Source organism: uncultured Roseibium sp. (assembly GCF_947496995.1).
In the GTDB taxonomy this organism is placed as follows: Bacteria; Pseudomonadota; Alphaproteobacteria; order Rhizobiales; family Stappiaceae; genus Roseibium.
Genome location: NZ_CANMFD010000001.1, coordinates 858,498 through 915,683, shown reverse-complemented (window position 1 = coordinate 915,683; position 57,186 = coordinate 858,498). Strand labels below are relative to the sequence as shown.

Annotated in this window: 50 protein-coding genes, 1 tRNA gene and 2 pseudogenes (1 of these 53 cut by a window edge); 22 read left to right on the top strand and 31 right to left on the bottom strand. The window is 61.2% G+C overall.

Translation table 11 applies throughout. The annotated features are described in order from the left end of the window. The first annotated feature begins 128 nt into the window (after positions 1-128). Together Q1B40_RS04125 and Q1B40_RS24705 are read left to right on the top strand one after the other, a co-directional pair. Complete coding sequence (locus Q1B40_RS04125) at positions 129-356, top strand: hypothetical protein (protein WP_299810407.1); 228 nt, start codon at positions 129-131, stop codon at positions 354-356. A gap of 42 nt (positions 357-398) precedes the next feature. Continuing rightward, a pseudogene (locus tag Q1B40_RS24705) lies at positions 399-1,415 on the top strand (recombinase family protein); the annotation flags it as partial. A gap of 499 nt (positions 1,416-1,914) precedes the next feature. On the opposite strand, the gene Q1B40_RS04120 reads toward Q1B40_RS24705, so the two are convergent. From Q1B40_RS04120 to Q1B40_RS04105, 4 genes are all read right to left on the bottom strand, one after another. Beyond that, a tRNA-Arg gene (locus tag Q1B40_RS04120) sits at positions 1,915-1,991 on the bottom strand. A 359-nt stretch (positions 1,992-2,350) separates the two neighbouring features. Further along, entirely contained in the window at positions 2,351-3,823 is a 1,473-nt protein-coding gene (locus Q1B40_RS04115) for a sensor histidine kinase (RefSeq protein WP_299810404.1), read from the bottom strand. A gap of 65 nt (positions 3,824-3,888) precedes the next feature. Beyond that, entirely contained in the window at positions 3,889-5,319 is a 1,431-nt protein-coding gene (locus tag Q1B40_RS04110) for an FAD-dependent oxidoreductase (RefSeq protein ID WP_299810402.1), read from the bottom strand. A gap of 34 nt (positions 5,320-5,353) precedes the next feature. Continuing rightward, positions 5,354-6,139, bottom strand: a complete 786-nt coding sequence (locus Q1B40_RS04105) for a VTT domain-containing protein (protein WP_299810399.1) — start codon at positions 6,137-6,139, stop codon at positions 5,354-5,356. Positions 6,140-6,582: 443 nt separating this feature from the next. Here Q1B40_RS04105 and rpmH point away from each other — a divergent pair, with 443 nt between their 5' ends. The 10 genes from rpmH (at position 6,583) to Q1B40_RS04055 (ending at position 15,289) form a co-directional block, all read left to right on the top strand. After that, a complete protein-coding gene (rpmH, locus tag Q1B40_RS04100; RefSeq protein WP_082837230.1) occupies positions 6,583-6,717 on the top strand; it encodes a 50S ribosomal protein L34 in 135 nt (44 codons plus the stop codon). Between the two features lie 60 nt (positions 6,718-6,777). Beyond that, positions 6,778-7,179 (top strand): ribonuclease P protein component, encoded by a 402-nt coding sequence (gene rnpA / locus Q1B40_RS04095; protein ID WP_299810384.1) that lies wholly within the window; start codon positions 6,778-6,780, stop codon positions 7,177-7,179. Between the two features lie 6 nt (positions 7,180-7,185). Continuing rightward, positions 7,186-9,024, top strand: coding sequence for a membrane protein insertase YidC (gene yidC, locus Q1B40_RS04090; protein WP_299810381.1), 1,839 nt, complete (start codon positions 7,186-7,188; stop codon positions 9,022-9,024). A gap of 145 nt (positions 9,025-9,169) precedes the next feature. After that, positions 9,170-9,832 (top strand): transglycosylase domain-containing protein, encoded by a 663-nt coding sequence (locus Q1B40_RS04085; protein WP_299810379.1) that lies wholly within the window; start codon positions 9,170-9,172, stop codon positions 9,830-9,832. A gap of 228 nt (positions 9,833-10,060) precedes the next feature. Beyond that, entirely contained in the window at positions 10,061-10,717 is a 657-nt protein-coding gene (locus tag Q1B40_RS04080) for a CatB-related O-acetyltransferase (RefSeq protein WP_299810376.1), read from the top strand. Positions 10,718-10,934: 217 nt separating this feature from the next. After that, entirely contained in the window at positions 10,935-11,897 is a 963-nt protein-coding gene (locus Q1B40_RS04075) for a hypothetical protein (RefSeq protein ID WP_299810374.1), read from the top strand. A 79-nt stretch (positions 11,898-11,976) separates the two neighbouring features. Next, the gene (gene yihA, locus Q1B40_RS04070; protein WP_299810371.1) at positions 11,977-12,624 is read left to right on the top strand and encodes a ribosome biogenesis GTP-binding protein YihA/YsxC; all 648 of its coding nucleotides are present in this window, start codon (positions 11,977-11,979) and stop codon (positions 12,622-12,624) included. Positions 12,625-12,721: 97 nt separating this feature from the next. Then, positions 12,722-13,609, top strand: coding sequence for an acetylglutamate kinase (gene argB, locus Q1B40_RS04065; protein ID WP_299810368.1), 888 nt, complete (start codon positions 12,722-12,724; stop codon positions 13,607-13,609). Further along, entirely contained in the window at positions 13,606-14,349 is a 744-nt protein-coding gene (locus Q1B40_RS04060) for a pyrimidine 5'-nucleotidase (RefSeq protein WP_299810365.1), read from the top strand. The genes argB and Q1B40_RS04060 overlap by 4 nt, the downstream gene beginning before the upstream one ends. A 76-nt stretch (positions 14,350-14,425) precedes the next feature. Further along, positions 14,426-15,289 (top strand): LysR substrate-binding domain-containing protein, encoded by an 864-nt coding sequence (locus Q1B40_RS04055; RefSeq protein ID WP_299810362.1) that lies wholly within the window; start codon positions 14,426-14,428, stop codon positions 15,287-15,289. Between the two features lie 22 nt (positions 15,290-15,311). Here Q1B40_RS04055 and Q1B40_RS04050 read toward each other — a convergent pair whose 3' ends face one another. The 6 genes from Q1B40_RS04050 to Q1B40_RS04020 form a co-directional block, all read right to left on the bottom strand. Beyond that, positions 15,312-16,070 carry a TIM barrel protein gene (locus Q1B40_RS04050; protein WP_299810359.1) on the bottom strand — a complete coding sequence of 253 codons (759 nt, stop codon included), beginning with the start codon at positions 16,068-16,070 and terminating at the stop codon, positions 15,312-15,314. A gap of 7 nt (positions 16,071-16,077) precedes the next feature. Further along, on the bottom strand, positions 16,078-16,722 hold the full coding sequence (locus Q1B40_RS04045) for an aldolase (protein WP_299810356.1): 645 nt from the start codon (positions 16,720-16,722) through the stop codon (positions 16,078-16,080). Continuing rightward, complete coding sequence (otnK, locus tag Q1B40_RS04040) at positions 16,719-17,957, bottom strand: 3-oxo-tetronate kinase (RefSeq protein WP_299812525.1); 1,239 nt, start codon at positions 17,955-17,957, stop codon at positions 16,719-16,721. Before otnK ends, Q1B40_RS04045 begins: the two co-directional genes overlap by 4 nt. Continuing rightward, the gene (gene ltnD / locus Q1B40_RS04035) at positions 17,957-18,871 is read right to left on the bottom strand and encodes an L-threonate dehydrogenase (protein ID WP_299810353.1); all 915 of its coding nucleotides are present in this window, start codon (positions 18,869-18,871) and stop codon (positions 17,957-17,959) included. The genes otnK and ltnD overlap by 1 nt, the downstream gene beginning before the upstream one ends. Before the next feature lies 1 nt (position 18,872). Beyond that, positions 18,873-20,888 (bottom strand): TRAP transporter large permease subunit, encoded by a 2,016-nt coding sequence (locus Q1B40_RS24700; RefSeq protein WP_367279107.1) that lies wholly within the window; start codon positions 20,886-20,888, stop codon positions 18,873-18,875. A gap of 86 nt (positions 20,889-20,974) precedes the next feature. Continuing rightward, positions 20,975-22,009, bottom strand: coding sequence for a TRAP transporter substrate-binding protein (locus Q1B40_RS04020; protein WP_299810350.1), 1,035 nt, complete (start codon positions 22,007-22,009; stop codon positions 20,975-20,977). A 244-nt stretch (positions 22,010-22,253) separates the two neighbouring features. Between Q1B40_RS04020 and Q1B40_RS04015 the strand changes: the two genes are divergently transcribed. From Q1B40_RS04015 to Q1B40_RS03995, 5 genes are all read left to right on the top strand, one after another. Continuing rightward, on the top strand, positions 22,254-23,252 hold the full coding sequence (locus Q1B40_RS04015) for a LacI family DNA-binding transcriptional regulator (protein WP_299810347.1): 999 nt from the start codon (positions 22,254-22,256) through the stop codon (positions 23,250-23,252). Positions 23,253-23,298: 46 nt separating this feature from the next. Continuing rightward, positions 23,299-23,682, top strand: a complete 384-nt coding sequence (locus Q1B40_RS04010) for a GFA family protein (protein ID WP_299810344.1) — start codon at positions 23,299-23,301, stop codon at positions 23,680-23,682. Positions 23,683-23,844: 162 nt separating this feature from the next. Beyond that, complete coding sequence (locus Q1B40_RS04005) at positions 23,845-24,411, top strand: hypothetical protein (protein WP_299810341.1); 567 nt, start codon at positions 23,845-23,847, stop codon at positions 24,409-24,411. 397 nt (positions 24,412-24,808) lie between these two features. After that, positions 24,809-25,150, top strand: coding sequence for a helix-turn-helix transcriptional regulator (locus tag Q1B40_RS04000; protein WP_299810338.1), 342 nt, complete (start codon positions 24,809-24,811; stop codon positions 25,148-25,150). Further along, on the top strand, positions 25,147-26,064 hold the full coding sequence (locus tag Q1B40_RS03995) for an SRPBCC family protein (protein ID WP_299810335.1): 918 nt from the start codon (positions 25,147-25,149) through the stop codon (positions 26,062-26,064). Before Q1B40_RS04000 ends, Q1B40_RS03995 begins: the two co-directional genes overlap by 4 nt. 95 nt (positions 26,065-26,159) lie before the next feature. On the opposite strand, the gene Q1B40_RS03990 is transcribed toward Q1B40_RS03995, so the two are convergent. Continuing rightward, complete coding sequence (locus tag Q1B40_RS03990; RefSeq protein ID WP_299810332.1) at positions 26,160-26,381, bottom strand: hypothetical protein; 222 nt, start codon at positions 26,379-26,381, stop codon at positions 26,160-26,162. 450 nt (positions 26,382-26,831) lie between these two features. Between Q1B40_RS03990 and Q1B40_RS03985 the strand changes: the two are divergent. Beyond that, positions 26,832-26,966 (top strand): annotated as a pseudogene (locus Q1B40_RS03985) (IS3 family transposase); the annotation flags it as partial. A gap of 229 nt (positions 26,967-27,195) precedes the next feature. Here the strand turns inward: Q1B40_RS03985 and Q1B40_RS03980 are convergent. From Q1B40_RS03980 to Q1B40_RS03925, 12 genes are all read right to left on the bottom strand, one after another. Next, entirely contained in the window at positions 27,196-28,113 is a 918-nt protein-coding gene (locus tag Q1B40_RS03980) for a hypothetical protein (RefSeq protein ID WP_299810329.1), read from the bottom strand. Beyond that, positions 28,113-30,149 carry a ferritin-like domain-containing protein gene (locus Q1B40_RS03975; RefSeq protein WP_299810326.1) on the bottom strand — a complete coding sequence of 679 codons (2,037 nt, stop codon included), beginning with the start codon at positions 30,147-30,149 and terminating at the stop codon, positions 28,113-28,115. The genes Q1B40_RS03980 and Q1B40_RS03975 overlap by 1 nt, the downstream gene beginning before the upstream one ends. Continuing rightward, positions 30,146-31,456: a radical SAM protein gene (locus tag Q1B40_RS03970; protein WP_299810323.1), complete on the bottom strand. Its 1,311-nt coding sequence runs from the start codon at positions 31,454-31,456 to the stop codon at positions 30,146-30,148. Before Q1B40_RS03970 ends, Q1B40_RS03975 begins: the two co-directional genes overlap by 4 nt. Further along, positions 31,453-32,970 carry a hypothetical protein gene (locus Q1B40_RS03965; RefSeq protein ID WP_299810320.1) on the bottom strand — a complete coding sequence of 506 codons (1,518 nt, stop codon included), beginning with the start codon at positions 32,968-32,970 and terminating at the stop codon, positions 31,453-31,455. Before Q1B40_RS03965 ends, Q1B40_RS03970 begins: the two co-directional genes overlap by 4 nt. Before the next feature lie 64 nt (positions 32,971-33,034). Then, positions 33,035-34,138, bottom strand: a complete 1,104-nt coding sequence (locus Q1B40_RS03960) for a hypothetical protein (protein ID WP_299810317.1) — start codon at positions 34,136-34,138, stop codon at positions 33,035-33,037. A 19-nt stretch (positions 34,139-34,157) separates the two neighbouring features. Continuing rightward, a complete protein-coding gene (locus Q1B40_RS03955) occupies positions 34,158-35,798 on the bottom strand; it encodes a hypothetical protein (RefSeq protein ID WP_299810314.1) in 1,641 nt (546 codons plus the stop codon). Positions 35,799-35,865: 67 nt separating this feature from the next. Beyond that, on the bottom strand, positions 35,866-37,194 hold the full coding sequence (locus Q1B40_RS03950; RefSeq protein ID WP_299810311.1) for a peroxidase family protein: 1,329 nt from the start codon (positions 37,192-37,194) through the stop codon (positions 35,866-35,868). A 15-nt stretch (positions 37,195-37,209) separates the two neighbouring features. Further along, complete coding sequence (locus Q1B40_RS03945; RefSeq protein ID WP_299810309.1) at positions 37,210-38,292, bottom strand: NAD(P)/FAD-dependent oxidoreductase; 1,083 nt, start codon at positions 38,290-38,292, stop codon at positions 37,210-37,212. After that, a complete protein-coding gene (locus Q1B40_RS03940; protein WP_299810306.1) occupies positions 38,292-40,202 on the bottom strand; it encodes a LodA/GoxA family CTQ-dependent oxidase in 1,911 nt (636 codons plus the stop codon). The genes Q1B40_RS03945 and Q1B40_RS03940 overlap by 1 nt, the downstream gene beginning before the upstream one ends. Before the next feature lie 57 nt (positions 40,203-40,259). Further along, positions 40,260-40,853, bottom strand: coding sequence for a hypothetical protein (locus tag Q1B40_RS03935; protein WP_299810303.1), 594 nt, complete (start codon positions 40,851-40,853; stop codon positions 40,260-40,262). Between the two features lie 17 nt (positions 40,854-40,870). Further along, positions 40,871-42,088, bottom strand: a complete 1,218-nt coding sequence (locus tag Q1B40_RS03930; RefSeq protein WP_299810301.1) for a hypothetical protein — start codon at positions 42,086-42,088, stop codon at positions 40,871-40,873. A gap of 658 nt (positions 42,089-42,746) precedes the next feature. Further along, positions 42,747-43,652 (bottom strand): DMT family transporter, encoded by a 906-nt coding sequence (locus tag Q1B40_RS03925; RefSeq protein ID WP_299810298.1) that lies wholly within the window; start codon positions 43,650-43,652, stop codon positions 42,747-42,749. A gap of 478 nt (positions 43,653-44,130) precedes the next feature. Between Q1B40_RS03925 and dapD the strand changes: the two genes are divergently transcribed. Beyond that, entirely contained in the window at positions 44,131-44,985 is an 855-nt protein-coding gene (gene dapD, locus Q1B40_RS03920) for a 2,3,4,5-tetrahydropyridine-2,6-dicarboxylate N-succinyltransferase (protein ID WP_299812521.1), read from the top strand. 850 nt (positions 44,986-45,835) lie between these two features. Here dapD and Q1B40_RS03915 read toward each other — a convergent pair. The 3 genes from Q1B40_RS03915 to Q1B40_RS03905 all read right to left on the bottom strand — a co-directional run bounded on the left by Q1B40_RS03915 (position 45,836) and on the right by Q1B40_RS03905 (position 48,291). Further along, the gene (locus Q1B40_RS03915; protein WP_299810295.1) at positions 45,836-46,426 is read right to left on the bottom strand and encodes a hypothetical protein; all 591 of its coding nucleotides are present in this window, start codon (positions 46,424-46,426) and stop codon (positions 45,836-45,838) included. 149 nt (positions 46,427-46,575) lie between these two features. Beyond that, on the bottom strand, positions 46,576-47,733 hold the full coding sequence (gene dapE, locus Q1B40_RS03910) for a succinyl-diaminopimelate desuccinylase (protein WP_299810292.1): 1,158 nt from the start codon (positions 47,731-47,733) through the stop codon (positions 46,576-46,578). A gap of 132 nt (positions 47,734-47,865) precedes the next feature. Further along, on the bottom strand, positions 47,866-48,291 hold the full coding sequence (locus Q1B40_RS03905) for a DUF805 domain-containing protein (protein WP_299810289.1): 426 nt from the start codon (positions 48,289-48,291) through the stop codon (positions 47,866-47,868). 242 nt (positions 48,292-48,533) lie between these two features. Here Q1B40_RS03905 and Q1B40_RS03900 point away from each other — a divergent pair, with 242 nt between their 5' ends. From Q1B40_RS03900 to Q1B40_RS03890, 3 genes are all read left to right on the top strand, one after another. Then, positions 48,534-50,777, top strand: coding sequence for a mechanosensitive ion channel domain-containing protein (locus Q1B40_RS03900; RefSeq protein ID WP_299810286.1), 2,244 nt, complete (start codon positions 48,534-48,536; stop codon positions 50,775-50,777). 178 nt (positions 50,778-50,955) lie between these two features. Further along, a complete protein-coding gene (locus tag Q1B40_RS03895) occupies positions 50,956-51,723 on the top strand; it encodes a DUF2189 domain-containing protein (RefSeq protein ID WP_299812519.1) in 768 nt (255 codons plus the stop codon). A 265-nt stretch (positions 51,724-51,988) separates the two neighbouring features. Then, positions 51,989-52,546, top strand: coding sequence for a TetR/AcrR family transcriptional regulator (locus Q1B40_RS03890; protein WP_299810283.1), 558 nt, complete (start codon positions 51,989-51,991; stop codon positions 52,544-52,546). 153 nt (positions 52,547-52,699) lie between these two features. Here Q1B40_RS03890 and Q1B40_RS03885 read toward each other — a convergent pair whose 3' ends face one another. From Q1B40_RS03885 to Q1B40_RS03865, 5 genes are all read right to left on the bottom strand, one after another. After that, a complete protein-coding gene (locus Q1B40_RS03885; protein WP_299810280.1) occupies positions 52,700-53,863 on the bottom strand; it encodes a porin in 1,164 nt (387 codons plus the stop codon). 748 nt (positions 53,864-54,611) lie between these two features. Next, positions 54,612-55,433, bottom strand: coding sequence for a tRNA pseudouridine(38-40) synthase TruA (truA, locus tag Q1B40_RS03880; protein WP_299810277.1), 822 nt, complete (start codon positions 55,431-55,433; stop codon positions 54,612-54,614). Further along, the gene (locus Q1B40_RS03875) at positions 55,433-55,972 is read right to left on the bottom strand and encodes a GNAT family N-acetyltransferase (protein ID WP_299810274.1); all 540 of its coding nucleotides are present in this window, start codon (positions 55,970-55,972) and stop codon (positions 55,433-55,435) included. Before Q1B40_RS03875 ends, truA begins: the two co-directional genes overlap by 1 nt. Positions 55,973-55,992: 20 nt before the next feature. Next, on the bottom strand, positions 55,993-56,931 hold the full coding sequence (fmt, locus tag Q1B40_RS03870; protein WP_299810271.1) for a methionyl-tRNA formyltransferase: 939 nt from the start codon (positions 56,929-56,931) through the stop codon (positions 55,993-55,995). Positions 56,932-57,090: 159 nt separating this feature from the next. Beyond that, positions 57,091-57,186 carry the end of a MarC family protein gene (locus Q1B40_RS03865; RefSeq protein WP_299810268.1) on the bottom strand. It continues 537 nt past the right edge of the window, so 96 of the gene's 633 nt are visible here — the last part of the coding sequence; its start codon lies off the right edge, out of view; the stop codon is at positions 57,091-57,093.

Below are 57,186 nucleotides of genomic sequence, written 5' to 3'. Positions count from 1 at the left end.
GTTGTGTTTTGCATAATAAAGGCAACCTGAGCCGAGACGCAAAACGTCTTTGGGGGCACGTCTCAATTGAAAAATTGAAGTAGCTGGTCAGCACGCACTGCGTTGCTGAGACAGGTGGAGTCTGTCCAATGACCCCGGACTTGAGGGAACAAATACAAAAAATGAGGGAGAAAGGGCTCTCCGAGGAGAAAATCAATGAAACTGTCCACATGGTTACAAGCCTTATGGAGCCATTTGCAGACGCGGCTTGGGGAAGACATTCAATTCAAATGATTCAGGACGAAAAAAATAAGAATATGCTTGGTAAGACAGCAGGTTATGCTAGAATCGATGATATTAGCAAAACCGAAGATTAAAGAACCTTTTCAAGATATTCTTGAGGGTGCGAAAGGGATTCTATGAAGACGAAGCAGAAAGCAAAGAAAGCGGTTATTTATTGCCGTGTATCACACGCCAAACAAGCTACCCAGGGAACAGGCCTTGGGTCGCAAGAGACGCGTTGCCGAGAATTTGCTTCTATTCGTCAATATGATGTTGAGCAGGTATTTAAGGACGATGCTTCCGGTGGCTTGATAAATCGCCCAGGAATGCAGGCCATGCTTGCCTATCTTCGCCAACATCGTCGCGATCCGCATATCGTCATCATCGACGACATCAGCCGTCTTGCGCGTGGTCTGGACGCACATTTGGAATTGAGAGCAGCAATTAACAAAGCTGGTGGAATTCTGGAATCTCCATCAATCGAATTCGGGGAAGATAGTGATAGCCAGCTTGTCGAAAACCTTCTCGCAAGCGTTTCGCAACATCAACGCCAAAAGAATGGCGAGCAGACCCTCAACCGTATGCGTGCAAGAGCAACGAATGGGTGCTGGCCATTTAGAGCTCCGGTTGGTTTTCGCTTCGAACGCGTCTCGGGGCAAGGAAAATTGCTGCATCCAGACGAGCCCGCAGCATCAATCCTGACAGAGGCACTTGAGGGCTTTGCGTGTGGACGTTTTGCAAGCCAAGCTGAGGTCAAACGATTCTTGGAGGCGCAGCCGCAATTCCCTAAGAACTCGAACGGTGAAATAACGAACCAGCGCGTCAATGATCTGCTCACGCAACCGCTTTATGCAGGCTACTTAGAAGTACCGCGTTGGGATGTCTCTTTGCGTCCCGCAAAGCATGAAGGCCTTATTCGTTTTGAAACGTTTGATGCCATCCAAAAACGTTTGAATGAGAACACCTACCTACCGGCACGAAAAGATATCAATGCAGACTTCCCGCTTCGAGGATTCGTTTTGTGCGGATGTTGCGGCAATCCCCTGACGGCCAATTGGTCGAAGGGTAAGTCCACCCACTATCCATACTATCTATGCCGCCACAAAGGCTGTGAGGCGGCTGGTAAGTCCGTTCGCAGGGAAGTGGTGGAAAACGATTTTGAAACACTCCTGATGTCTCTACAGCCGTCCCAAGACCTTTTTGACCTAGCTTCTGCGATCTTTCGTGACCTGTGGCAGCAGCGCGCTGAATCTTCAAAGCAGCAAGGCCAGTCAATGAAGGCAAAGGTTTCTCAAATTGATCGTAAAATCGAGAAGTTCGTGGATACGCTGGTTGAATTAGACAGCGCAGGGGCCATCAAAGCTATCGAACGGAAGATTGGAAATCTTGAAATTGAACGTGCGGCTTTGCGAGAAAAAATCGAAAATTGCGGCAAGCCTCTTAGAGACTATGACGAAGTTTTCGAACACTCTATGCAGTTTTTATCAAGCCCTTGGAAAATATGGGAAAAAGGGAATATGGAGTACCGTCACACGGTGCTAAAATTGGCTTTTGACGACCGTTTAGCATACTGCCGTGATACGGGTTTTCGAACACCAGAAATTGCCTTGCCTTTCAAGGCTTTAGGCGGAATTTGCAGTGGTAAAAAAGAGATGGCGCACCGGAGAGGATTCGAACCCCTGACCCCCAGATTCGTAGTCTGGTGCTCTATCCAGCTGAGCTACCGGTGCATATAGAGGCGAAGATCTTGTCATCGGGTCCTGAAAGACCCCGGGATGACCGGTCTTGGCACTGCGGGGACGTGCCCCGGACAGGGCGCTTACGTACTTCGGACCGGGAGGGAATGCAAGCGACTTTTCGAACTTTTTTTCATGGAACGGTCACAAAGGTTCGCAGGTTGCCGGAATCCCGCAGGTTCCGCCGCTACCGACATGTGGATGTTTGAATTCAGCGGTTTTTCCGCTTCAACTTGCCGGACCCGGTCCCTCTTTGATCCGCCTTTGAGGAGTCGGGTACGACCCCGCGTCCATCGCCCCGGAAAACGGCCGCCGGAATTGCGTTCTGTATCAAGTCCGCGCGCGGCTTGCCGTCAGGTGCTCCGGTCCGGCACCTCAAGACGGAAGCAGGTGCCCGGACCGGTATCGTCGAGGCGGATGCAGCCGCCGTGGGCCTTCAACAGCTCCGCAACGATGGCAAGCCCCAGGCCGACGCCACCGTGCTTGGATCCGCTGTGGAAGGCCTTGAAGAGGGCCTTGCGGGTGTTTTCGGGAATCCCCGGCCCGGTATCGATCACGGCGATGGACACGCAGGAGCCGGTGCGCTCGGCTTCGAGGGTGATCCGCCTGACCAGCGTCGCATCCTTTTCCGCTTCCAGAGCCTGAAGCGCGTTGCGGCAGAGGTTCAGAAGGATCCTGAAAATCTGTTCCGGGTCGGCGTCGATTTCGATCCCCTCCGGAACCTTGTTGTCGAAGCTCACCAGTTCATGGTCCACCAGCCCCAGAACGTCGGCGACATCGTCCCCCACCCGGCGCAGGGTCAGGAGACGGCGCTGGGGGGCTCTTTCCTGAGCCTTGCCGTAGGACATGACAGCCTGGGTGTAGCTGACGGCCCGGTCGAGCGTTGCCAGGATCTTGGGGGCGAGCCGGCTGACGGTCGGATCCGGCACATGCTCCAGGCGCTCCAGAAAGAGCTGCGCGGAAGCGAGAAGATTGCGCAGGTCGTGATTGATCTTGGAAACGGCAAGTCCCAGGTCGGCCAGCCGCTGCTTCTGGTGCAGGGCCCTGGAGAGAGCTTCCTCCATGCCGGCGAGGCGGATTTCCGCATCTCCCAGCTCGTCCCGGCGGCCGGAGACGGGCATGATCCGCGAGGCGTCCTCCGGACTTTCGGCAAAACGTTCCATGGAGCGGGTCAACCGGCGCAGCGGGCGGATGAACAGAGCTCTGAGGGCGATGTAAACCAGGCTGGCGGTGATGATCGAAATCACCAGCGACAGGGCCAGAATGCGGCCCGAGAACGCCAGCATGTCCTTTTGCAGCAGGGCGACCGGAAGAACCACGTCCACCCGCTCCGTATGGCCCATCTGTCCGGCGCCGATGACCCGCATCACGCCGCTGCCGCCATACGTGAGAATGGCAAAGCTGTTCTGCACCGACGTCCAGGGGGTGACATTGGCCATGTCGATGACAAAATCGACCTCGTCCGGGACGTTGCTCATGGCGATCAGACTGCGGCGGCTGCCCTGATCAAGCGAAATGGCGAGGGCCCCGGTGGTGCGCAGCAACTCTTCCTGGAGCCTGGGGGCAATCGTGTTGGTTTCCGCGAGCACCGAGGCTGCGACGCCTGCCGTGGTGAGCCGTTCCATCAGCCAGGTGTTACGGAAATTGGCGATCGACGGCACGTAGATGCAGATTTCGGCCACCATCACGAAGACGACGGTCAGGAGCAGCAGCTTGCCGGAGAGACCGCCGAGCCTGTAATGGCCGAAGCTGTCGCCCGTCTGCTGAGACCCTGCCTCACCCTCCGGCGGGACAACCGACCCATGCGGCGCGCCCTCATGCTTCATGTCGCTACGTCCCAAGGTTCCCGAAGCCAGATCATGTCTTCATACGCGGCCCAACGTGCAACCGATCATCCGAATTTGCGCAGAAATGCGATTGCACGGCGCACCCAAACATTTTTGGGCGCTTCCGCATAGTAAGAAATTGCGGCGCGGCGCACCAGTTCTCCAAGTGTCGGATAGGGAGCGATAAATCCCGCAAGGTCTTTCATGGTCATCTTTTTCGACAAAGCCAGCGACAGAAGGTTGACGATCTCGCCCGCATGCGCGCCGACGATATCGGCGCCCAGCAGCCTGCCCCCCGGTCCGGCAATCAGCTTCAGCCTGCCCGTCGTCTCGCCCTCGGCCTGCGCCCGGTCGTTGCCTGAATATTCCGCGGCAAGCACCCTGGCCTTGTCGCCGTATTTCTCCCGGGCAGCCGCTTCGGAAAGACCGATGTGGCCGAGTTCCGGAGATGTATAGGTGACCCAGGGCACGATATCCTCGTTCATCGTCACCGGAAGGCGGAACAGGATGGAGCGGATGACCAGTCCGGCCTGGTGGCCGGCGACATGGGTGAACTGCATCCCCCCGGCGACATCGCCGATGGCATAGATCTTCCGGTTCGAGGTGCGCAGGCCCTTGTCGACCTTGATACCTTTCCGCTCGAATGCGACACCGGCCGCCTCCAGCCCCAGACCGGTTACATTCGGCGCACGTCCGGCCGCGACCAGCAGGTGACTGGCGAAGACCTCAACCGTTTTCCCGTCTTTCGCCTTTGCGGTGACGAGAATGCCCCCATCGGTTTTTCCGACCTTCTCGACACCGGTATTTTCCAGGAGCTCGACGCCTTCGGCTTTCAGCGCATCCAGAACAAGCGCGGCCAACTCCGGGTCATCCTTCGCCAAGGCTTTCTGCGCTTCGAAGACCGTCACCCTGGCGCCGAGACGGCGATGCGCCTGGGCCATTTCGAGGCCGATCGGGCCGCCGCCGACGATCGCCAGATGCTCGGGCACCTCGCGAAGGTCGAACAGGGTTTCATTGGTGAGCCAGGAAACCTCGTCCAGTCCCGGGATCGGCGGCACCATGGGCGAGGAGCCGGTTGCGATCACGAAGCGGCGTGCCCTGATCTCGTGCTCTCCGGCAATCAGCACACCCGGCGCCGTGAATGTCGCCGTTTCGCGCAACACGGTGACGCCGAGCCCCTCGAAGCGTTCCTGCGAATCGTGCGGCTCGATGGCGGCAATGACCTGACGGACGTGATCGTTGGCCTTCGCGAAATCGATCGTCCGGCCTGCGGAGGATATTCCGAACCTTGTGTTTTTCTCTTCCGCCGCTGCCGCCTTGGCAGCGGCAAGCAGGGCTTTTGAGGGAACGCAGCCGTAATTCAGGCAATCCCCGCCCATGAGAGCCTTTTCGATCAACACCACCTCAACGCCAAAGGCGGCGGCGGCCGCAGCCACGGACAGTCCCGCGGAACCGGCACCGATCACACAAATATCTGGGGTCAGCAGGCTTGCCATCAGGGACTCCAATCGATGAACGGGAAAGAGAGAATCAGCGGGACCGCAGCTTCTTCAGAATGACGGGAATGAGGCTGACGATGCCGAGCGCGAAAAAAGCGGCCAGAAGCTGGGGCGTGACCAGGGCGGACAATTCGATCCGGCAGGTCCCGGCCGCGGCACAGCCGGGGTCGGCCGCCTCCTGGGCCGCGATGACACTGTCCAGACCGGAACCGATGAAGGCGAAGGCAAAGGTTCCCGGAATGATGCCGGCAAAGGTCGCCAGCGCATAGGACGGCAACGGCATTGCAAACATGGCCGGGGCGATGTTCACCAGCCAGAAGGGAAAGACCGGCGTCAACCGCAGGAACAGCAGATAGTTGAAGGCATCGTTGCGAAACCCGTCCGCGAGACGGGACAGGAACGGTCCGGCGCGCCGGGTCAGGATGTCCCCAAAGGAGGTTCGGGCGACCAGAAAGACTGCGCAGGCACCAAGGGTCGCGCTGAGAACCGTTGCGAAACCGCCGAGAACCCAGCCGAACAGGAACCCGCCGGCGATGGTCAGCAGGGACGCACCGGGAAAGGAAAGCGCAACGGCCACGGCATAGGCTGCCGCGTAGACCAGGAGGGCCAGCGCGATATTGGCCTCCACATAGCCGGCCAGTTCCTGTCGGCGCATAATGAGATTCGACAGCGTAAGCTGTTCGTGCAGCCCGAGCGCAAAAGCGAGCCCCATCAGGCCCACCAGGACAATCAGTGGCAGCCATGTGCGGATCCGGGCGGACACCGAGCGCTTGGGCGTTTCGCCGGCGATCGCCTCTGTTTGCTTCGGTGCTGTCACTGTGTTGGCCTTGTCACCCGACATATAGGGTCCCGTTGTTTTTTCATTCGCCCGTTTTTACCTGTTCGGGATATGTGAGTATTGGCAGATGTATCTTAATTCCGGTAAAAAGAACCATGCTTCACCGATAAGTGACGTTTGGCCGGCTCAAGTTCACTCACGCGTGATCCGCCTGCCGCCGTTGCACAGCACGGTCACCTGCGAAGCGGTCCACCGCCAATCGCCGACCTGATTGGGCATGGGTTTCCCGGGCGCACAGGAATTAAGAGATTCTTCGCCCGCAAAGTTGACTTGCAGCGTCATGGCCCTTATAAGCGCGCTCGACCGGGACATGCATTCGGACCCAAGGCTGACAAGAGCCCCGCGCTTCAGGCGCTTCGAGTGCTTCCTCCAAAGAATTAAGATGAACAAGGGCCGCGCATTAATCCGCGTGGGGAAGAACAATGAAGCGTACGTATCAACCGAGCCGTCTTGTCCGCAAGCGTCGCCACGGATTTCGCGCACGTATGGCAACCAAGAACGGTCGTCAGGTGCTTGCTCGTCGCCGTGCCAAAGGCCGTAACAGCCTGAGCGCCTAACCGGCGTTGAGCCCGCAGCGCGCCGGGTTGGCGGCGTCTGCCAACAACCAGCTGCTGCTCATGGACACTTTGAAAAAGCGCTCCGAATTCCTGGCGGTCGCCAAAGGCGGCCGACTGGGTCGGCGCGCTTTTGTCGTTCAGGGGCTGAAACGGGATGCGGACGGCGAAGCGCGCGTGGGCTATACGGTCACCAAGAAGACCGGCAATTCCGTCGTGCGCAGCCGCATAAAACGCCGCCTCAGGGCCGCCGTTGCCGAACTCGGACCGGGGGATAAACCGCAAAACGCGGATTTTGTCCTGATCGCACGGGACAGCGCGCGCACTCTTCCCTTTCAAAAACTCGTCGCAGACCTTAAGTCTGGCCTGAGCCAGGTGCTTGACCCTGCCACGCCGCGCGGACGGGAAAAGCCGCGCCGGACGAACCGGCAGAATCAAACAAACTTGCGCAGGAAACAGGGGTAACTCCAGTTGATTTCTGAAAACCGAAACACGATTCTTGCAATCGTCCTGTCCCTGATCGTACTGCTTGGATGGCAGTATTTCATCGCCGGGCCGAAACTGGAGCGCCAGCAGGCGCAGGCTGAACTTCAGGCGCAGCAGGATGCCGCGGCAAGCGGCCAGACACTGACTGACAGCGGCAACCCGAACGCGCCGCGGCCAACTGCAACGCCCGGCACGGACGCTTCGGCCCCCGCACCTGCAGCAGCCGGTCAGGCAGCCTTTGCAAGCCGGGAGCAGGCCCTTTCGGCCAGCAAGCGGATCACCATCGATACCCCGCACCTGGAAGGCTCGGTCAATCTGACCGGCGGCCGTCTCGACGATCTTCGGCTGAAGGAATACCACGAGACCGTCAACAAGAGCAGCCCGACCATCGTGCTGTTCTCTCCCTCGGGCAGCCCCAACCCCTATTACGCCGACTACGGCTGGGTGGCGGATCCCGAAGCCGGTATTTCCCTTCCCGGTCCCGATACGGAGTGGTCCATCGAGGGACAGGCGACGCTTACCCCGGCAACTCCCCTGACGCTGACATGGGACAACGGCGCGGGCGTTGTCTTTAAGCGCGTCTATTCGGTCGACGACAACTACATGTTCACCGTCGAACAGTCGGTCGAGAACACCACGGCCGATGCGCTCACGCTTTACCCTTACGGCCTCATCGCCCGGCGCAACATTCCCGAGACCACCGGCATCTGGATCCTGCATGAAGGCCTGCTCGGGGTCTTCGGCGAGGAAGGGCTCGAGGAGGTCGATTATTCCGATCTTGAAGAGGAAGGCACGATCCGTCCTCCCAAGGTTGACCAGGGCTGGCTCGGCATGACCGACAAGTACTGGGCGTCAACGCTTATCCCGTTCCCGGGCCAGGAATTTCAGCCGGGCTTCAGTTATTCGGCCAAGACCGGCAATTACCAGGCGGATTATCTCGGCAATGCCGTTTCGGTGCCGGCGAGCGGAACCGCAGAAACGAGTTCCTACCTGTTCGCAGGCGCCAAGGAAACCAAGCTTCTGGACGGATACGAGGAAGCCCTCAACATCAAGCGCTTCGAGCTGCTGATCGACTGGGGCTGGTTCTACTTCCTTACCAAGCCGATGTTCTTCGCCATCGACTGGTTCTTCCACCTGACCGGCAACTTCGGGGTCGCGATCCTTCTGGTCACGGTGCTCGTCAAGCTGATCTTCTTCCCGCTTGCCAACAAGTCCTACGTCTCCATGAGCAAGATGAAGCTTGTGCAGCCGCAGATGACGGAGATCCGCGAGAAATACGGGGACGACAAGCAGAAGCAGCAACAGGCGTTGATGGAGCTCTACAAGAAAGAGAAGATCAATCCGCTGGCCGGCTGTCTGCCGATCGTGATCCAGATTCCGGTGTTCTTCGCGCTCTACAAGGTGCTGTTCGTCACCATCGAAATGCGCCATGCGCCGTTCTTCGGATGGATCCAGGATCTCTCCGCGCCGGATCCGACGAGCATCTTCAACCTGTTCGGCCTGATCCCCTGGGATCCGCCGCAGATGCTGATGCTGGGCGTGTGGCCGCTGATCATGGGCATCACCATGTTCATCCAGATGAAGATGAACCCGGCGCCGCCGGACCCGACCCAGCAGATGATCTTCACCTGGATGCCGGTGGTCTTCACCTTCATGCTGGCCTCGTTCCCGGCCGGTCTGGTGATCTACTGGGCCTGGAACAACAGCCTTTCGGTGACCCAGCAATACGTCATCATGCGCCGTCAGGGCGTCAAGGTGGAGCTGTGGGACAACCTGTCCCGCATGTTCAAGCGAAAGAAACCGGCAGCCGAAGACAAGAGCTGAGGCAGCCGATAAAAACCTGTCCGATACAAAGGTCCCGCCGCAAGGCGGGGCCTTTTTTTGATAGAAGCCGAACGCCCGCTGCGGGCCATCATGACATTGCCGCTTTTCGCGCATCATCTTGGCGACCCCTTCCCGTGGAGCCATCATGCGTCGACTTTTCAAATTCCTAGGTGCCGTGTTTCTGCTGCTTGCTGCCGCGGGCCTGATCTATGGCGTTTCCGGCTATTTCGACGCCCTTTCAGACGCGGATAGGCTGGCCCTGCGCGCCGACGCGCTGATGGCAGAGGGCCGCAGCGGGAAGGATCTCGGAGAAAAGCGGCTGGAGACCCTCCTCATGGTTCAGGACCCGGCCTTTCTTCAACACGCTGGACTGGATGTCACAACGCCGGGGGCCGGCATCACGACTGTCACGCAGTCCCTGGCGAAACGCGTTGCCTTCCGGAAGTTCAAACCGGGCATCGGCAAGATCCGTCAGACCGGCTACGCCATCGGGCTGGAACGGAAACTCACCAAAGACCAGATCATGGCCCTGTGGCTGGATACGCTTGAAATGGGCCGGGGACCGGATGGCTGGATGAAAGGTTTCTTCGTGGCGAGCCAGACAATTTACCTGCGGCCGCCCGCCGAATTGACCGACAGGGAGTTCCTGTCGCTCGTGGCTGTCCTGATCGCGCCGGGAACTTACGATCTGCGGCAGGAAGATGCGCAGCTTGAAGAGCGCATTGCCCGCATCGAAAGGTTGGTATCGGGCAATTGCACGCCGAAAGGCAATGGCGATGTCTGGCTGGAAGGCTGCCGGCGCGAATAGATCTGAAGCTCTTCGCATCTTGACCCGGCGCACGGGTAAATGTATGGATTTTGTCCTGTCAGCGCCGATTGAAGCGGCGCTTTTTCGTGACTGTCCTCAGGAGTTCCCGGACCGATGAACCGATAAAGCAAGACCTGATCCGCAAGGCGAAGCCGCTCACCGGCAGGTCGACCGCGTATGAAACGCGTTTTCCGTCTTCCCTTGTTTCTTGCTTTTTGAGGAGGTCCCATGCACGGCCCGTCTCCCGACATCCTTCATCCGTTCAACGGCGAACCGCACACCGTTTTCCTGAAGAACGTCATCACCCGCCCGACCATCGAGGTCGGCGACTTCACCTATTACAACGATCCGGACCATGCCACCGCGTTCGAAGAGCGCAATGTGCGCTATCACTTCGACTTCGTCGGCGACCGGCTGAAGATCGGCAGGTTCTGCGCGCTGGCGCAGGACACGACCTTCATCATGAACGGTGCGAACCACGCCATGACCGGGTTCTCGACCTTTCCGTTCAATATATTCGCCGATGAATGGCGCGAAGGGTTCGACCCGGCGACGATTTCCGATCACCTGCGCGGCGACACCATCGTGGAGCACGATGTCTGGTTCGGGACCGGCGCCACGGTGATGCCGGGCGTCACCATCTGTTCCGGCGCGATCATCGGCGCCCATACGGTGGTCGCCTCCGACGTTCCGCCCTATGCAGTCGTCGTCGGCAATCCGGGCCGGGTGATGCGGCTTCGCTTCGATGAAGACACCATCGAGCGTCTCCTGGAAATTGCCTGGTGGAACTGGCCCGTGGAAAAGATCACCCGCCATCTCGGCGCGATCAGGGGGGCGGATTTCGCCATTCTGGAACAGGCAACCGCCGAGACTGAAATTTCCTGAGCGCCGCCGGGCCGCCCGGGTCCGGCGGTTTCCCCCGACCTTGAAACAACCCTGCCCCCCGGGCGCTGCCAACGCGGTGTTGTCGCCAGTGCCGCCCGTCACAGGCGCTTGCCTGCACTCTTCCGTAAATCTGCCAGTGAAGAAAGTTCATTCGCGGGGCCGCTACTTCGAGGTACGGCCCCCAAAATTTGTGCAATCAACGCACTCGAGGTATGGCATGACCGGATTTAACTTGTTCCAGCGCCGCAAGGACATGATTACCCTGACCCCCAGGAGTTATCTGGACATGGCCAGGGCGCTTCCGGCCTTTCAACGGCTGGTGCAGGACACCGACCGGGACTGTGCGGAGCTGACCGTTGCGACGCTTTGGGCGGCCGAAAACAAGAGAACCTTCACCAACGACCTGACGAAAATCGTTACCGCGCGAAGCAATGAGCAGTACTACAGGAACCAGTTGTCCGGGCGTCTCGACATGGAGCGCCAGCGCGTTCTCGCATCCACGCGCTATCTCGACATGCTGCTGCTGGAAGCCTACTCCAATGTCTTCGTGACATTGCGGAATACCCCTGGCCATCAGATACCACCCGACCAATACGGTGCCCGCCAGACGGACACCGACCTGATCAAGGCCTCCAAATGGGTCTGCACCTCCTCCAACAGCTTCGGCAGAACCGCCAACCGGGCGGACGTGACGGCTGTCCAAAGAGCGATCACCACCGTCCTGAACCGCAATATGGACTTGCGGCATGTGGAGACGATCGAACACATCCACAGGGCCGTCGTGGGGTCCATCCCCGCAAATGCCGACGCCCTTCGCAACACACCGATGGGACAGAACTACTGCGGCGTCGGTGGCGGAACCTATCTGCAGGCTTATGCCGCGCGGCAATCGCGCAAGATCCGGGAAATGATGCCCCTGCCTCCAGCGGCCGAGCAGCAAAGGCACCGCTATGAGACTCCGGGACAACGCCACTACATCTTCGTGCCCACGGTTCAAAATCAGCACAACAATTGGGGCAATATTGCCTGTTACCTGCTGGGCGCCCACCTTCGCGCGCATGCCTTTACAGACGGCAACGGGCGCGCTGTCAGAACTCTTTTCGCCTGCGCGATCATCAAGAGCAACGCAGACTTCATCGCCCCCACCTATGCGTTCGAAAAACAGCTGTCCGGCCTATAGGCCATACCTCGGCCGGAATTTAACCGCTGCACCGGAATGCACGCTCGACGGCGTCAGTCCGGCAGGCTAAAACGCGCATATGAGTGAAGATCAAACCTATACGCCGGAAGACCTGGAAGCAGGCCGGCTCTTGTTCGCCCGTCCCTGGGAGTTCCTGACCAGCGTCACCGACATGGCCAATCTGCCGGAAGCGGCGGATACCGAGATCGCCTTTGCGGGCCGCTCCAATGTCGGCAAGTCCAGCCTGATCAATGCGCTGACCGGGCGCAAGGGACTGGCGCGGACATCCTCGACGCCCGGCCGCACGCAGATGCTCAACTTCTTCGTCGCGCCCGATACGCCGCTGACCATCGTCGACATGCCCGGCTACGGCTATGCGCAGGCGCCGAAGGATCTGGTCGACGCCTGGACGCGGCTGGTGTTTTCCTATCTGCGCGGACGGCCGAACCTGCGCCGGGTCATCCTGCTGATCGACAGCCGGCACGGGATCAAGGCGAACGATCTGGAGACAATGGCGCTGCTCGACAAGGCGGCCGTCGTCTACCAGGTGGTGCTGACCAAGGCCGACAAGATCAAGCCGCCCCAGTTGGCGCGACTGATTACGGAAACAAGGGCGCTTCTGGCCAAACGGATTGCCGCCCATCCGGAAATCATCGCCACCTCCTCGGAGAAGAACAAGGGTGTCGACGAGCTTCGCGCCGAACTCTACCTGCTGGCGAACCAGTAAGGCACTTCCCGGCTGCCGATTGTGAAGACCCGTCAAACCGGCTATAGCAGGTCTCTTTCGCGAGACGTTTCTCAGCCACGCAGAGTATCTCAAGTCCATGATCACGCCTGAAATGACCAGCCGCGCCCAAATCATCGCCCATGCCCTGCCCTACATGCAGCGCTACGACAACAAGACCGTCGTGGTGAAATACGGCGGCCACGCAATGGGCGATCTTGAACTCGGTCAGGCCTTCGCCCGGGACATCACGCTGTTGCGTCAGTCCGGCGTCAATCCCGTGGTGGTGCATGGTGGCGGGCCGCAGATCGGCAAGATGCTGCAGCGACTCAATATCGTCAGCGAATTCAAGGGTGGCCTCCGGGTCACCGACAAGGCCACCGTCGAAGTTGTCGAGATGGTGCTTGCCGGATCGATCAACAAGGAAATCGTCCAGATGATCAACGCCGAGGGCGGCCGGGCGGTCGGCCTGTGCGGCAAGGACGGCAACCTGGTCACCGCGCGCAAGCTGCAGCGCCGGATCGTCGATCCGGACAGCAATATCGAGAGCGTCGTCGATCTCGGCTTTGTCGGCGAACCGGAAAGCGTCGACCCGACAGTCCTCAGGCTGGTTCTGAAGGAAGACATCATTCCGGTGGTGGCCCCCGTCGCGCCGGGGAGTGACGGCGAGACCTACAATATCAACGCCGATACCTGCGCCGGGGCAATCGCCGGAGCGCTCAACGCCACGCGCCTCCTGTTCCTGACCGACGTCCCCGGCGTTCTGGACAAGGACGGCAATCTCATCAAGCAGCTCACCGTGGCACGGGCCCGCGAGCTGATGGCCGACGGCACGATTTCCGGCGGCATGATCCCCAAGGTCGAGACCTGCATCGAGGCGCTGGACCAGGGCGTCGAAGGGGTCGTCATCCTCAACGGCAAGGTGTCGCATGCGGTTCTTCTGGAACTCTTCACCGATGGCGGTGCGGGAACCCTGATACGCCCGTGACCGGAAAACGCCCCCTGCCCCACGAGGGCCCGCAAGCGCACAGGCGCGACCTTCGTGTCTTCAAGGGCATCGAAGCCTGGGTCTTTGACCTGGACAACACGCTCTATCCGCATGACGCCGACCTGTTTTCGCAAATCGACGAACAGATTGCGCGCTATGTCGAGAAGACCTTGCACCTGCCGCGCGAAGAAGCGATGACGCATCAAAAGGCGCTGTATCACGAGTTCGGCACAACGCTGAGCGGACTGATGAAGCGGCACGAGATCGATCCGGACGAATATCTGCGCTTCGTGCATGACATCGACTATTCGGGCCTGGCGCCGAACCCGGAGCTGGGGGATGCCATCGAGGCCCTGCCGGGCCGGAAGTTCATCTTCACCAACGGCGATCGGCCGCACGCGGAACGCACCGCCGCAGCCCTTGGCATCTCCGATCATTTCGAGGATATCTTCGGCATTGTCGAAGCCGACCTGATCCCCAAGCCCAACCGGGAGACCTACGACAGGTTTCTGGCCAGGACCGGTATTTCCTCCGCGCGCTCGGCCATGTTCGAAGATCTTTCGAAGAACCTGATCGTACCGCATCAGCTCGGCATGTGCACGACGCTGATCGTACCGCAGAGTGCGGGCGAGGTGTTCAGGGAAACCTGGGACGTGGAAGACGAGCCTTACCCCCATGTCGATTTCGTCACCGACGACCTGACCGGCTTTCTCAAGGCGGTTCTCGGCGCCCTCGGATAGCTCAGCCGGACCTCCAACTCGACATGTACCGCACGATCCATTATTGAATAAAATTCAATAGTCCGGAACTTGCTCCATGGCATCCCTGCGCGCACTTCATGCCTTTTCCCTGCTCGCCCGCCACGGCCGGGCGGCGCTGGCGGCTGAAAAACTGGGCGTCTCGCCTTCGGCCCTGTCCCATCTGATGCGCAAGCTGGAGAGCGAGCTGGGCGCGACGCTGGTCAACCGCGACGGCCGCGGCCTGAGCCTGACGGAGGAAGGCCAACGGCTGGCGCTGAGCATGGGCGATGCCTTCGACCGGATAGAAGAGGCCGTCGACAGTTTCAAACGGCGCGGGCGGACGGAACTCAGGATCAGCACGGTATCGACCTTCGCCACCCGCTGGCTGATCCCGCGCCTGCCGCAGTTCCAGACCATCCAGCCGGATGTGGAACTGCTGCTGTCGGCGTCCACGCGCATGATCGACCTCGACCGGGAAAACTACGATTGCGTCATCCGCCTCGGCACCGGCAACTGGCCGGGCGTGGAAAGCCGGCTCCTGTGGCAGGAACACCTTGCCGTCGCCGTCGCACCAGGCCTCCTGAACGGCAAGGACCCTGAAGATCCTTCCATCCTGAACGATTTCCGACTGCTTCACAGCGCTTCGCGGCGCAACGACTGGAACGTCTGGCAGGAAAAAGCCGGTCTGGACCATGGCGACACGACATCCGGCATGGTTCTGCAAAGCCGCGATCTGGCCATCCAGGCGGCCATCGCCGGCATGGGCGCCATCGTCATCGACCGGCGCTTTGTCTCCCAGGAACTTGATGCCGGTCACCTCGTCATGCCGGACTGGCCCCGCGTCGAACTGGACACCGGCTACTGGTTCGTCCGCTCTCCGACACGCACGCTCACCCGCCCGGTGGCCGCGTTCCGGGACTGGCTGCTGACGACGGTTTGATGCGTGGATACTTTGGCGGCAATCAGGCCGAAGCCAGCCAGCCCAGGGTCGCTTCCGTCTTCTCTACCGGCTTGTATTCAGCGCCCAGGGGCGCGCTCCAGCCCAGGGCTGCGATCTCCGCGAACACCGTCTTGTAATCGACCTCGCCATGATCCGGGGCGCCGCGGTCCGGAACGGAGGCGAATTGTATATGGCCGGTCAGCGGCAGGCATTCTCTCAGCCTGCCGAGCACGTCCCCTTCGGTTCTGCCGACATGATAACAATCGAACATCAGCTTGAGATTGGCTTTTGCCACCTCGGCGATGATTTCGCCGGCCTGCCGCGTATCCGACAGAAAATAGCCCGGCGCGTCATAAGGGTTCAGCGGCTCGATCAGGATGGTGATGTTGCCTGCGGCGGCCTTGTCACAGGCATAGCGCAGATTTTCCACAAAGGTCGAGTGCGCCTCTTCACCTTCCGCAAATCCGGCCATGACGTGAATGTTCGGCGTGTCGATGGCACGGGCATAGGCGATGGCTTCGTCAATCGCGGCGCGGGCCTCGGTTTCCCGTCCGGGGATGGCGCAAAGACCGTTGTCTCCGTTCGATATGTCGCCGCGCCGTGTGTTGAGGCCCAGCATGCGCAGACCTGTCTGTTTCAGGGCAGCCCTGACTTCATCTGCCGGAACATCATAGGGCCAATGGCATTCAACGGCGTCGAAGCCGGCATCCCTGGCCGCAACGATCGCCTCGGGCAGCGGGAGCTCGTTCCAGAGGAACCCAAGATTTGCGGAAAACTGCATCGACTGCTCAGTCCCACTCGATGTTGAATTGGGTGACAAGAGCCCTGACCTGATCATCGGACAGCCAGCGCGGATGCTGGCCTCTTGTCAGCATCGTCAGCCGGGCCGTGTCCTCGAGCTCCTCGATGGCATTGCAGGCCGCTTCGACATCCTTGCCGGCGACCACCGGACCGTGGTTCGCCAGCATAACGGCAGAGCGTTTTCCGGCGAGACCGCGCACCGCATCGCCCATTGCAGGATCGCCCGGCAGGAAGAAGGGCAGCAGTTTCACCTTGCCGAGCTTCATGATCCCGTAAGGCGTCAACGGCGGAAGGAAGTTATCCTCATCGACATCCGGCATCAGCGACAGGGCGACAGAGTGGCAGGAATGGAGGTGAACAACGGCACCGGCTGTCGAGCGGGTCTCATAGAACGCGCTGTGCAGGGGCATCTCCTTGGTCGGCTTGTCGCCGTCGATCAGGATACCCTTGCTGTCGAACCGGCTGAGGCGACCCGGGTCCAGCCGTCCGAAGGAGCTTCCGGTCGGAGAGACCAGCAAACCGCCGTCCCTGGTGCGCGCGGAAATGTTTCCCGTGCTGCCATGGGTCAGGCCCCGGTCGAAAAGCGACTTCGCCAGAACGCATATCTGTTCGCGCAGCCCGGCTTCCGTCATGACGTGCCTGCCAGCGCCCTGTCGGCTTTTTCAAAGAAATCTTCTGTCCCGAAGTTTCCGGACTTCAATGCCACCACGAGGTTGCGCCGTGCCCGCAGGGCCGGGACGCCGGGATCGATTTCCGGCCCGATCTCCAGCGTCGTCAGGCCCAGCCCTTCCACGACCGCTCCCGATGTTTCGCCACCGGCCGAAATGACGCGGGTCGCGCCACCGGCAACAGCCAGCGCTGCCACCCTGGCGAAAAAGCTTTCCAGCGCCTCAGAAGACCGCTCCCGTCCGTATGTCGCCTGAACCCTGGCCACAGCCTCCGGATCGGCTGAACTGAAGGCCAGTGGCAGGCCATCGGTCTCGACAAGCCATGTGGCGATCTCTTCGGGCGTCAGGCGCCCCTCGATGACATCTGCCGCAACGATCTCGCGCGCCGGATGCCGGGCGGCGTGATGCGCGACCTGGCCTCTTGTGGCCACAGAGCACGAGCCGGAGAGGGCGACAGATTTTCCGGACTGCCCGGTCCAGGGCGCTTCGGATGCCACGGCGCCGAAATTGGCGGGCAGTCCCAAGGCAACACCGGAGCCGCCGGTGACCAGCGGCAGTCCCTTGGCCGCCCGGCCGATCTCGATCAGATCTTCATCGCGAATGGCGTCCACGACGATATGGCGGTGGCCCGCGCGATGCTCCTCCTCCAGGGACCGGGAAATCGCTTCCGCGCCGGCAAACACCGTTTCAGTCGGGATATGACCCACCGTATAGCGCGTCTGCGGGGCGAGCCAGCGGCGCAGGTCGGGGTCCGTCATGGGGGTCAATGGATGGTTCTGCATGCCCGACTCGTTCAGCAACCGGTCCTTCACGAAAAGGTAGCCCTGATAGACGGACCGGCCCGTGCCGGGAAACGCCGGGCAGACGATCACCTTGTGAGCATCAAGCGCCTCGGCCAGCGCATCCGCCACCGGGCCGATATTGCCCTCGGGCGTGGAATCGAAGGTCGAGCAGTATTTGAAAAAGAATTGCTCGCATCCCTGTGCCTTCAGCCATTCCAGAGCCTGCAGCGACTGGGCCACGGCGTCGGCCGGAGCGATGGAGCGGGATTTGAGAGCGACCACACCGGCCTCGACATCATCCCCTGCCGGAACGTCGGGCACGCCGGTATATTGCACCGTGCGCATGCCCCCCTTCGCCAGTGTGTTGGCCAGATCGCTGGACCCCGTGAAATCGTCGCCGATACATCCCAGCAGCATCATGCTTCTCCCGGCAGGGTGAGCCCTGCATTACGCGCATAGACCTTGGCCACGGCAGCATCGTCCTCGCTGCCCAAGCCCATCCCGGCGGCCGCCAGAAACTGCTGCAGCGCTGCCGCCGTAATCGGGGCACTGAAACTTGCCGACCTTGCGATGTCCATGACAATGCCAAGGTCCTTGGGCCAGATGTTGACCTGGCTGTGCGGAGTATAGTCTCCGGCCACGATATGCGGCGCGCGGTTTTCAAGCATCCAGCTTGTCCCGGCGCATTTGCTGATGACCTCGACGAATTTGTCCGGGGCAACGCCCTGGGTCATACCGAAGGTCAGGGCCTCCGCCATGGTGGCGATATGAACGCCCGCCAGCAGCTGATTGACCGCCTTCATGGCGCTGCCCGCGCCGGCTTCATCGCCCAGTTCGAAGACGGTTTCCGCGATGCTGTCCAGAACAGGGCGCAGGGCTGCAAAGGCCTCGGGTGCGCCGGCGGCCATGATCGTCAGCTCGCCTTGCGCCGCCTTTGTCGAGCCGCCTGAAATGGGCGCATCGAGATAATGCACGCCGTGGCCGGCGCAGCGGGCGGCCATGTCCCTGGCGAAGGCAGGCGGCACGGTGGCGCAGCACAGGAGGGCGGCGCCGGCTTTCAGGTGGGGCACGATGCCGTCCGCACCGAACAGGACCGTCTCTGCCTGGGCCGCATTGAGGACGGTGACAATCACAGTATCCAGACTGTCCGCAACCTCCTGCAGAGCGCCTGTCTGTCCGCCCTCGCCTGCAAACCGCTGCATCTGTTCCTGATTGATGTCCACGCCCCAGACCGCGTGTCCGCCGCGCAGGGCGGACATTGCGATCCCGTAGCCCATGGAGCCGAGGCCTATTGCGGCAACGTTCCGGGTCAGCTTTGTATGGTCAGTCATCTCAGCCTCCTTTCACCCAGGCCGGAAGCCAGAGTGCCAGGTCCGGGAAGAACAGAACAAGCATCAGGGCGACCAGCTGGATCGCGATAAACGGTAACAATGCGCGGAAAATTTCCGACAGGGACATATCCTTGGGCGCCACCGATTTCAGATAGAACGCCGCGGGTCCGAAGGGGGGCGACAGGTAGCTGACCTGCATGTTCATCGCGAACAGGATGCCGAACCAGACAGGGTCCATGCCCAGTTTTATGATGATCGGCACAAAGATCGGCATGGTCAGCAGCGCGATGCCGATCCAGTCCATGAACAGGCCGAGCACGATGAGGATGCCCATCATGATCAGAACGATGACCATGGGGGACGCGCCGCTGTCGAGGATCGTGCTTTCGATGAAACGATTGCCGCCCATCAGGTTGTAAACCCCCACAAGGGCCGCTGCACCAAGGCCGATCCAGATGATCATGCCGCAGGTTTCAAGCGTCTGCTTGAGGCTGCTGGTGATCAACTCCCATGAGACTTCCCTGCGAATCCATGCCGAAGCGAAGACGCCAACAACACCCATCGCGGCGGCTTCCGTCACCGATGCGACGCCGCCGTAAATGGAACCCAGCACGGTGAACGCCACGAGGACGGGCAGAATGATCCCCTTCATTTTCCGGAGCTTTTCGCTCATCGGCATGGACAGCTCTTCTTCGGGAATACCAGGAGCTATCGTGGGGTCCAGAGTGCAGCGTGTGTAGATGTAGACAATGTAGAACGCGGCAAGCATCACGCCCGGCACGACCGTCGCGAGAAAGAGATCGCCGATCGACACACTGGCCGTCAGTCCATAGACGATGAGGACGATCGAAGGCGGGATCATCGTGCCGAGAGAACCTCCGGCACAGACAGTGCCGATGGCCAGGGCGCGATTGTAGCCCAGCCGCAGCATCTGTGGCAGGGCGATCAGGCCCAGCAGAACGATCTCTCCGCCGATGATCCCCGAAATGGAAGCCAGGAATACGGCTGCGACGAGGGTCTGGATGGCAACACCCCCCTTGAGCCGACCCGCCACAAGTCGCATCGCGTCATAAAGATCCCGGGCCATGCCCGACCTGTCCAGCAAAGACGCCATCAGAACGAACATCGGGATCGCCACCAGGACGTATTCGTTCACGAAGGAATAGATGCGGCTGGAGACGAGCGGTACGCCCGAGGTGCCGAACCAGGCCATTGTAAAGAGGATGGCGATCAGGCCTGTCACGAACGCCAGGGGAATACCCGTGAGGATCAGCACCATGATGCTGCCCACCAGCAGGAGGGACCCCGTCTCGATACCGAGCGAACGGCCCTCGGTGAACAGGAAATATCCCCCGATGGCAAGGAGGCAGAAAACGGCCGCGATGCCCAGCACCGCAAGTTTGCCCGGAGCTTCGGATGCCGCCTGACGATAGCCCGTGCCTTTATAGGCAACCCACAGATGCCCAAGGGACTGAATGGCGAGAACGCCTGCCGTGATGAACAGTCCCAACTTGACCAGTGCCGGTGTGATCGGGTTCCACGCCGACCCCGACCGTTCAAGCCGCAGGTCGCCTTGCGGCGTCCACCACGACTTTTCGACCATTGTGTAGGCCGCGTAGGCAATGGCCAGCGCAAAGAAAAGCGCAAGCAGCGCGTTGACGAAGTCCAAAAGACGACGCGTTCCGCCGCTGGTACCGAAATAGATCAGACCGATGCGAATGTGCTTGTCAGCTGCCAAACACTGCATTCCGCCGTACAGGTAACAGACGGCAATCAGCGCGATCACGGTTTCATGCGCCCATATTGTCGGCGCATTGAAAAAATAGCGCATGACGATTTCGTAAATCGACACGATGGTGGCAATCGCGAACAGGAAACTGAACGCACCACCGAAGGAAATGATCTTGCGGTCAAGCGCGGTCTGAGCGCCGGCACTGTCTTCCTCGTGAGCGCGTTTGAGAGCGTCGAGCTGAGTCTCGATCTCATCCGCGGTCATCGCCGTGTTCTCTTGTGACATGTCGCCCTCCCAAGCCGCTGGACGTGATCTTTAATGAGAAAGAAGGGGCTGGAACAGCCCCTTCCCAAATCAAGTGCGTGCCTGAGTTACTTGGCGAGCAGACCGGTGGAGGTCAGGTAGTCCGTGACGCTCTTGTAGGCCTTGCCCGCCATTTCGGAGCGCTCTGCCCAATTGGCCCATTGTGTCTGGGCAATCGCACGGAACTTTGCACGCTCTTCGTCGGACCAGTTGATGATCGTGATGTTCGGATCAGCAGTGGCTTCGACGACCGCAATGGCGTTCGCTGCCTCGAGCCGTGCAACCATATCCTGGGCGAAATCACGGACGGAGACTTCGAGGATCGCCTTCAGGTCTTCCGGAAGGTCATCGTAGATCGCCTTGTTCATCGACACATCGATCACCGGCATGGAATGGAAGCCGGGATAGAGAGGGTAGTTGGCGAACTCGTGCATGCCCTGCGCATGGTTCGTCGAAAAGACGGTGTAGTCGGCCGCGTCGATGACGCCTTTTTCCAAAGCCGTGTAGACCTCGGAACCAGGCAGGTTCACAGGCGCTGCGCCCGCAGCTGCGAACACTTCCTGAACCATGCCTTCCGGCGCGCGCATCTTGATGCCCTTGAGATCCGCAACGCCGTTGATCGGCTTCGTGGACAAGAAAGCCTCAACGCCGGTCGCGGACGCACCGAGGAACTCCAGTCCGTAGGGGTTCACCAATTCGTTGAACAGTTCATGGCCGCCGCCGTAGTTCATGTAGTTGAACATCTGCTGCGGCGCGGACCACGCGCCCACCAGGTTGCCCAGCATGGCAAAAGCCGGATCCTTGCCGGAGAAGTAGGACGGGTCCGTTATGTGACCCTGCAGGATACCGGACCCCACAGCCTCGAGGGTTTCGTTGTGCGCAACGACCGTTCCCACCGGAACGACCGTGATTTCGATGCGGCCGCCCGACATGACGCCAACCCGTTCGGCCCATTCTTCCTCGATGGGGAAGAAGTTGTCGCCGGCCTGGGCCGAGGTCTGGAACGTCCACTGGTATTCCTGTGCGATTGCCGTGCCGCCGATCAACGCACCGGCAGCTACGACGCCGCAAAAAATAGCGGACTTGAACTTGTATGACTTCATTTTTCCTCCCATCGGCGACCACTTTCACAGTCACCGTCAAAGTTGCGTGACGAAAGCATCGTGCCTTCAGTCGCTCTTCGGTGGTCCGGTAGATGATATCGGTACCGGTATCGGTACCAGTGCCATGATAATCCGGCTTCTGTCAATGCTCATGAGGTTTGCTTTCAATGGCCAGAGGGCTTACTTCATTTGGAATGACAGATGCGTTCAGCGCCCGGACCATTGCCCGATTGATGCCAAGGCCATGAAAAAAAGAAAAACCCTGAGTGACGTCGCCGCTGCGGCGGGGGTCAGCAAGATGACCGCATCGCGCGCCCTGCGGGGGGCCGGTGACGTGTCCAGATCGAGCCTGGAAAAAGTCGGCCGGGCGGCGAAAGAACTCGGATACGTCGGCAATCACCTGGCGATGTCGCTGGCCAGCCAGCGCTCCGACCTGATCGGCGTCGTTGTTCCAAGCCTCATGAACATCGTCTTCGCCGAAGTGCTTTCGGGAATTGCCGAAGGCCTGGAAGGCAGCGGCATGCAGCCGGTGTTCGGTGTCACCGAGTACGATCCGGACAGGGAATACGAGATCATCCGCAACATGCTCTCCTGGAACCCCGCCGGTCTGATCATCACCGGGCTCGATCAGCCGCACGACACGCTGCGGCTGCTGGAAAACGCCGATATCCCCGTGGTCCAGATCATGGATGTTGACGGCACACCGGTCGATGCCTGTGTCGGGCTGTCCCAGAAGGCTGCCGGTGAGGCAATGGCCGATGCCATGATCGCCAAGGGGCGCCGCCGGTTCGGTTTTGTCGGCAGCGATCTCGACAAGGACACGCGTGCCCGAAAACGGTTCACGGGGTTTGAAGCCGCACTATCGGCGAAGGGCCTCGCGCTTGTGGCCGCGCAGACAGGCAACGGCGTTTCCTCCGTCAAGGCGGGCCGCGACCTCACGGCGCAAATCCTGCAGGACCATCCCGAGCTGGATTGCATCTACTATTCGAATGACGATCTGGCAGTCGGAGGCGCGTTTCACTGTATCGCCGCCGGCATCGACGTGCCGGGGAAACTCGTTCTCGCCGGATTTAACGGGCTCGATCTCGTCGAAAGCCTGCCGGTCAAGATAGCCACGTCCCGCACGCCCCGACGGGAAATCGGCAAAGCCGCCGCCGACATCGTGCTGACCTCCGACCGTGACAGGTCAGGCAGTGACGGCAAGAGAACCGAATTCCGGCCTGAAATCATAACAGGCTTCTGAAGGTCTTGACTGTGGCCTCCCATATGAAGACGGATGGAAAGCGACCATGATTACAGGAAGATGCGAGTGCGGCAGTGTCGCCTTCGAGGTGAATGCGGTCCGGGACACGGTGACGGTCTGCCATTGCAGCCAGTGCCGGCGCACGAGCGGACACCTTTGGGCCAGCACCGTCGCGCCCGCCGGCACGCTCCGCTTTACCTGCGACGAGGGCCTGGCGTGGTACCGCTCCTCCGATTTCGCCGAGCGGGGGTTCTGCAAGGCCTGTGGCTCCAGCCTGTTCTACCGGATGGACGGCGAGGACAACATCGCCATCGCGGCCGGCTGCCTGGACACGGCGGACGGTCTGACCACCGGCAAGCATATCTTCGTCAAGGACAAGGCCGGCTATTACGAGATCGGCGACGGCGCGCCGCAGTTCCGGAAGCTTTGAGCCGCGCAGGGCGTTTGATGCGCGTCAATGAAAGTTTGCCTGCCGGGTGCTCTGATCCTTGCGGAAACGAACGACCTTTCTCCGCCTTGCACCGAGTCCGACGGACAAGACAGAACGGCCGTTTGACCGGTTCAACACCAGGCATCGAGAGACGGAACGACAATGACCTCAACGCAATCGACCTACAACATCCGCGAAGCGGTCGGCTATTTCGACACCGCCGAAGCCTTGCAGGCAGCCATCGACGAGCTGCTGGTCTCCGGCTTCAACCGCGCCGAACTCAGCCTGCTGGCGGGCGAACATGCGGTGGAGGAAAAGCTCGGCCACGCCTACAGGAAAGTTACCGACCTCGAGGACGACCCCAAGGCCGCCCGCTGCTCCTATGTCTCCACGGAAACGACCGGTGACGCGGAAGGCGCGCTTATCGGCGTGCCGCTTTATGTCGCCGCCAGCGCAGCAGCCGGAGTGATCCTCGCCTCCGGCGGCACCATGGCCGCCACCATCATCGGCGCAGCCCTTGCCGGCGGCGCGGGCGGTGTCATCGGCGGTATCCTGGCCAAACTCGTCGGCAACCACTCCGCCCAGCATCTGCAGGAACAGCTCGAACACGGCGGCCTTTTGCTGTGGGTGCGCACCTGGAACCCGGCACACGAACAACGCGCCGCGGACATCCTGAAGAAACATTCGGGACACGACGTGCATCTGCATAGTATTTCTGCGGTGGGGTGAGGGTGTGAGATCAGGGAGAGTCTGAGCCAAGCGGCGAAGCTGTGACCATGCCAGGTGACACGGCTCGCTTGGGTCCCATCGTGATCGACCGCCGCTTCGGTTCCCCGAACTCGACGCCATAAATCTTGTCCTGCCGGATTGAACATTATTCGAACCAGAAACCGAATCCTGCTTCGCCCACTCCCCCGCCCCTAAGGCTCAACCCCCTGCCACCAAATTTCGCAGCCGTCTGCAACAGCTGTTTGAAATATGCAGAGTGAATTAGGGCGCTCCGGTCAGAAAAGTCCGGATAGCGAAGTCGTCTGCTCCAGGAATTCGACACAGCTTGACGGAAAAACTTAGCCGATCGGCAAAGTTTTCTCTTGCATCTTTATCGGCATCTGTAATAGTTAGTCACATGACTAAGTATGATCCGGATCTTTCGCTCCTTTTCCATGCCCTGGCTGACCCGACACGCCGGTCGATCCTGACCCGGCTTGCCGAAACTCCTGCGCGGGTGACGGAGCTGGCGGAACCCACTGGACTGCGACTCCCCACGGTGATGCGCCACCTTTCCGTACTGGAGGAAGCAGGATTGATAACCACTTCCAAAGATGGGCGGATCCGGACGTGCGCCATCGTGCCCGAGGCTCTGGACCCGGTGCGCTCATGGCTCGATGAACACAGGGCCATCTGGGAGGCACGGCTCGACCGGCTGGACGCATTTGTGATGGATGTGATGAAGGACAGCGAAGAATGACACAGCACAGCGCTTCAAACGACGCTTCCGCGGATGCAGGCGGGAACCGTTTCGCGACACTCACCTTCCGGCGGGAGGTGGCCGCGCCGACCCAGGTGCTCTGGAATGCCTGGACGGACCCGGCGGCGCGGGCGGTGTGGGCTGCGCCCTCGCCCGCGGTGACCGTTGAGTTTCTGGAGGCCGATACCAGGGTGGGTGGCCGAGAGATCTCGCTCTGCAAGGTGGAAGGCTTCCCGGACGTGCGAAGTGAATGCGGCTGGCTGGAGTTGCAGCCGGAGCTGCTCAGCGTCAACTACGAAGTGATCTCATCCGAAGGCGTGACGCAATCGGCTGCGCTGGTGACGGCGGAAATCTCTGGAACGCAGGAGCGCAGCCGGCTGGTCCTGACGGTGCAGCTTTCGTCACTGGCCGAGGACATGGCGGCAGGCTACCGGGAGGGCTTCGGCGCCGGTCTGGACAACCTCGCGGGTGTCGCAGAACGGACCATGGTGCTGCAACGGGTGATCCGGGCACCGCGGTCCGTGGTGTGGGGCGCGTGGATGAACCCTGAAACGCTGCCGCAATGGTGGGGACCGGATGGCTTTTCCTGTCGCACTCAAAGGATTGACCTGCGTGCGGGAGGCGAATGGGTATTCGATATGATCGCCCCTGACGGCACGGTCTTCCCGAACCACCATCTCTATAATGAAGTCCGGCCCGGCGAGAGGATCGGCTACACGCTGCTATGGGGCGAGAACGGACCCAAGCACGCCGACGCCTGGGCCTCGTTCGAGGAGCAGGACGGGGCGACCAAGGTTACCCTGGGGATGGTCTTCACCACGGCGGCCGAGTTTCAGGATGCGAAAGGCTTCGGAGCAGTGGAACTTGGACAGCAAACTCTGGGCAAACTGGAACGCTTCATCGCGCCCGGCTGAAGTGCCGCCATTTCCCGTTGGCTCGAAGCAGGCGACCGGAGGGTGCGGCCCGGAACTGACCGCAGACAGCGGATTGAGCCGCACCCGGGCGGAAGCTACAGGCCAAGATCATCAGCGGCGCGGCCCTTGCCGGCGGCGCGGGCGGTGTCATCGGCGGCATCCTGGCCAAACTCGTCGGCAACCACTCCGCGCAGCATCTGCAGGAACAGCTCGAATACGGCGGCCTTTTGCTGTGGGTGCGCACCTGGAACCCGGCACACGAACAACGCGCCACGGACATCCTGAAGAAACATTCGGGACACGATGTGCATCTGCATAGTATTTCTGCGGTGGGGTGAGGGTGTGAGAAGGTCGTTCGCTGTGATTTGAGCGGATGACCGGTTCGGGGCCGGGAGCGAACTGGCAGGTTTCGGGAACCAAGACCCTTAAGCAGACTCAAATCAATGCTGCCTAGATATTGCTTTCGGCCCATAGCCGACCTTTGGAATCTACGCGGGTAATGGCAGGTTTTAGCCCAATCTTCTCCTTCGACGCGAGCTGCCGTGCGGGAGAAGTGGCCCTTTCATCCAGGGAGCTCGCACCCAGCAGCGTGCGGACAAACCTGCCGTTCGCCTGAAGTGCGCCCCTGCGGGTGGACAGGATCAGGCGGCGGTTTTGACTAAGGCTCCGGAGTGGCAGTCTTCGAACTGGGCGCGGCTGAGATCCCCCAGGGCAGAGTGCAGGCGACGGGTGTTATAGGTTTCGATGAAAGGGGTGATACCGACGGCGACCTCCTCGAAATTTACATTCTCGAGGAGGTACAGCAGATTGCCACCGAGTGTCTCTGGTCATACAATAACGGGCGCCCCAACACGGGCAACGGCGGAATGACGCCTGCCCAGAAGCTGAGAATGGCCGCGTAAATTCTACGACCTTGCCCCCATGAAAATGGGGGATTACATCTGATCCGGATCGCATAGCCTTTCCTGCGGATCTGAGAACGGCGCATTTCAAGGTCTCGCTGGACAGACTGGAAACGGGGCCGAAGTTTAAAAAACGGCCCAGCGCCCCCGGGACAATTTGCTTCCGATATAATGGGATAGCTTGTTTCTCATACAGACCACAGCAATCCCCGGTGCATTACCTGGCACGTCAGCCCGTTTCAGTCGACACAGCGATGCTCTGATCCAAATGCCTATAATATCGCGCGCAGATCTCCTGGTGTTGGCGAAAGACGTCCATCATGCGGCGGCGATAGACTTCACGCCGCATGTGATCTGACAGATCCCCGGCAACCAAAAGCGAAGAGACCCAAAGGGCGGCGCGGATCGTGTGTCCGACGCCGTCCCCGACCAACGGGTCCAACGCCAGCGCTTCATCCCCAACCGAACAACCTGCTTTCTGCCACAGTGTCCCCAGGCGAGCGGAGGCATCGAGGCGTCGGGGCGGATTTCCAAGCATCAGCCCGGCATCGAGACCAAGGTAGTCCAGTACTTCTGCACCGTTTGTGCGCGCCTCCGGCTCTGCCCCGCAGGTCAGGTAGACCTGAAGGTTGATGCCACCCAACGGCGCAGGCGCCAGAGCGGCCCAGCCCTGACCAACGGTCATCGTCGCGCACCAGTCGAGGTGGCCGTCCGACGAAACGGGTAGATCCCAGACGTAGGCCGCAAGCGGGCGGGCCGCGATGCCCGGGTTGGCCCGCCGTCCCCGCGCGCGAACGGTCAGACACGGACCGTCCCCAGCCGCGGGAATCGTCCTGCCAAGTCGGCTGGCCAGCCGGGCCGCGTCGACCGACAGGCTCTTTTCGGGAAGGTTCTCGAACCGATCGCTGTGCCAGCGCAGTCTGCGGTGCCTGATCGCGATCCCATCGGCCACGATGCCAGATAAGAGTTCAGGCCCGAAGAGGTTGCCGATCATCCACAGCGTCTTTTCGTTCAGAACGAGGGTAGGGCCGCCCGCGACCGCCTCTGAAAGGTCCGGGGCCACCACCGGGTGCCCCGCACGCGAAAGGCTTGCCGCTGCCGCGACGGCCCCAAGGCCGGCCCCCTCGACGGTCATCGGTACAGGCATCACATCAGCCGCGCCATTTCTTCGATCATCCGCGCATAGTGTTTCTGCATGGAATCCGCCACCGCGCCGCTGCCGCTGCTGCGCAAGTCGTCAAGAACCGTTTCCATCGGCGCGACCAGCGAGGTCCGCAACCTGTCCTCGGGTGTCCCGCTTGCCGTCGCGAAGCTAGGCCCGGCCAGCAAGTCTCCGGTCTCCGGCAAGGTGAACAGGGGCGCGCCACCCAGCGTGATGACCTCATGTGCGGCATCATCGAGGGCATACATGGCATAGCGGGCCGCCTGCAGGAAATCGCCGGCATGGGAATTGGACATGGAGAACACGATCCCAAGGGCGGACAACACGGTCGAATAGGCGCGGTCAGCGACGATCTCGGCCACCTTGGCGGGGTGCCCATCCGCAAGCGGCCGCGGATTTTCCGGCATGGCAGCCCTCAACCACGACCCGGCCGGAATGCCGGCGAGGGCGACCCTTACGTTTGAGAACCGGGTGAAATGGTCAAACCCTTCGTCGATGATCAACTTGATCAGGTGCAAGAGCCTTGCCCGCTCGTCCTCGCTGAAATCCGTGCCTTGCCGAATCGATAGCAAAAGCCGCGTATAAAGACCGTCGATGGTGTCACCCGCCTTGTCGGGATCGACCTGGTCTGAAGGGCGTTCGACGTCGATGAACCAGTCGAGTTGCGGCGCGCTCAGGGGCTTCAGGGCGAAATCATGCGAGATGAAGCGTGCATCGCCGTCAAGATCCTCGAACATGCCGACACGGCCAAGTTCCATAGAATGGCCAAGTTCGCGGAGGATCTCGTTGACCCAGCGGAAGTGGCGCATTTCATCTATAGCAACGCTGAGGACCGACCGGGCAATGTCGAAGTTGCGCGCCGGAACGAGATCCGTGCCGGGGATCGTCCTCGGGGCGTCAACCGAGTAATGCGCATAGAGGTACTCAACCATCAGTCCGTGCTCAACCGTCGCAAGGTAGCGAAGACGGCGCAACACTTCAGCTCTGGGAAGGACATCCGCCGGCGGCAGTTTCGTTGCAGGTTCCGGCGTGAATCTGGGGCTTTCGGCGTGGTCGAAGACAGGGTTGAGAACTTCCCAATCGTTGAGCAGGGCCTGGTAGTTCATCACGTGACCGGGAAATTCCGGCTCGCGGGTCGACCAGCCGCCCGGATTAAAGTCGCGTATCGCAAAGGTTAGCAGCCCGGTCCGGTCATCCAGCACCTCCGCGACGGGACGTTCCTGCCCCGGCCCGCGCACAGCGCGCTGAAAGTTGTAAAGCTGCGGTCCCTCGGCGTTGAGCGCGACGAGGTCGGGCTTGTTCGAGGCCCAGTAGAAACAGCCGCAGTCAGTGAAGTCGTATTGCCAAGGCGCACAGAGACTGCGGGACAGATCACCCACTTCATAGAGGTCCGGGTTGATGACGCCGTCCACCAAGTATTCGGCCCGCTCGCCGGAAAGGACGGCAAACACGAGCCTGTCGTTCTCACGCCGCACCAGGTCTTGCCCGCTCTGCAAGGCGGTCTCAGCCTCCAGTGTGGATGCCGCATCGAGGTCAATGCCACCCTCCGCAGCGCGCCGGGCCAGCAGCAGGGCGATGGGGCCGGGTTCCAGGTCATGCACCACGCGCCAAGCGGACAGGCCGCCGGTTCCATCCAGACCGGAAAACCGCTCTACCCGCCGCTGCGGACCGGTCATGGTGCCGAAGGTTCCCCAGACCGCCCACAGGTAGATAGTTTTGTCAAAGGACTGGCCGACATCGGCCTGTTCGATTGGCAGGTCGCGCCCGGCCTTCTCATTGCTGACGCTCCGCAGAAGCGGAGGAATCGAGATCTGCAGGGGTGGAAAGATGCCGTGAAATTCGAACTCCAGCCCGGGAAAGAACCGCTTGTCTAGGTTGCGCTGGTCGAATTCGAGCCCGGGGTAGCAATTGTCCACGCCGCTTTCGGGGCGGACGGTGACCGGATTTCCCCGCACCCATTTGTCGGCTCGGGCGGTCAGGTTGCGGGGCAGGATCTTTCGGTTTGTCAGGTTTTCGCTCACTGGAAAGGCTCCACGCTCTGGTCCTTGAAAAAGGTCTCGGGCTCATCGAAATAATCGGGAATGCGGCTGGACAGGTCGGCATAGGCCGAGAGGCAGAATTCCAGCCAACCGCGGATATAGTCACATCCGACCCGGCCCCGCGCCAGCACCTCCTGGTGGCAGCCGCCGCCGCATAGAAAGCGTGCCCAGCAGGTCCGGCACGGCTCTTGCTGTAGTACGTGTCGACGTTCCAGGAAATCGCGCTGCGCCTCGCGGTCGGCGCCGTCCTCGATCGAACCGATGGCGAAGGCAGGGTCGTCGATGGCGCGATGACAGCCGAACAGCCCGCCCTCTGCGCTAACGCTCGCGTAGCCGGCCGCAGCGCCGCAGGGATAGGGGCGGTGGCTGCCGCGGTGGATTTCCCCCAGCGCGGTTTCGAAGTTTGAAAACGGGAAGCGCTGCCGGTCTGAAAGCGCGCCGACCGCGCGTTCTCCGCAGGCGATCATGCCGGTCAGGAAACGGTCGAAATCCGCAGCGTCGAACATGTCTTTCGGATCTGGCGAGGCGAGTACAGGGGCAAAGCCCGCCTCGTCCACGCCCAGCGCGAACATGTCCTCCAGCATCATAGGCAACTCGCCCGAGCGCGGCGTCACGGTCGCCCGAAGGGAGACATGGCGCGGACGCCGCTTGGCAGAGGTCAGCTTGCGGATGCCCTCGACGGTCCGGTCATAGGCACTTTGACCATTTCGCAGACGGCGCTGTGCGTCGTTTGTGGCGCGTCCGCCGTCAAGGCTGATCGCAACACTGAAGGGAAAGTCCCCGAGCAGGGTGATGTCCTCGTCCCGAAGTAGTGTACCGTTCGTGGTCACCGAGAAGCGCAACGAGATATTCCGCCGCGCCGCAAGGTCCGCCGCAAAACGGGTGACCTCGTGCAGCACCCGTGCGTTGAGCAACGGCTCGCCGCCCATGTAACCGAGGACCGCATCTTGGCCGGGAGGCACCTGGTTGAGAAAACGCTCGGCCGCCATGCGCCCCATATCGACCGACATCAGGCGAGCATGCGCACCAAACCGACCTTCGTCCGCATAGCAATAGCTACAGCTCATGTTGCAGCCCTGCGCGACGTTCAGTGACAGCGCGCGTAGCCCGCCGGGACGGTAGGCCGTCTCGTCGACATATTGAGTCCTGACAGCATCGCGCAGCCCGGCAGGAACCTTACCGACAGCCGCCTCCGCATAGCTATCCTCGTCGACGTCGTAGATACGGCTGCCATCGACCAGCAGCACATGCGCGCCATGCGGGCTGCGGAAGGGATGAAGGTCGGTCATGCGCTGTCTCCCTGCCGCTTCGCCCAAAGCTGGATCAACTCGTACTGCCGCCGGGTCAGATGCATTGCGTTCCGGTCCGAACCGCGCATTAGGGCAGGCATCCGCCGGTCGTAGAACCGCTCCGGCGGGCGCGGGATACGGATCCATTTTTCGATCAGGTCTGGCTCTTCTCGCAGCCTGTCGCGAAAGTATTCAATGGCGTTGTAGCGGCGGTGCTTGCGTTGCCCCACCATTGTCACCGGCATGGCGTCCACGTTTTGAGGTGTCACCGGGTAGGCCGGACTGGCCGAAAGTTGTTCATCGATCGTGGGCCACAGCGTCCGGTGCGGGCTGGCTTCGAAGGCCGGAGACGGGTTGGGGAGATCCAGGTTGCCGCCTGTCGGACCGGTGTATTCATTGAGATTGGTAAGACGCGCACGGTAGTTCTGCGCGTCCTTGTTCATCAGGTCCGAAGTTTCGAGCGCGCGCTCGAAAATATCGGCAACGATTGCTTCCAATTCGTCGTCGGAAATCGTTCCGTCGCGGGCCGAGGCACGGATTTCGCGGTCGCTCAACCCGTCCTGAAGCGACACGACCGGCCGGTTCATAGGTGCGAAATCCGGCGGGCCGACGGCGATGCGGGCATGGGCTGCCAGGTCACCGATCTGGCACGAGATCAGCCCGTCGCCCACATCGTCCACCAGACCGATCACCCGGCTCAGGATCGAAGCGACTAGCCCGCCCGGATTCAACCGCCCGTCGCCGGGTCCCAGTGGCGGCACATCGGTAGCGTCCAGATCATGGGTTGCCCACGAGGAGTTGGGGTTCACCCTGTGACGGTCAGGTGGCACGACCAAATCACGCCAGGGCAGGATCGCACCTTCCTGGTCGGGATTGGACGCGAGCGCGACGTCGATACGTGTGTCGATGTCCGGCGGTCCATAGATGACCCCCTTTGGCGCATAGAAACGCAACCGCAGCTCAGGAAAGGCGTCATCGGGCTTTGACAGTTGCACCGCGCCCATCGGGATTCCGTCGGGATGCCTGACCAGCGGCTGGGCCACCTCGGGCGATTTGCCGAAGATCTCGTGCCGTGCGGTGTCCTCCCCGGCAATCGTGCGCCTTGCGTTGATCCGGTCACCATCACGCTGCGTGACGTGATAGGGCTTCAGGTTGCCGACATCCACGCTCCACGTCACGTCGCTCAGCGACAGTCCGAAGCGCGACAGGATATCCGGCGTAAGTGCGCCTTCGACCTCGGTTCCGTTCTCCTCCCATGTGCCCCAAAGCTCGAAGAACGGGCAGACCGGGCGGAAAGCACCTTCGGGGTCCTTTAGCACAATTTCGTTGGGCACATATGACTTCACGATTCCGTCCGCCGCTAGTGACAGCGTATCTTCGGGCTGAAGGGTCGTCGATGCGGGTTGGTCTGGCGACAACTTGGCCGAACGCCAGGAATAGGCCGCGCAGGGGGTATCGGAAGACCCGACGCGGGCAAAAGCCAGTGGCGGATAGATGGCGATGGATGTCAGCATGTGTGCCCCCGAGGGTCGGTCTGGTGTCTGGAATGCTGGTCGAACCAACCGGCACGATTCGCGGTCAAATCCTGCGAAAACGGTTCACTTGACCGGCTGCGGGCGTCGGCGTTGGGGTGGCGCCACCTGCGGCACCAAATACCGGATCGCCAAGGCAGCCGGTTTCAGCCTCGATTGTCGCCTGTCCAAGCCTGTGCGCGAGTCCGGTGACCTTGATCCGGATGCCGTCGGCCACCTGCCCGCCAAAACGAATAACCTTGCCGTTAATCCGGATGTCGCCCACGACGAACGAGGCGCCTTCGGGGGCTTCCAGAACGCCGCGCACGGCCCGACCGTCTGCACCGCGCGTGTGGGTCCAGCAGTGCTCGGGCGCGACGCCGTCCGGCACGTCCCAGCCGGAGAAGGAAATCGACTCGAAGGCCAGTTGCGGCGGGTTTGCCATCGCGATGACGTGTCCGGCGCGCGCCAGTTCGTTGACCTCTGCGCCGATGGTCGGATCGCTGTGCCTTTCGGCATCGCCGTAGCGTCCGCACAGGATCAGCTCCCGCGCGCCGGTCTTCAGTGTGCCGTCTGGATTGCTGCGCACCACGCAGGCCCCGGCCACAAGCTCGACTGCTGCGCCGATCGTGTTGGGCTGCCCGATCATGTGCATGGCGCCGTCCGAACTGTTGGCGTTCCAGCGGTTCGCCGGCACGTAGTTGCCCAACCCGTCCACCAGGTCGGACATCTGGACATCCGGCGACACGTGCTCGCGGTACAGGGACAGAACGACATCGGGCTGGTGCCGGAACAGTGCGCGAAAGTAATTGCGGTCCTCGCAGGTGAACGAGATCTTGATCACCTTGCCGCTGGCATCGCGGGTGGTGCTCCATTCGCAGTACTCGACCTGTTCGAAGCGGCTTTCCTCGGCCAGGAACCAGCGTTCCTCATCGGTGGCCGAGGAAATGGTCAGCGGTCGGGGAAACGCCGTCCAGCCGATGTCCTTTTCGACGGCATCGGCCTCGACTCCGTCCGCCGGGTTGAAGAACTGGTTGCGGGACCCAGCAAAGGAAAACGGTGGCGGATTGCGCGATGCGTTGAAGTATCCGCTGACCTCAGCATGCCAATCCGCAGCGGCGCCGGTGTTCATTTCGGTCAGGTCGCCAGTGGCGGTAAACGTGAATGCCATCGGTATGTCCTCCAATCAGTTATCCAACAAGATCAGGTGCTTCAAAGATCGTGGCGTCCGGGGCCATCATAACCGGCGCCGCGTCCGGGGGCAGCGCGTCGACAGGCAGCGTCAGCGCAAATTCGGAAACGCCGAGCGTCCGGAAATAGCGCCGGCGCGAAACGATCAGCCGCATCAGGTCGCGTACGCACTGTTCGGTCTGCATGCGTTGCTTGGCGGCTTCGTAGTAGGCGGCGATCTCTGCCCCGATCCGTGCGCGCTGAGCCGCGTCGTCACCCGTGGCAAGCCAATCCAGAACCCGCGCCTCATCCGACGACGGGCGGGCGGCGGCCTCGGCGGCGAACGCGTCGAGGATCTGGGCCTCGCAGGACCCTGCCCCAGTGCCAAGGGCCCCGGCCCTTGGCATGTGCCGCAAAAATCCGGCGCGGCGCGAGGACTGGACCGGATTGCTGAAGTCCACGGCAAGGATCGCGCGCACCAGTCCCGCGCTAAGGACGCCCCGGTCGATCAGCGCAAGGATGGTGCTCAGGTCCTCGAATGCGGGCGACGGACAGGCCAGCGCGAAGAAAGCCTCGCCGGGCTGGCGAAAGCCCGCAGCCGGGTCTTCCAGCGCGATGCCCAGATCGTCGATGGCCCGCAACAGGTGGCCGCCATCGACTTGGACGCGCCCGCGTATCGTCAGCGGGTCCAGCAGATGGGTCCATGCCTCGATGTTGAGCAGGATTTCGGGCGGAACGTTGACGCGGACCCCGGCAGCCACCTCTCGGAATTCCCGGTCCGAGGCCACTAGGTTCACGGTCGTGGTTTGCACCACTTGCCGCAGGAAGGTGTCGGCCGCCTTGAGGGTGCCGCCTTGGATGGCACGATCAAACCGTGCCTCAATCCACCGGTCGATACCGGGCTGGATGATGTCGAGCTCAAGAACCTCCGCCCCGTCCGGATGCGCCATCAGCCGGTGACCTAGGATCGGGTGGCCCGGCGCGAAGGCCTCGGGTGGGATCGGGACCGACTGGCTGTTCCAGTGCAGCCAGGGTGCGCGCAGTTCCTTCATGACCAAAGAACCGTTGACGTGGCCGTCGAACGGCCCGCGCCCCCGGGTCGGCGGCTCCAGCGCATGAGTGCCGTCCCCGGAATAGAACCAGACACCGTCGCGGCGCTGGTAGAAATTGTAGGCGCCCTTGCCAGGGTCCCACGACAGCACCTGCAATAGCCCGGTGACGGTCGAGGGCCGGTCATCGACGCTCATCAGGATGAGCCGGTCGTTCGGACCCGTTCGCGCGACGACAAAACGCAGCGCGCGGTTCAACGCCGCAGTGGCAGGGGTGAACGGGATCTGCCCGCCCTCGCCAAGCAGAAAGACCTTTTCGTCGCGAACGGCGGCGTCAGCTAGCGTCGCCTCGGAGGACAGAACGTCAAACCGCTCCAGCAGGGCATCCACGGTCATCGGGCGCTCGTCCCGGCGTAGGATCAGGCGCGCGAACGGATCGCCCAGCGTTTCGAGGTCGGTCGGTGTCAGGAGAACCGGAGCGGGGTCGAGGCCGACCACCATACGCATCACCGGTGGCACTCCGGTCGGGGCCAACCCAGCCGAAGCGTCGGCGGTCAGGGGATGCCCGATCTGTTCGACTAGGCTGCGCTTGTCGAAAGATGTTTCTGTCATGAGCCTACCAATTCATGAGTGTGCACCCAGGTCGTCCGTCCCGGGTGCATTCGGGGATCAGACCTGATCAAGTCGCGACCTCAGCAACTGAGGCCCGAGCCACCTGGTTCATCCGGCCAGGCACTTCAGGGCCGCCGGTGTGGGCGATCGAGCCGCTGTCGCGCAAAAGAAGGTTCAGGATCGTTCCGGCGACAATCGTACCGCCTACCGGACCCAGCTTGCCGCCGAAGTCCTCGGCCTCGGCCAGCACGTAGAACCAGAGCGGCGACTTGGTCAGGCCGGCCGCCTTGACCTTGGTATGGGTCTTGGACGGCATATTCCATATGGCCGCGACATCTTCGCCGTAAGGCAGCTTGAAGGTGTGTTGCCCCCGCACAAGGTTGCGGAATGGCAGGGACGGTCCGTCCTTGCCGGCGACACGGTCGGGCATCTCGAAAAGCGCCTGGGCCACGTTGCTGTCGATATCACGCGCTTTCTGGAATGCGCCGTCGCCGAAGTCGAAGAACAGGTTCCAGGCTACATTGCTGTCGGTGTCGACCGGATTGAACCCGCCGATGTCGAACAGGCCGGCGCTCTTGCTGCCGTTCACGCGATAGCCCGAGCGCACTTGGGAATGCCCGAATCGAAACGCAGCCGCTGCAAACTCGAACGGCATGTTGGGCATTGTCGCCCAGTCAACCGGCCCGGGAAGGGCACCCAGCCAGAAGCCGTCGACCATCGGCTGCAACACCGAGTCGGCGACGATGGCCGGGAGGTACTCTGACACGATGACGCTCTGGTACAGGGCGCGCACGGCGGCGCGCACCTGGATGAACTGCTCTTCCGATGCTGTACCGCCGCTGGTCTCCTGATCCAGCAGGAAGTTGTGGAAACGCAGAAACAGCCCGTGCAGCTGCGACACGAACATGTTTTCGTCGTTGCGCGGGTCGCCGATCAGGGCCACGCCGGCCGAGTTTCGAGGCAGATCGCCCGGGTTGTCTGCGGTGCCCACAATAAAATGGAAATTGCGGTCGTAGGCGTAGGGAAAATGATCCGGATTATCACGATAAACCGAGTCGAGGTCGAGACGCGGTGTGCGGAAGTTTGGCAGGCCGGCTTCGGCTTCGTCCCCCAGTTTCGACACCAAATCGAGCGTCAGGTCGTGGTCGATGAACTGTCCCAGAAAAGTCACGCCGGCAGGGATTTCGGCATCGCCCCCTGACGCATTAGTGCCTTCGTTCATGCTGTCGGCCAGGATCCTGAGTTTGTCTTCATCCGGCTGGTCGTTTTCGGGCGGCAGCATACGGTCAAAGACCGCGTCCGGCTGCGGGCCGCCGGGGGTCAATCCGGCCGCGTCTCGTGCTTGCATGACGCCGAACATCGCTTCGGCCACGCTGCCATGTCTGATTCTGGCCATTTGAAAACTCCTTTTTCAATTGAAGTTCGCTTGGAAAACTAACCCTTGCTCGGAAAAGGGGGAGGGCGTGGGTCGCTCGGATTGCGCAGAAAACGCCTGCGCTCTGCGCCGATGCCAGAAACCGGATTGCCCCCTTGCTGTCGCATAGTGATGCGGCGTGGCACGATGTGTGCGTACTGCAGTTCGCGCCACGAGGTCTGCATAGACGATGAACGCATGGTGCTCACCCGCAAGCGCGTCCGCCGCCGCATTCCCGGCAAAGAACCCTCCAGAAAGCGCATTGAAGAGGCCCTGTGACGCAACGGGATCAAAGGCCGCCGCGGCATCCCCAGCGGCAAGCCAGCCGGGACCGGCGCAGGGTGAAAGACGGCTGTTCCGTGCGTCCCATGTTTTAGCTCGAGGCGGGAAACCTCCAGGTATCGGCAGCAGGGCTGGTTTTTCCGGCAGCGTGTCGGCTTCGCTGACAAACCCCGCCGTGCCACCCTGCTGCATCGGCAAGGCGTACCACCAACCGTTGGCTGTAGCTTCGATGACAAGCTGTGGCCAAGGGGTTGCGGGCAGGAAGAAGGTCCGCGCCACAAGAGTCGCGCCGAGACAAAGCTGTGCGCCTAGCCGCCGCGCCAGATGCGCGGGCCGTCCCGTCGCGTCGACCGCAAAGCGCGCGCGCACTACCTGCCCGTCGCCAGTCGCAACGAGCCAGTTTCCCGGTGCGCCGGCAATGCCGCGCAAGCGGTGCGGGTGAAAATGCCCGCCCTTTTCTTTGACACGCCTCTCCATAAGCGTGATCAGCGCGTACCGGTCAATGCTGATCGCGGTGCGCTGCTGCGCGGACGCATGGCCAAGAACCTCCGGTTGGGCCGTCGGCCATAGGCCAAGCGCGGGGTGTAGCGCGACTGCCTGCTCGAGGACGTCGGCAATGCCCAACCGGGCGATAATCGGCTCTGCGGCCGGCGGCAGCATCTCGGCGCGCGGCGTTGGGTGCACGGCCGGCGGCCTCAGGATGAAGACGCTCAACCTGCGCTCCAGCAAGGCAATCGCGGCGGCCAGACCAGCTGGTCCACCTCCAGCGATAACCGCATCGAAACACGGATGCGTCATCAGACCTCTCCGCGGTCGAAGCGTTTGAAGGTGGGCTTGGGCGAGGCCTCCTCGGCACGCACGAGCCCGGCCGTCGGCGCGGCGGGTTCGTCCTGGTAAAGCGCCGTCAAGTCGCGTGCCAGCTTCAGTGTGAAATCGCCCTGAGAGAAACGCGGCCAGCGGCCGGTTTCCACGAAACAGGGGTCAGGCAGACCGCTTCTTGGCGGTGGCGACTTGGCCTCGACCATGCCCAGCCGCCACCACATCGACACCATGTTGTCGATGCGTTCGAGGTAGCCGCGCCCCTGGATGTCGCGCAGCCAAAGGCGGCGATTTGAAAAGTGACGCTGCCGCTGCAGTTCAGGCTGATCCGGCAAGGTCGCAATCTCGAAGGCTTCGGCGGACATGACCTGGTTCGGAACCCGTGCACCCCAGAAACTGGGCGCGGAAAGATACAGGCTTGGCGTGTAGATGGCGGCCGAATTGCAGGACGCCTCATCAGTCTGCCACGGCACGCCAAGCCAACGTGTCAGAGACCCGGGCCCCGAAGCGCCATGCGGTCCGTTGGGGGCTAGCGCCTCCTGCCGGGTCAGGACCGGGCCGTAGTCTTGCCTGACAGGTTCTCCTTCGGGCAGCGTGCGCAGGCGATAGGGTGCCTCCCACATGGTGGCCAGCCGGAAGGGCCACGTTATCTCGATGCCCGGGTGAAACGGACCGCCAAGGCACTCGTGCAGACCCGCTCGGTCCAGTTCCTCGACCTGCTGTTCCGGTGTCAGGGCGTCGAAGACCGGCAGTTGCGGAAAACCCGTCCAATCCGAGGCGAAATTGCCCATCGCCCATCGATTGAGATGGTCGTACTGCGTTTGGGTCACCGGCAGATATTCGAGCGCCGCATCGACGCCATCGCCAAAGGTATCACCGTAAAAGGGCGGCAATCCTGCCGCCTGATCCCGCGGCGGCGGCGGCCGGAAAAGCGCCAGCACGGCCGCGCGAAAGGCTGCAGCCTGTGAAGATGTGTCGATCAGCCGGTCGATAACTCCGGGATCCCGCGCATCCAGCGGCGTGCCCTGCCCGGCCAGCAGCAATATGCCGTCGTTGACCCACTGATGCGCGCTCATCCGGTCGAAGATGGGCCAGACGTCTTCGGTAAAGGAGGTGCTTGCCGGTTTGTCCAGCCACCCCAGACGGACGTAGAGATCGAGCACCACATCATCCATTGTGACAACACCAAACAGTCCCGGCCCGTAATTCGGCGGCGCCACCACCACATGCGCCGGCGTCGCTTCAAAACTCTGGCCGTCGATTTCGAAACTGGCGCGCACCGGCCCGTCACAAGTGTCGTCGTGCCAGCCGTCATTGTTGGCAAAGGTCGTGGGCCGTGCGCCGGGCAGTCGCGGCTCGGACACACCGGCGCCGCCAAGGAACAGCAGTCGCCCGGCCTCGTCTGTCCGCAGCTCGCCAAGGTAAACCGTCCTGCCAAAAAAGGCTCCGTCGTCGAAGTGATACTGGGACCCTTGCTCGTTCGGACCCGAGATCTGGCGCGCGGCAGGCCGAATACTAAGATCTTCGCGCGCTTCCCCGGTCAGGGCTGCGTTGCGTTGTTGCGGCTCTTCCACATAGGACGGATCCAGGTCCATCGCGAAAAGAAACTGGTACCAGCCGGCCTTGAGATTGGCGACCTCGACGCGCCATGTCAGCGTGCCGTCAGCCGCCGTGACTTCACGAACTTCGCCGGATTTGAGCGTTGCGTAGACCCGAAATCGCGGCACCTGCCGCTTGATCATGCCGCCGCTGTTGCGAAAACCGTCCGGGTCTTCCGGCACGCCACCGCGCACTTCCGCAGCGGGAAACCAGGCATCAGGCGCGTTGCCGATCCGGGCGATTCCAATGGACGGATGTATCGAAAGCGACTGAATATCCTCGGCGCGCATGTATCCTCCTCAATACCGGGGCAGTTCAAAAGGCCGCCGGGCGCGGCGACGCCCGGGTCATTCGCTGAAATCGATTTCGGTCCTGTCGACCTCCTCGGTATCGAAGCCGGTGGACTTCAGTACCCTGACCTCGATCGCATCGGCATGCGGAAACTGGTTGAGATCCACTTGTCCGGCGTCCGGGCGGTCAAGCCCGATGTCCAGCGTCTGCCAGAGCGAACCTCCCTTTTCGCGCGCCTGCAGCGTGTAGGTCGCGTTCGGGTCGGCCGAACCGGTCTGCGTCAAAGGCACAGAATGTCCCCTGCGCAGCCCAAGGCCAAACGACTCGGCCGCGGCACCCGGGGGCGATGTGGAAAAGACCGCAAGTTCCTGACCGTCATGCATCAAGCGCAGCACCTTGGTGCCTTCGGGCAGTTCAAAGAAGGTCTGAAAGGTGCCTTCATCCACCACGTCGTCACAACTGCCGAAATCCGGTGTCACCGGGATCTCCGCCAGCCTCCGGCCGTCTTCGGTTTCGACCGATACTTTCAGGGCACTTTCCGGACGTTGCTGCGGCACGTAGCTTTCCTTGGCAGGTTGCACCGCTACAAACTGACCCGAATTGTCCGCCCGGTTGAAGATCCCGACGGCCTGGATACATGTCTTGCTCATCGCATTTCCTCCCGCCGCTACACGTTCGCCGGTGCAAACTGGGCGTCTTCCAGATGCAGTCGATCAAAGATCTCATCGTAAGTGTGACGCGACACCCACTGGTTTTCGCAATAGGTCATGAAATCGCTGTTGTCCGGATGCGGCAGAGCCCGCATTGGAAGTCCGAGGTCGGGATCGCCGGTGTCGAATCCGACGCAGCCCTCGGCAGCATCCGAAATGCGTCCGTTCTCATAGGGAAAGCTCGAGAGCGGATCGCGGTCCTGGTTGCAGTGACCAGGATGGCGGCACCCGAGCGTGTGGCCCAATTCATGCGCACCATACCAGTCGGCATAAGAACCATCGTCATCCCAGGAAAACCCACTACGGCCCGCGGGCCCCATGGCCACCGTCGCCGGGTCCGGTGACGCCGCCACCTGTGTCGCGCGTCCCCGGAAAAAGCCGCTGTCGTCGGCAATCAGCCCGTAATAGTGGGTGCGCGGATCCCGTCCGGCGTTGACATCCGCCTGCCGGATTAACTGCAGCCGCAAAAGCACTCGCGCGGCCAAGGTCTGCCACAACGGGTCGTTGGGCGTTCCGTCGCTGAAAGGCGGTTCGACGTTGCTGCCGATGGGCACGACGATCTGGGACCATTCCAGTTCGGGCACCGGATATGTGCGCGTCAGGTAGGACCGCAGGAGATCGAAATGCAGTGCGTCGGGGGCAAAACTTACAGGCGGATTCAGCCGGTTGTCGGTGTAACGCAGCCCCACAACCCGAATGCGCAAGGGCGGCGCGGCTTCGAAATTCACCTCAATCGCGTTGTCGGGATTGCTGATCGGAACGTCGTCGCCCATGGCAACCGGGATGATCCGCTTGACCCGGACATGCAGCGCCCCGACCTGCTGCAGGGGAAGCTCGATATTGAGGCTTTGATCCTCATCGCGGCGCTGAGCCTCCAGATCGGGATGATCCGAGGATCGCAACGAGACGATGTTGCGCGAGACGATGTATTTTTCCGGGCCGCCGCGCGTCGAGGAGATCGCAATCTCGGCCCTGACGCGCACGTTTCGCGACAGGCCATTGGGCTTGACGTAGATCCGGACAACCGTACGTTTCTGCGCGATCAAACGAACGTCATGTGCGAGGTTCTGGATGGCCTGAACCACCTCTACCCCCGCGACTTGCACGGTGCCGCCGGAAGCTTCAGAGAATATGCTTCGCCGACTGGCCGTGGCATCGAGACCAAAAACGCCCATAGCCCCCCCAAGCCAAAAAATTAGAAAAATCAAAAAATCAACTGAACCGCTGGTATTCGCTTATTGCACGCATCACCTCATAAAATACCTTAACACAATCTTAAGTAGATTTGAACAATGAATTTTCGTCTTGAGGGCGTGCTCGCATCGGTTGATCGGCCCCGCACGGTTTTGCCCGCTCTTTTTTCAGCGGCGGGAGACGTACAATTCTATAGAGAAAAGGGGCGAGATGGCGAAGAGGAGATCGATTTGGTAATCGATTTTCCTTTTCAGAACGGTCGAGTCTTCGGAAGCAATTTCAAGATGTTAGCTTGGGTAGGAGCACTGGGCGGAACGAACACTCTTTGGGCACGTTCTTGATCGATGTGGAGCTCCCTTATAAATATACCTGATTAGGCTTGCGGATCCGAACTCTCGGAAATCCGACAAAGCTCGCCCTCTATCATCAATGTGGTGTGAAATCCTCACGACCGCTTCCTGCACGTTGCTGACATTGGTGAACGGCGCAACAAATGTCAGTTTCCCGCCCAACCAGTGAATTCACTGCGTCTGCGATGAATTTCGGCTTTCAGGATGGAAACGAAAACGAACTAACGACCGAGATCAGGGTGCAAAGCAGTCGTTGCGGATGACGTCCATCCGAACGCTGCGATGCCCCTCACCCTAACAGAACAATCCCGATCACCGCCAGCACGATCAGGACGCAGCCAAGGATTTCCGACTTCGCGATCACTTCCTTGAAGAACAGCCAGGAGGCCAGGAAAGTGAAGACGAGTTCGATCTGGGCAAGGGCGCGGACGTAGGCGACGTTTTGCAGGGTCATGGCGGTGAACCAGCCGGCCGATCCGGCGACGCCCGCGATGCCGACCCAGACCGCGCTGCGCCAGGCGGCGAGGCTGGCGCGCAGCTGGTCCGGCTCGCGCACGGCCATCCAGGCGGCCATGGCGACGGTCTGGAACGATGTCGCATAGATCAGCGCGAAGGCGGCCTGCATGGCGACGGTGGTGCCGTCGAGGGACAGGGACGCGGTGCGGTAGGCCACCGCCGAGGCGCCGAAGAGGGCGGCGGACGCCAACCCGATCAGGGCGGGCCGGCCGATCAGCGACGACCTGACGGCGCTGAGCGTCATCGGCACGCGGGCGAGCGTGATGACGATGACACCGGTAATGCCGATCAGGATGCAGACCGCTGCCGTCAGCGAAACCTGTTCACCAAGCACCACGAAACCGAAGAGGGCTGCCTGGATCGGCTCCGTCTTGGAATAGGCCGTGCCGACCGCGAAATTGCGGAAGGAGAACAGATGGATCAGAAGGAAGGTCGCCAGGATCTGCGCCAGACCGCCGAGCGCCCCGGCGACCAGCATCGTGGCGGTCGGGTCCGGCAGGGGATGATCCAGACCGAAATGCAGAAAGGCGACATAAAGCGCGGCGAAGGGAACCCCGTAGCCGAAGCGGATGAAGGTCGCACCTGTTGTGCCCAACCTGCCCTTCAGATGTTTCTGCAGGGCCGTGCGCAGGTTCTGGCAGAACGCGGCGGCGATCGTGATGGGGATCCAGAGTTCCAAGGGGAGCGGCTTTCCGAAATGCGTTGAACTGTCGTCATCATAGCCCGTCCCGTGCGGCTGAATATGCCGCGAAAAGGAAACCCACCGGTTAGATTTGCTCAACCTTCCCGGTTTCCGGGGACGTCTTCCGTGCGGTGCGAATGCTCACGTCCGGCGAGGTCCGCATCCGAGTAGGGGCTCCATGCTTTGCCGTCCCGGACCTGATCCGGGACCTGCTCCGGATCTGCCCAAGACCCCGGATCATGTCGAGGGCGGCAAAGCATGGGGAAAGGTCCCGGATCAAGTCCGGGACGGCGAAGAGAAGAGTGGGGTGCTGACCCGGATGAGTGAAGCGGCAGGGAGGAAAGGACGCCTTCCGGAACCGCGATGCCGGGGGCAAACCGCCGAACGGGACATCCTGGAGGCGCGAAGCGCTTGACAGTGCGCGGTGCGGCGGCTTAGGTCCGCGCTTAATTCGACACCGCCGGAGACCTTCTTTCTGATGACCCACGATCTCGCCGCCCTGTCCAAAATCATCGACGCCGCCTTTGAAGACCGCGATTCCATCGGCACCTCGACCACCGGGGAAATCCGTGACGCGGTGGACACCGCCATGTCCCTTCTGGACCACGGAAAGCTGCGCGTTGCGGAAAAGAAGGACGGCGACTGGGTCGTCAACCAATGGGCCAAGAAGGCCGTGCTGCTGTCATTCCGCCTCAACCCGATGGAGGTCATCAAGGGCGGCCCGGGCGATGCGACCTGGTGGGACAAGGTTCCCTCCAAGTTCGACGGCTGGCGCGGTGTCGATTTCGAGCAGGCCGGCTTCCGCGCCGTGCCGAACTGCACCGTGCGCCGCTCCGCCTTCATCGGCAAGGGCGTCGTGCTGATGCCGTCCTTCGTCAACCTGGGTGCCTATGTGGACGAGGGCACGATGGTCGACACCTGGGCGACGGTCGGCTCCTGCGCACAGATCGGCAAGAACGTGCATCTGTCCGGCGGCGTCGGCATCGGCGGTGTTCTGGAACCGCTGCAGGCCGGCCCGGTCATCATCGAGGACAACTGCTTCATCGGCGCCCGCTCGGAAGTCGTGGAAGGCTGCATCGTGCGCGAAGGCTCGGTGCTCGGCATGGGCGTCTTCATCGGCCAGTCGACGCGGATCGTCAACCGCATGACCGGCGAAGTCAGCTATGGCGAAGTGCCGCCCTATTCCGTGGTCGTCGCCGGCTCCATGCCGACCGCCACCAAAATGGGCAACGGCGAACCGGCCCCGAACCTCTATTGCGCGGTCATCGTGAAGACCGTCGACGAAAAGACCCGCTCCAAGACCGGCATCAACGAACTGCTGCGCGACTGAGCGGGATCGGATCTTCCGGGTACGGCTGCGCCGTATACCCCCATCCCTAACCCTTCCCCACAAGGGGGAAGGGGATCAGACCGGGTTTGCCGCTCTGCTGCGGGCGGCGACCTGCATCCTGGCCAACCCGCCACGCTAACTATCCACTACACGCGCTGCGAAACAGAGACCTCCCGCATATCGCGGGCGAGCGCCTTGCGCTGGAAGTCCCCCTCCCCCTTGTGGGGAGGGGTCAGGGGTGGGGGTCGGGACGGGACCGGCAGATTACGGCTTCGCCGTTTACCCCCTTCCCTAACCCTTCCCCACAAGGGGGAAGGGGATCAGACCGAGTTTGCCGCTCTGCTGCGGGCGGCGACCTGCATCCTGGCCAACCCGCCACGCCAGCATTTCGCATAACTCGCTGCGAAACAGAGACCTCCCGCATATCGCGGGCGAGCGCCTTGCGCTGGAAGTCCCCCTCCCCCTTGTGGGGAAGGGTCGGGGTGGGGGTCGGGACGGGTCCGCAGATTACGGCCTCGCCGTTCACCCCCTTCCCTAACCCTTCCCCACAAGGGGGAAGGGGACCAGGCCGGGTTTGCCGCTCTTCTGCGGGCGGCGACCTGCAGCCTGGCCAACCCGCCACGCCAGCATTTCACATAACTCGCTGCGAAACAGAGACCTCCCGCATATCGCGGGCGAGCACCTTGCGCTGGAAGTCCCCCTCCTCCTTGTGGGGAGGGGTCAGGGGTGGGGGTCGGGACGGACCGGCCGACTACGGCTTCGCCGTTTACCCCCTTCCCTACCCCTTCCCCACAAGGGGGAAGGGGACCAGGCCGGATTTGCTGCTCTGCTGCGGGCGCCGGACAGAAGTCTAACCGCCCCAGAGATTTCCGACGATCTGGGAGATCACCAGGGTCAGGACGATGTCGAGTACGACTATGCCGACGGCGAGACTGATGGTGGCCTGGAGGGCGATGCGGGCGACAAGGTAGCGGTACCAGAGGACGGCGAGAAGGCTGGAAAACGACAGCAGCACGGCAACGCCCGGCGGGATGATCCGCAGCAGGAAGAGCACATAGGTGATCAGATAGGGCACGGACGCCAGCAGGCTGGTCCAGTTGCGCACGACGATGAAGGGCACGTAGCGTTTTGAAATGCCGATCGGCACCGCCAGTACGGCCAGCAGAATGGGCAGCGTGACCCAGTCGACCGCCAGACCGATGAACTGCGCCGTCCAGTAGGCCCCGTCGGGAAAGGTCTCCGGCTGGAACATCTCTTCGGAAAAATAGAATTCCTTTTCGGCGAGACCGCTGAGCAGGAACGCCGGGATCAGCAGGAAAACCGCCGAGAAGGACCGCCAGAAGCCCTGAATGGACTGGTCGAAATAGGCCATCCCTTCCGGCCGGTTGCGCAACAGCAGCCAGGACCCGTCAAGCGCGGCCCGAATTTCGTTCAAACTCACCAAAGTCGACGCGCTCCCGTTGACAGGATCAAATTTCCGAATTCAATTTCCGGACCGGCCCGGCTTCCATGCAAAATCATATGAAAGCAGGTGGGTGAATACCAAGTGTGAAAGCGTTGCGGCCGAGGTCATCGCCGCGCGCAAGGCTCTCAAGAGAAATAGCTCGTCAGAAAACGTTTATAGATCGCTGCCAGCCGGTCAAGATCCTCGACGGCGGCGCATTCATCGACCTTGTGCATCGTCTGGCCCACGAGGCCGAATTCCACCACGGGGCAATAGTTCTTGATGAAGCGGGCGTCGGAGGTTCCCCCGCCGGTGGAGAGCTCCGGAACGCGGCCGGTTTCCGCCTCGACGGCCTTGCCGAGCGCGGCAATCAAGGTCTCGTCCTTCGTCAGGAAGGACTCGCTGGCATCACGCCTGAAGGCGATCTCCAGCTGCAGGCTGCCGAGATCGACGGCCTGCAGGGTCTCGCTGATTTTTGCCTTCAGCTTGTCCAGCGTCCAGGCGTCGTTGGAGCGGATGTTGAAACGGGCTTCGGCGCGGGCGGGAATGACGTTGAAGGCAGGATTGCCGACTTCGATGTTCACCACCTCCAGATTGGACGGCTGAAAGCGCTCGTTGCCCTGATCGAGTTCAAGGGCATCCAGCGCCGCGATCAGACGCACCAGTCCGGGGATAGGGTTATCCGCCAGATGCGGATAGGCGACATGGCCCTGGACACCGGTGACCGAGACCATGCCGGAGAGTGATCCGCGCCGACCGATCTTGATGGCGTCGCCGAGCTTGTCCGGGTTGGTCGGCTCGCCGACGATGCAGGCGTCGAATTCATGCCCCTGCTCCTTCGCCCATTGCAGCAGCTTCACCGTGCCGTTGACCGCCGGGCCTTCCTCGTCGCCGGTGATCAGGAAGGAGATCGTGCCACCGAAATCCGTTCCGGCCTCACCGATGTAGTCCAGTGCCGCGGCTGCAAAGGCGGCGATGCCGCCCTTCATGTCCACCGCGCCGCGGCCGAAAAGGAAGCCATCGGAAATCGTGCCGTCGAACGGGTCGTGACGCCAGTCGCCCGCCGTCCCGGCCGGAACCACGTCGGTGTGACCGGCAAAGACGAAATGCGGTTTTCCGGTGCCGATGGTGGCAAAAAGATTGTCCACGTCCGGCGTGTCGTCATCCGTGAAGGTGACACGCGAGACCGCGAACCCCGCCCCTGCCAGCAGCTCCTGCAGGTAGGACAGCGCACCGCCTTCGGCCGGTGTCACGGACGGGCAGCGGATCAGGTCGCGGGCGATGGTGACGGCGGAAGACGGCATCGCTGGAGAACTCCACATTTGTTTTTCGGTATCGGGATGTTTGCAGCCGGATGTGCGTCAGGTGCACTCACCGCTGAAATCAGACCCGCTGTGCGGCTTGCCGGGGTTTCATGGCATAGCCGGTCGCCCCGGTCAGCTCCTGCGCCAGTAGCTGTTCGGCAACGGACCGTGACGGTTCGCCTCCGCCTTGCCGGGAATGCAGCCCAGAACGAGCACGACCAGCAGGTTAACGCCGGGTACGAAGATCAGCAACGCGAGAAACCCGCTCTGGCCGATATCCTGCAGCCGCTTGATGACCAGCGCCAGTTCGAACCAGTTGAGCACCAGAAGCAGGAACGGCAGCAGCGGATTGGAGCTCACGAAGATGTTGACCGTCACCGTCTCGGGCGTCGGCAATTCGGTGAGCGACATCCACCACAGGCGGATGGCGATGCCGATGACGACCCACATGAAGGCAAAGCACATCCAGTAGGGCAGCCTGCCCATGCGGCCGATCGGGCTCAGCAGGGCCCAGAATATGCCCGGTGATATATTCGCGCTTCGTTGGGGCGTGCTCATTCAATCCCGCTCGCTGTAGATCGTTCTGGCTTGGACGTAGACGCATAAGCGACGTTGATCAAGCTCTGTCATGATTTCCCACCGGCGCATTTCGGGTGCCGGTGTGCGAAGCGAGCCGCCCATCGACGTGAGCAGCGTGCCTTTGACGCCACAACGACGCCGGCTGACTTAAGGAAAATTGCACAGTTGGCGTGTCACACCTGACAGCATATGATTCAACAGCGATGAAGGGGAACGCGCTGATGACCGGTGTTTGGAAGACGACAGTAACAGCCTGCATAGCCCTTCTGTGTCTCGTCCAGGTCATATTGCCGCCGGCTCCGGCCTCCGCCCAGAGCAGCACCTCCACTCTGCCCGCACCGCTTCAGCAGGAAGCGATGGAGAAACTTGTTTCGGATCTCGACCCGCAACAGGTGAAAGCGCTGACGGATCTCATGACCCTGCTGCAACAGGGCGCGGAAGCGAAAGGCCAGACGGCAACGCCCGCTGAAAACAGACCCGGCATCTTCGAGCAGGTTGAAACGGCTCTGGACAATCTGGGACTGGCGATCGCGGGATATTTCCTCAACCTGCCGGCGCTTTTGACCGGTCTTGTTACCGGCATCGGCGATCTTCTCGCCGGAAAGATCGCCGGACCCTTTCATATTCTCGCCGGCGCAATTGCCCTTCTTCTTGCCGCGGGCTTTATCGCGGAGTTCCTGGTGAACCGGCTGGCTGCCTCCAGACGGGCCAGTCTGCGCAGCCACTCTCCGACAAGTCTTTACGAGACCGTCAAGATGGTCTCGACCCGGGCCGGTCTCGATCTTGGCGGCCTGATCGTCTTCGCGGTCGTCGCCCTTGTGGTGGGCCGGATCTTCCTTGTCGATCCGCAGGTCAAAACCGTCGCCTTTCAGGCCGTGTTCTGGATTGTCTTCCTGCCCCGGCTGATCGCGGCTCTCTTGCGCTTCGCGCTTGCCCCGCACCGGCCAGAACTGCGTCTGGTCACGGCGGACGATCACACCGCCAAATCGCTCTACCGCAATTTCACAATGCTGTTCGCCTTTGTCGGCATTTCCTTCTTCCTGGGCATTGTCATTCGCGATGCGGGTGAGACCATCGGCGAAACGTTCCGGTTTTTTGTCAGTTTCGCGGTAAACGCCTGGATCGTCGCGGTTCTGTGGAAGGCCCGGCGCGGGTTGACCAACATCATTCTGGGAGACGAAAAGGAGCCGACCAGCGGGTTGGAACGCATGGCCAGTTTCTGGCCCTACTTCTCCATGGCGTTCATCGTTTTCAACTGGCTGCTGGTGCAATTTTCCGTAAGCATGGGCATCGAGACCCTGACAGCGACCCGCTCCTTCGCGGTCATCATCCTTGTCGTATTCGCGCCGTTCCTCGACACGATGGCGCGCGGTATCGTCTCGCACATCATCCCTCCGAAGCAGGGGGAAGGCCCGGTGGCGGAAGCCGCCCACCGTCAGTCCCGGCACAGCTATGTGCGGATCGCCCGCGTCGCTCTCGTCGCCTTCCTGATCCTGGCAATCGGACGCATCTACGGCCTGAACCTGCTGGCGATCGGTGGTGACGGTGAAACAACCGTCGCCAGGCACACCGTCATCCTGCTCCTGATCCTCGCAGCCGGGTATCTTGCCTGGGAGATCATCAATCTCTGGGTCGCCCATCAGCTCGCCAAGGATTCTCCGCCAGTGGCGAACGAGGACGACGACGCGGAAATGGGTGGTGCCGGCAAGTCCCGCCTTGCAACGATCCTGCCGCTGATCCGCGTGATCTCGCAGATCACCATTCTGACGCTCACGGTGCTGCTGGCGCTCAGCCAGCTCGGCGTCAACATCACCCCGCTTCTGGCCGGGGCCGGCGTCATCGGCCTGGCGGTCGGTTTCGGTGCGCAGACCCTGGTCCGCGATGTGGTCTCAGGCATTTTCTTCCTGATGGACGATGCCTTCCGCCTGGGTGAATTCATCGATGCAGACGGAACCATGGGCTCCATCGAGAAAATCTCGATCCGTTCGCTGCAACTGCGCGGCACAAGGGGCGCCGTTCACATCGTGCCCTATGGCGAGATCCCCAAACTCACCAACCTCTCCCGCGACTGGGTGATCATGAAGCTCAAGTTCACGGTGCCGTTCGATACGGATGTCGAAAAGGTCCGCAAGCTCTTCAAGAAGATCGGCCAGGAGATCATGGAGATGGATGAGTTCAAGGACGACATCCTGGCGCCCTTCAAGGGTCAGGGCGTTGCCGATGTCGACGATGTCGGCATCGTTGTGCGCGGCAAGTTCACCACCAAGCCCGGCAAGCAGTTCGGCATGCGCAAGGAAATCTACAAGCGCGTCCAGCAGGCATTCGAGGAAAACGGCATCCAGTTCGCGCGCAAGGAAGTGCGCGTGCATATGCCGGACAACACAAAGCTCGATAATGAGCAGAAGCAACAGATCGCAGCGGCCGCGGCGGAATCGGTTAGTGCGCCTAAACCGGCAGGAGGATAGCGCTCGTCTCAGGTTAGGCTCGTATAAGTCCTTCTCCGCATTGAACAGCCCTGATTTTCCCGGCTAAGATTGCCTGCCTGCGCGAGGCAGGCCGCTTTTGGGAGGAAGCTGGCGGATGGACGAGAACAATACGGCCCCGATGAGCACCGGAACTCCGGCCGGTGACGGCATCCGGCCCATGCCGCAGGTCAACACGATCAGCGTCAACGATGTCATCGACGCCCTGGCCGCCGGCCTGGCCGATTTTCGCCGCGCTCCGGTCTATGGTTTGTGCATCGGTGCGGTCTTCGCGCTCGGCGGCCTGTTCGTCGTCCTCAGTGCCGCCGCACTCAACATGAGCTACCTGTCCTACCCGGCTGCCGCCGGTTTCGTGCTGATCGGTCCGTTCGCAGCGGTTGGCCTCTACGAGGTCAGCCGCCGGTTGAACACGGGCGAAGCTCTGTCCTGGTCGAAAATCTTCGGAACCATGTGGGCGCAGAAAAGCCGGGAACTGTCCTGGATGGCCTTCGTGGTTCTCTTCATCCAGATCATGTGGATGTATCAGGTGCGTCTGCTGCTCGCCCTTTTCCTGGGCTTTCGCTCCTTCGCATCGTTCCAGGAATTCCTGAACGAGGTGATCAGTACGCCGGAGGGACTGATGTTCCTGGCCGTCGGCCATGTGGTCGGCGCGGTGCTGTCGCTGATCCTGTTCTCGCTGACGGTGATTTCCTTCCCGCTGCTGCTGGAAGAAGACCGCGATTTCATCACCGCGATGATTACCAGCGTCCGCGCCGTGGTGAAGTCCCCTGTGCCGATGATCGGATGGGCGTTCACGGTCACGGCGGTTCTGATCGTCTCGATGATTCCGGCCTTTATCGGGCTTGTCGTCACCCTGCCTATACTGGGCCATACGACCTGGCATCTTTACAGGAAATGTGTGGTGATACCTCAGGAACACCGGAGGTAGAGCGCACCAGGGTGTTGGGCTCACAAGTGGCGACGAAGAATACCGTGACTTTGCTTAGCCGGACACCCAGGATCCGCGCCGGGGCCGGAAGCAATAAGGTCCAGCATTTTGGCGGTATTTCTTTTGTCTGGACGCAATTGAGAGAAAACTCAATTTGATGAAACTGCCGAGCAGAGTTCGCAGACCGGCGCTTTCTTGAATATTACCACTCTCGAAGTTGTTACCTGAAATTGACAACGCCTGACGGTAACCCTATCAAATAAGTATGAATGAACGTAATATCAAGATTGTCGAAACAGCTTTGGAGCTTTTTGCTCACTATGGGGTGAAGAAAACCACCATGAGTGAGATTGCGACCGCTGCAGGCGTTGCGCGGCAATCGATCTACAATGCATATGACGGCAAGGAAGAACTGATTTACGGCGCACTCGAACATCGCGCCCAGCAGTCGGCTTGCGCCATCTCAAGGCAATGCGCTGCTCTTGACGATCTCGGCGATCGTCTGGATGTGGCCTTCAATTTTCTTACACTTGAGCCGTGCAAGATCATCATGACCATTCCTCACCGGAAAGAAATTCTTCAAGCTACCGAAGAAATGTCTCAAGATAAAAAAAACAATATCATTAAAATTTACAACAGCGTCATCGCCGATTTGCTCGAGCCGTACAAGAATCGCATGCGTCTTGAAAATGTGGAATTTGATGACCTTTGCGATTTCATCAGATTCTCATTCGAGCAGTGGAAGAAGTATGCGGTGGACATCGATCAGGTGCACCGGTCCTATCGAGCACTGCGGCAACTTGTCTTGAACAGCGTCGATTAACAGCTTCCATTCTCGCGCGACCGTCTCTCGCCCGCCCGGAAGGCTTCGGTCAGGTCTGTAATGGGGACGGCCCGGCAGATTGGAGTCTGCCGGGCCGTTGACCGACTGGAGGTCAAGGAGGTCAGTGACCGCAGCCAGTTAACTGGTCAGGGATCAGAACGTCCGCTGCATACGAACACCGAAGAGGAGTTCGTCGGTGTCGCCAGTGACGTCGTAGTCGGTGTTGGCGTAACCAACATCAGCACCCATTACGAAACCGGAGACCGGCTCCCACTGTACGGAACCGTCGATTGCATAACGGGTCACATCGTTCAGGCCAGCGGCTGCGTCAACGTCGAGGTAAGAACCGTCGAGTGCGAGACCGATGGTCGAAGTTGCCTGAATGAAGGCACCAGCGGAGAGGGAGTAACCTGTGGAGGTGTCGCCCGAACCGTTGCTGTCTGCAACACCACCGAAGGTGGAGATGTAGGCCATTGCGCCGTCGCCGTAGAAACCCTGGAAGAAGATGTTCGAACCCGGGGTAACCATCGGCAGGTTAACGACTACGCCACCGCCGACTGCAAAGCCCATTTCGTCTTCGCCGCCGTTGTTGCCGCCGTTAGCAGCTGCATCCGGGTAAACCTGGTGCAGAACACCGGACAGCTGTGCGGAACCCCAACCCTGGGAGATGCCGAGAGCAGCAACGACGTCCGGAGCACGTGTGCCGCCGTAGTTCACTACGCCGCCGCCTGCTGCGGAACCGGTAGCTTCACGGCTGGAACGGTCTTCAATAGCGATGGTTGCGGAGAAACCGTTGCCGAAAGCTGCAGTGTAAGCAACCTGGTTCACGGTCACGTCCGACCAGTCACGATCGACAACACCGATGAAGGCCTGACCGGTGAAGATGTCGAAGTTCGAAGTCAGACGACCAGCTGTCAGGCCGCCCCACTGGATGTAGGCGTTGTCCATTTCGAAGCCGGAAGCGTCGCCATTTGTGGAGTTGCCGTACATGGAGACATAGGTGCGCAGCGTGCCGAATTCGGTAGCCGTGCGAGCGTCAAGGTACAGGTAACCACGAGCCAGCCAGGAGTAACCGTCAGAATCGCGGTCAGACCAGTTGCCGTCTTCCAGAACGTTATTGGCTACGATCTGGGTACGAACACGGCCGCCAACGCGGAGGCAGGTTTCGGTGCCCGGGATGTAGTAGAAGCGTGCACCGTAAGCGTCACAGACGCGAACGTAATCGACCGGCTCCGGAGCAACCGGAAGATCGGCTGCCTGGGCGGTGGTAGCGGCAGCAGCTGCTGCAGCGCCGAGCATCAAGCTCTTGAGTTTCATCTTTATTCTCCAATTTTACGTTCATATAAGCAATAAAGAGAGAACAATACTCAACCCCACCACAAATCAGAGTAAACTGATTTGTAATTTTTAGATTTAGTTTTCTTCTACTTCCTTGCCTACTTACGTTCTTCCAATTTTCATCCTGACAATCAAGCCCTTTGCGTATCAACCAACTACATTCAACTTCCGAGTAGTATTTTTACAACACTTTGTTTTTATTGGCTTTTTACAACACCCAGCGCTCCGGGCAACGGCTTCAGCCCCAGAGTTAAACCAGATTGAGTACATCGTTGAATGTATTTTTTACTTTAGTTCATACGCTGCTTTCCGTGGCAGTGAACGCACCTTCGCACTCGAGGGACGTAAAATTGACCATGACGAACATTTAGACTCCAGGCGTATTTTTGTCAACGAGTCCATTTGTACAAGTGTCTAATTTTTTGACCCGCCGCTCCGCTTCACAAGGTGAGGCCGCTTTTGAGAGCCATCTGAAAACGCGTCAGGCCGCATGGGATTGCAGCCCCACAATTGGCGGAAATTCGTCGCTTTCGAGCGTTCCCGTAGCTGCTTGCAACGGGTGCCGGAGCACGTCCGACACGGCTGTTCCAACAATCAGGATTGGCGGCTGAAATGCCGTGATTCGAGAAGTGCCAGAACCAGCTCTGCGAGAGAGACCGCGCGTCCCGGGTCCCGGGTCCCGGAATTCCGGCGTGCTGACTGAGGGACGCTTCCAAGAGGGAACGGCTTACGCCTCCCCGTTCTCCTCGACAGCCGGCACGGTCTTGCGCGCCTGCTTGTCTTTCCACTCCGCCAGATCAACCTCCACCGGGCGGTAATCGACGCGGGTGAGATACAGCCCGTCAGACGGGGCGACCGGGCCGCAGGCGGTGCGGTCGCGGGCCTGTAGAGCCTTTGTGATGTCGCCCGGCCCCCATTTACCCTCGCCCACCAGGCGCAGGGATCCCACCATGGAGCGGACCTGGTTGTGCAGGAACGAGCGGGAGGAACATTCGGCGATGACGAATTCGCCCTCCCGTCGAACGGAAAAATGCTCCAGCGTCTTTTCCGGGCTTTTGGCCTGACAGCGGGTGTGGCGGAAGGTGGTAAAATCGTGATGGCCGACGAATTCCTGCGCCGCGGCGTGCATGGCTTCGGCATCGAGATCCGTTTTCACATGCCAGGCCAGACCGCGCTGATAGGTCAGCGACGCGAGACGATTGTGAATACGATACTGGTAGGACCGGCGAATCGCGGAAAAGCGGGCATCGAAACCCTCATGCATTTCCTCCGCATCGAGAATGACGACCGGATCGGGCAGGCAATAGAAATTCACCGCCCCCATGACCGTCCTGGCAGGCCAGGATTTCGACAGATCCGCATGGCAGACCTGCCCGGTCGCATGAACGCCGGTATCCGTGCGCCCGGCCCCGCCGATCGTCACGTCTTCCCCGGAAAAGGATTTCAGGGCGCGCTCGATCACCGCCTGAACGGACGGTCCGTTGCTCTGGCGCTGCCAGCCGCAGAACGGCCGGCCGTCATATTCCACCGTCAGCTTGTATCGCGGCATTACTCGAATTCTTCAAACGGCGTGGCGAATGCCACCTCTATGGGCAGATCGCGGCTGCCCGCCTCCGTCAATGCAAGCGCCATGAAGGCGTCGCCGGCATAGGGGCCCTGAACCTTGCGCGCCAGAACAGGGTCGAAGCCGAACCGCGGATAATAGCCCGGATAACCGAGCACCAGCACCAGATCCTCGCCCAGGCCCTTGAGTTTTTGCAACGACGCGGTGATCAGCGCCGAGCCGATGCCGGTGCGCTGCCGGTCCGGCCAGACCGCTACCGGTGCAAGGCACGCGACCTGCAGGCCCTGTGCGCGGCCGATGGCCGCCGGCGTCACACGGCTATAGGCAACGTGGCCCTGCACATCGCCCTGACCGTCCACAGCCACCTGCTCAAGCACCAGCGCGCCGCAATGGCGCAGCTTGTGGACAAGACGGGCCTCCATGTCGGACGGAAATGCCGCTTCCAGAAGGTCCTTCACAACAGCTTCGTCCTCGGACGTGACATCCCTGAATGTCAGATTGGGCGTGCCGGCAGCATTGGTCATCGATCTCTCCTGCATCGATCCTATTCCAGAACCGTGCCGTCAGGAAGGGAAGTCCCGCGCAGGAAATCCATGCCGCTCATCGGTTTCTTGCCGGCCCGCTGGACCTGATCGAGACGCACTGCACCTGTGGCGCAGGCAATGACCGGGCCATGGGCCGTGTCCAGTACTGTTCCGTGAGCCCCCTGGCCCTGGGCCAGGGTGCTGCGCAGGATTTTCACACGCTCCGGCTTTCCGCCAAGCGTCATCTCGCACCAGGCGCCGGGAAACGGGGAAAGGCCGCGGATGTGGTTATGCACTTCCTGCGCAGGTCTGTTCCAGTCAATGTGGGTTTCCTGCTTGGAAAGCTTTGCGGCGTAAGTCGCGCCCTCTTCGGCCTGCGGCTGCTCGCCGAGAGCGCCGCGAGACAAGGCCGCCAGGGCGCGGACCATCAGGTCGCCGCCGAGTGCGGAAAGCCGGTCGTGAAGTTCACCAGCGGTCATGTCCTCGCCGATGGCGACGGTTTCCGACATGCAGACAGGCCCGGTATCCAGACCTTCCTCCATGCGCATGACCTGAACCGCCGTTTCGCGGTCGCCCGCCATGATCGCCCTGTTGATCGGCGCCGCGCCGCGCCAGCGGGGGAGAATGGAGGCATGAAGATTGAGACAGCCTTCGCGCGGGGCGTCCAGAATGACCCTGGGCAGCAGAAGGCCGTAGGCGACCACCACCGCCACATCCGCGTCCAGTGCCGCGAACTCCGCCTGTTCCGCCCCGCCCTTGAGGCTCTTCGGCGTGAATACCGGAATGCCGAAGGATTCGGCGGCCTCGTGAACCGGTGACTTGCGGAGATCCATGCCCCGTCCCGCCGGACGCGGCGGCTGGCAGTAACAGGCGACGACCTCGTGCCCGTGCCCGACGATTTCCATCAGGGTCGGCACCGAGAAATCCGGGGTGCCCATAAAAACAACGCGAAGGGACATGACGCTCCTGAGCGGTTTGTGGAATTTGCCCCCTTATTGCGCCTCGGGCCGTGGCTTGCAAGGGTACTGGGCGGGGTGATCCGGAGATTGCGACCTATCGCAGAGTCAGCGCTCAGCGCGTTCTCGCGATGAGCTTCGGCGTCAATTCAGATCTGTCGTTCAAGCCAGTCCCGGCAACAGCACCTTCAGGCTGCTGACCATCATTTCCATGGCAATGGCTGCCAGGATCATGCCCATCAGGCGGCTCATCACGCT

Excerpts from the sequence above, each read along its gene's own strand:
- Q1B40_RS04125 (WP_299810407.1), top strand. The coding sequence starts at position 129 with ATGACCCCGGACTTGAGGGAACAAATACAAAAAATGAGGGAGAAAGGG.
- Q1B40_RS04115 (WP_299810404.1), bottom strand. The coding sequence starts at position 3,823 with ATGAAGCATGAGGGCGCGCCGCATGGGTCGGTTGTCCCGCCGGAGGGT.
- Q1B40_RS04110 (WP_299810402.1), bottom strand. The coding sequence starts at position 5,319 with ATGGCAAGCCTGCTGACCCCAGATATTTGTGTGATCGGTGCCGGTTCC.
- rpmH (WP_082837230.1), top strand. The coding sequence starts at position 6,583 with ATGAAGCGTACGTATCAACCGAGCCGTCTTGTCCGCAAGCGTCGCCAC.
- rnpA (WP_299810384.1), top strand. The coding sequence starts at position 6,778 with ATGGACACTTTGAAAAAGCGCTCCGAATTCCTGGCGGTCGCCAAAGGC.
- Q1B40_RS04085 (WP_299810379.1), top strand. The coding sequence starts at position 9,170 with ATGCGTCGACTTTTCAAATTCCTAGGTGCCGTGTTTCTGCTGCTTGCT.
- Q1B40_RS04080 (WP_299810376.1), top strand. The coding sequence starts at position 10,061 with ATGCACGGCCCGTCTCCCGACATCCTTCATCCGTTCAACGGCGAACCG.
- Q1B40_RS04075 (WP_299810374.1), top strand. The coding sequence starts at position 10,935 with ATGACCGGATTTAACTTGTTCCAGCGCCGCAAGGACATGATTACCCTG.
- yihA (WP_299810371.1), top strand. The coding sequence starts at position 11,977 with ATGAGTGAAGATCAAACCTATACGCCGGAAGACCTGGAAGCAGGCCGG.
- argB (WP_299810368.1), top strand. The coding sequence starts at position 12,722 with ATGATCACGCCTGAAATGACCAGCCGCGCCCAAATCATCGCCCATGCC.
- Q1B40_RS04055 (WP_299810362.1), top strand. The coding sequence starts at position 14,426 with ATGGCATCCCTGCGCGCACTTCATGCCTTTTCCCTGCTCGCCCGCCAC.
- Q1B40_RS04050 (WP_299810359.1), bottom strand. The coding sequence starts at position 16,070 with ATGCAGTTTTCCGCAAATCTTGGGTTCCTCTGGAACGAGCTCCCGCTG.
- Q1B40_RS04045 (WP_299810356.1), bottom strand. The coding sequence starts at position 16,722 with ATGACGGAAGCCGGGCTGCGCGAACAGATATGCGTTCTGGCGAAGTCG.
- otnK (WP_299812525.1), bottom strand. The coding sequence starts at position 17,957 with ATGCTGCTGGGATGTATCGGCGACGATTTCACGGGGTCCAGCGATCTG.
- ltnD (WP_299810353.1), bottom strand. The coding sequence starts at position 18,871 with ATGACTGACCATACAAAGCTGACCCGGAACGTTGCCGCAATAGGCCTC.
- Q1B40_RS24700 (WP_367279107.1), bottom strand. The coding sequence starts at position 20,888 with ATGTCACAAGAGAACACGGCGATGACCGCGGATGAGATCGAGACTCAG.
- Q1B40_RS04020 (WP_299810350.1), bottom strand. The coding sequence starts at position 22,009 with ATGAAGTCATACAAGTTCAAGTCCGCTATTTTTTGCGGCGTCGTAGCT.
- Q1B40_RS04015 (WP_299810347.1), top strand. The coding sequence starts at position 22,254 with ATGAAAAAAAGAAAAACCCTGAGTGACGTCGCCGCTGCGGCGGGGGTC.
- Q1B40_RS04010 (WP_299810344.1), top strand. The coding sequence starts at position 23,299 with ATGATTACAGGAAGATGCGAGTGCGGCAGTGTCGCCTTCGAGGTGAAT.
- Q1B40_RS04005 (WP_299810341.1), top strand. The coding sequence starts at position 23,845 with ATGACCTCAACGCAATCGACCTACAACATCCGCGAAGCGGTCGGCTAT.
- Q1B40_RS04000 (WP_299810338.1), top strand. The coding sequence starts at position 24,809 with ATGACTAAGTATGATCCGGATCTTTCGCTCCTTTTCCATGCCCTGGCT.
- Q1B40_RS03995 (WP_299810335.1), top strand. The coding sequence starts at position 25,147 with ATGACACAGCACAGCGCTTCAAACGACGCTTCCGCGGATGCAGGCGGG.
- Q1B40_RS03990 (WP_299810332.1), bottom strand. The coding sequence starts at position 26,381 with ATGCAGATGCACATCGTGTCCCGAATGTTTCTTCAGGATGTCCGTGGC.
- Q1B40_RS03980 (WP_299810329.1), bottom strand. The coding sequence starts at position 28,113 with ATGCCTGTACCGATGACCGTCGAGGGGGCCGGCCTTGGGGCCGTCGCG.
- Q1B40_RS03970 (WP_299810323.1), bottom strand. The coding sequence starts at position 31,456 with ATGACCGACCTTCATCCCTTCCGCAGCCCGCATGGCGCGCATGTGCTG.
- Q1B40_RS03965 (WP_299810320.1), bottom strand. The coding sequence starts at position 32,970 with ATGCTGACATCCATCGCCATCTATCCGCCACTGGCTTTTGCCCGCGTC.
- Q1B40_RS03960 (WP_299810317.1), bottom strand. The coding sequence starts at position 34,138 with ATGGCATTCACGTTTACCGCCACTGGCGACCTGACCGAAATGAACACC.
- Q1B40_RS03955 (WP_299810314.1), bottom strand. The coding sequence starts at position 35,798 with ATGACAGAAACATCTTTCGACAAGCGCAGCCTAGTCGAACAGATCGGG.
- Q1B40_RS03950 (WP_299810311.1), bottom strand. The coding sequence starts at position 37,194 with ATGGCCAGAATCAGACATGGCAGCGTGGCCGAAGCGATGTTCGGCGTC.
- Q1B40_RS03945 (WP_299810309.1), bottom strand. The coding sequence starts at position 38,292 with ATGACGCATCCGTGTTTCGATGCGGTTATCGCTGGAGGTGGACCAGCT.
- Q1B40_RS03940 (WP_299810306.1), bottom strand. The coding sequence starts at position 40,202 with ATGCGCGCCGAGGATATTCAGTCGCTTTCGATACATCCGTCCATTGGA.
- Q1B40_RS03935 (WP_299810303.1), bottom strand. The coding sequence starts at position 40,853 with ATGAGCAAGACATGTATCCAGGCCGTCGGGATCTTCAACCGGGCGGAC.
- Q1B40_RS03930 (WP_299810301.1), bottom strand. The coding sequence starts at position 42,088 with ATGGGCGTTTTTGGTCTCGATGCCACGGCCAGTCGGCGAAGCATATTC.
- dapE (WP_299810292.1), bottom strand. The coding sequence starts at position 47,733 with ATGCCGTCTTCCGCCGTCACCATCGCCCGCGACCTGATCCGCTGCCCG.
- Q1B40_RS03905 (WP_299810289.1), bottom strand. The coding sequence starts at position 48,291 with ATGAGCACGCCCCAACGAAGCGCGAATATATCACCGGGCATATTCTGG.
- Q1B40_RS03900 (WP_299810286.1), top strand. The coding sequence starts at position 48,534 with ATGACCGGTGTTTGGAAGACGACAGTAACAGCCTGCATAGCCCTTCTG.
- Q1B40_RS03895 (WP_299812519.1), top strand. The coding sequence starts at position 50,956 with ATGCCGCAGGTCAACACGATCAGCGTCAACGATGTCATCGACGCCCTG.
- Q1B40_RS03890 (WP_299810283.1), top strand. The coding sequence starts at position 51,989 with ATGAATGAACGTAATATCAAGATTGTCGAAACAGCTTTGGAGCTTTTT.
- Q1B40_RS03885 (WP_299810280.1), bottom strand. The coding sequence starts at position 53,863 with ATGAAACTCAAGAGCTTGATGCTCGGCGCTGCAGCAGCTGCTGCCGCT.
- truA (WP_299810277.1), bottom strand. The coding sequence starts at position 55,433 with ATGCCGCGATACAAGCTGACGGTGGAATATGACGGCCGGCCGTTCTGC.
- Q1B40_RS03875 (WP_299810274.1), bottom strand. The coding sequence starts at position 55,972 with ATGACCAATGCTGCCGGCACGCCCAATCTGACATTCAGGGATGTCACG.
- fmt (WP_299810271.1), bottom strand. The coding sequence starts at position 56,931 with ATGTCCCTTCGCGTTGTTTTTATGGGCACCCCGGATTTCTCGGTGCCG.